General features: G+C 52.3%; 41 protein-coding genes, 1 tRNA gene, 2 rRNA genes and 1 pseudogene (2 of these 45 only partly in view). 6 read left to right on the top strand and 39 right to left on the bottom strand.

Features of this window, described 5'->3' with window-relative positions:
- Both P159_RS0106795 and P159_RS18520 read right to left on the bottom strand, forming a co-directional pair.
- Nucleotides 1-2,240 (bottom strand): 23S ribosomal RNA (locus P159_RS0106795) (it extends 680 nt beyond the left edge of the window).
- A gap of 293 nt (nucleotides 2,241-2,533) precedes the next feature.
- A 16S ribosomal RNA gene (locus tag P159_RS18520) occupies nucleotides 2,534-4,189 on the bottom strand.
- Together the 16S and 23S rRNA genes form the textbook arrangement of a ribosomal RNA operon.
- 461 nt (nucleotides 4,190-4,650) lie before the next feature.
- On the opposite strand from P159_RS18520, the gene P159_RS0106780 reads away from it, so the two are divergent.
- On the top strand, nucleotides 4,651-5,046 hold the full coding sequence (locus tag P159_RS0106780) for an Rrf2 family transcriptional regulator (protein ID WP_029542666.1): 396 nt from the start codon (nucleotides 4,651-4,653) through the stop codon (nucleotides 5,044-5,046).
- Nucleotides 5,047-5,092: 46 nt separating this feature from the next.
- On the opposite strand, the gene sufU is transcribed toward P159_RS0106780, so the two are convergent.
- From sufU to P159_RS0106630, 29 genes are all read right to left on the bottom strand, one after another.
- Nucleotides 5,093-5,524: a Fe-S cluster assembly sulfur transfer protein SufU gene (gene sufU, locus P159_RS0106775; protein WP_029542665.1), complete on the bottom strand. Its 432-nt coding sequence runs from the start codon at nucleotides 5,522-5,524 to the stop codon at nucleotides 5,093-5,095.
- Nucleotides 5,517-6,740 carry a cysteine desulfurase gene (locus tag P159_RS0106770; protein ID WP_029542663.1) on the bottom strand — a complete coding sequence of 408 codons (1,224 nt, stop codon included), beginning with the start codon at nucleotides 6,738-6,740 and terminating at the stop codon, nucleotides 5,517-5,519. The genes sufU and P159_RS0106770 overlap by 8 nt, the downstream gene beginning before the upstream one ends.
- A complete protein-coding gene (locus P159_RS0106765) occupies nucleotides 6,733-7,572 on the bottom strand; it encodes a SufD family Fe-S cluster assembly protein (protein ID WP_029542661.1) in 840 nt (279 codons plus the stop codon). Before P159_RS0106765 ends, P159_RS0106770 begins: the two co-directional genes overlap by 8 nt.
- A 4-nt stretch (nucleotides 7,573-7,576) precedes the next feature.
- A complete protein-coding gene (sufB, locus tag P159_RS0106760) occupies nucleotides 7,577-8,983 on the bottom strand; it encodes a Fe-S cluster assembly protein SufB (protein WP_029542659.1) in 1,407 nt (468 codons plus the stop codon).
- 4 nt (nucleotides 8,984-8,987) lie between these two features.
- Complete coding sequence (gene sufC / locus P159_RS0106755; RefSeq protein ID WP_029542657.1) at nucleotides 8,988-9,740, bottom strand: Fe-S cluster assembly ATPase SufC; 753 nt, start codon at nucleotides 9,738-9,740, stop codon at nucleotides 8,988-8,990.
- Between the two features lie 296 nt (nucleotides 9,741-10,036).
- A complete protein-coding gene (gene cysK / locus P159_RS0106745) occupies nucleotides 10,037-10,969 on the bottom strand; it encodes a cysteine synthase A (RefSeq protein ID WP_029542654.1) in 933 nt (310 codons plus the stop codon).
- A gap of 18 nt (nucleotides 10,970-10,987) precedes the next feature.
- Nucleotides 10,988-12,268 (bottom strand): O-acetylhomoserine aminocarboxypropyltransferase/cysteine synthase family protein, encoded by a 1,281-nt coding sequence (locus P159_RS0106740; protein WP_029542652.1) that lies wholly within the window; start codon nucleotides 12,266-12,268, stop codon nucleotides 10,988-10,990.
- A 183-nt stretch (nucleotides 12,269-12,451) separates the two neighbouring features.
- The gene (locus P159_RS0106735) at nucleotides 12,452-13,486 is read right to left on the bottom strand and encodes a sulfate ABC transporter substrate-binding protein (protein WP_029542650.1); all 1,035 of its coding nucleotides are present in this window, start codon (nucleotides 13,484-13,486) and stop codon (nucleotides 12,452-12,454) included.
- Between the two features lie 161 nt (nucleotides 13,487-13,647).
- Nucleotides 13,648-14,622, bottom strand: coding sequence for a cache domain-containing protein (locus P159_RS0106730; protein ID WP_051650204.1), 975 nt, complete (start codon nucleotides 14,620-14,622; stop codon nucleotides 13,648-13,650).
- A 499-nt stretch (nucleotides 14,623-15,121) separates the two neighbouring features.
- Nucleotides 15,122-15,442: a YezD family protein gene (locus tag P159_RS0106725; RefSeq protein ID WP_029542646.1), complete on the bottom strand. Its 321-nt coding sequence runs from the start codon at nucleotides 15,440-15,442 to the stop codon at nucleotides 15,122-15,124.
- A 24-nt stretch (nucleotides 15,443-15,466) separates the two neighbouring features.
- Entirely contained in the window at nucleotides 15,467-16,087 is a 621-nt protein-coding gene (locus tag P159_RS0106720; RefSeq protein ID WP_029542644.1) for a peptidase C39, read from the bottom strand.
- A gap of 21 nt (nucleotides 16,088-16,108) precedes the next feature.
- Complete coding sequence (locus tag P159_RS0106715) at nucleotides 16,109-17,299, bottom strand: ATP-grasp domain-containing protein (protein ID WP_029542642.1); 1,191 nt, start codon at nucleotides 17,297-17,299, stop codon at nucleotides 16,109-16,111.
- Nucleotides 17,299-18,066, bottom strand: coding sequence for an alpha/beta fold hydrolase (locus P159_RS0106710; protein ID WP_185753662.1), 768 nt, complete (start codon nucleotides 18,064-18,066; stop codon nucleotides 17,299-17,301). The genes P159_RS0106715 and P159_RS0106710 overlap by 1 nt, the downstream gene beginning before the upstream one ends.
- Before the next feature lie 558 nt (nucleotides 18,067-18,624).
- On the bottom strand, nucleotides 18,625-19,653 hold the full coding sequence (locus P159_RS0106705; RefSeq protein WP_029542638.1) for a PDDEXK nuclease domain-containing protein: 1,029 nt from the start codon (nucleotides 19,651-19,653) through the stop codon (nucleotides 18,625-18,627).
- Nucleotides 19,654-19,714: 61 nt separating this feature from the next.
- Nucleotides 19,715-20,650 carry a hypothetical protein gene (locus P159_RS0106700; RefSeq protein ID WP_029542637.1) on the bottom strand — a complete coding sequence of 312 codons (936 nt, stop codon included), beginning with the start codon at nucleotides 20,648-20,650 and terminating at the stop codon, nucleotides 19,715-19,717.
- Between the two features lie 108 nt (nucleotides 20,651-20,758).
- Nucleotides 20,759-24,373 carry a DEAD/DEAH box helicase family protein gene (locus P159_RS0106695; protein ID WP_029542634.1) on the bottom strand — a complete coding sequence of 1,205 codons (3,615 nt, stop codon included), beginning with the start codon at nucleotides 24,371-24,373 and terminating at the stop codon, nucleotides 20,759-20,761.
- A gap of 46 nt (nucleotides 24,374-24,419) precedes the next feature.
- Nucleotides 24,420-25,541: a restriction endonuclease subunit S gene (locus tag P159_RS18515; protein ID WP_051650203.1), complete on the bottom strand. Its 1,122-nt coding sequence runs from the start codon at nucleotides 25,539-25,541 to the stop codon at nucleotides 24,420-24,422.
- A gap of 1 nt (nucleotide 25,542) precedes the next feature.
- Nucleotides 25,543-27,030, bottom strand: coding sequence for a class I SAM-dependent DNA methyltransferase (locus tag P159_RS0106685; RefSeq protein ID WP_029542631.1), 1,488 nt, complete (start codon nucleotides 27,028-27,030; stop codon nucleotides 25,543-25,545).
- A gap of 16 nt (nucleotides 27,031-27,046) precedes the next feature.
- Nucleotides 27,047-28,603 (bottom strand): N-6 DNA methylase, encoded by a 1,557-nt coding sequence (locus tag P159_RS0106680; protein ID WP_185753652.1) that lies wholly within the window; start codon nucleotides 28,601-28,603, stop codon nucleotides 27,047-27,049.
- Between the two features lie 656 nt (nucleotides 28,604-29,259).
- On the bottom strand, nucleotides 29,260-30,513 hold the full coding sequence (locus P159_RS0106675; RefSeq protein WP_029542628.1) for a dicarboxylate/amino acid:cation symporter: 1,254 nt from the start codon (nucleotides 30,511-30,513) through the stop codon (nucleotides 29,260-29,262).
- 253 nt (nucleotides 30,514-30,766) lie between these two features.
- Nucleotides 30,767-32,131 (bottom strand): nitrogenase component 1, encoded by a 1,365-nt coding sequence (locus P159_RS0106670; RefSeq protein ID WP_029542626.1) that lies wholly within the window; start codon nucleotides 32,129-32,131, stop codon nucleotides 30,767-30,769.
- Nucleotides 32,124-33,710 carry a nitrogenase component 1 gene (locus P159_RS0106665; RefSeq protein ID WP_037377002.1) on the bottom strand — a complete coding sequence of 529 codons (1,587 nt, stop codon included), beginning with the start codon at nucleotides 33,708-33,710 and terminating at the stop codon, nucleotides 32,124-32,126. The genes P159_RS0106670 and P159_RS0106665 overlap by 8 nt, the downstream gene beginning before the upstream one ends.
- Before the next feature lie 15 nt (nucleotides 33,711-33,725).
- Nucleotides 33,726-34,580, bottom strand: coding sequence for a nitrogenase iron protein (gene nifH / locus P159_RS0106660; RefSeq protein WP_029542622.1), 855 nt, complete (start codon nucleotides 34,578-34,580; stop codon nucleotides 33,726-33,728).
- A gap of 23 nt (nucleotides 34,581-34,603) precedes the next feature.
- Nucleotides 34,604-35,467 carry a radical SAM protein gene (locus P159_RS0106655; protein ID WP_029542620.1) on the bottom strand — a complete coding sequence of 288 codons (864 nt, stop codon included), beginning with the start codon at nucleotides 35,465-35,467 and terminating at the stop codon, nucleotides 34,604-34,606.
- A 13-nt stretch (nucleotides 35,468-35,480) separates the two neighbouring features.
- Nucleotides 35,481-35,843, bottom strand: a complete 363-nt coding sequence (locus P159_RS0106650; RefSeq protein WP_029542618.1) for a NifB/NifX family molybdenum-iron cluster-binding protein — start codon at nucleotides 35,841-35,843, stop codon at nucleotides 35,481-35,483.
- Nucleotides 35,844-35,847: 4 nt separating this feature from the next.
- Nucleotides 35,848-36,762: a cysteine synthase family protein gene (locus P159_RS0106645; protein WP_029542616.1), complete on the bottom strand. Its 915-nt coding sequence runs from the start codon at nucleotides 36,760-36,762 to the stop codon at nucleotides 35,848-35,850.
- A 233-nt stretch (nucleotides 36,763-36,995) separates the two neighbouring features.
- Nucleotides 36,996-38,153: a PLP-dependent aspartate aminotransferase family protein gene (locus P159_RS0106640; protein ID WP_029542614.1), complete on the bottom strand. Its 1,158-nt coding sequence runs from the start codon at nucleotides 38,151-38,153 to the stop codon at nucleotides 36,996-36,998.
- A gap of 48 nt (nucleotides 38,154-38,201) precedes the next feature.
- Nucleotides 38,202-39,107, bottom strand: a complete 906-nt coding sequence (locus P159_RS0106635; protein ID WP_029542612.1) for a class I SAM-dependent methyltransferase — start codon at nucleotides 39,105-39,107, stop codon at nucleotides 38,202-38,204.
- A gap of 327 nt (nucleotides 39,108-39,434) precedes the next feature.
- Nucleotides 39,435-39,510 (bottom strand) — tRNA-Gln (locus P159_RS0106630).
- 183 nt (nucleotides 39,511-39,693) lie between these two features.
- Here P159_RS0106630 and P159_RS0106625 point away from each other — a divergent pair.
- Nucleotides 39,694-40,056 carry a PTS glucitol/sorbitol transporter subunit IIA gene (locus P159_RS0106625; protein WP_029542610.1) on the top strand — a complete coding sequence of 121 codons (363 nt, stop codon included), beginning with the start codon at nucleotides 39,694-39,696 and terminating at the stop codon, nucleotides 40,054-40,056.
- An 85-nt stretch (nucleotides 40,057-40,141) separates the two neighbouring features.
- Here the strand turns inward: P159_RS0106625 and P159_RS0106620 are convergent, their stop codons facing one another.
- The 4 genes from P159_RS0106620 to P159_RS0106605 all read right to left on the bottom strand — a co-directional run bounded on the left by P159_RS0106620 (nucleotide 40,142) and on the right by P159_RS0106605 (nucleotide 45,317).
- Nucleotides 40,142-41,176: a LacI family DNA-binding transcriptional regulator gene (locus P159_RS0106620; protein WP_029542608.1), complete on the bottom strand. Its 1,035-nt coding sequence runs from the start codon at nucleotides 41,174-41,176 to the stop codon at nucleotides 40,142-40,144.
- A 221-nt stretch (nucleotides 41,177-41,397) separates the two neighbouring features.
- Nucleotides 41,398-42,645, bottom strand: coding sequence for a serine hydroxymethyltransferase (glyA, locus tag P159_RS0106615; protein ID WP_029542607.1), 1,248 nt, complete (start codon nucleotides 42,643-42,645; stop codon nucleotides 41,398-41,400).
- A 182-nt stretch (nucleotides 42,646-42,827) separates the two neighbouring features.
- Nucleotides 42,828-43,271, bottom strand: a complete 444-nt coding sequence (rpiB, locus tag P159_RS0106610; protein WP_029542605.1) for a ribose 5-phosphate isomerase B — start codon at nucleotides 43,269-43,271, stop codon at nucleotides 42,828-42,830.
- A 366-nt stretch (nucleotides 43,272-43,637) separates the two neighbouring features.
- Nucleotides 43,638-45,317 carry a carbon starvation protein A gene (locus tag P159_RS0106605; RefSeq protein ID WP_029542603.1) on the bottom strand — a complete coding sequence of 560 codons (1,680 nt, stop codon included), beginning with the start codon at nucleotides 45,315-45,317 and terminating at the stop codon, nucleotides 43,638-43,640.
- A 238-nt stretch (nucleotides 45,318-45,555) separates the two neighbouring features.
- On the opposite strand from P159_RS0106605, the gene P159_RS0106600 reads away from it, so the two are divergent.
- Together P159_RS0106600 and P159_RS0106595 are read left to right on the top strand one after the other, a co-directional pair.
- A complete protein-coding gene (locus P159_RS0106600; RefSeq protein ID WP_029542601.1) occupies nucleotides 45,556-48,012 on the top strand; it encodes an amino acid permease in 2,457 nt (818 codons plus the stop codon).
- Nucleotides 48,013-48,029: 17 nt separating this feature from the next.
- On the top strand, nucleotides 48,030-50,510 hold the full coding sequence (locus P159_RS0106595; protein WP_029542598.1) for an amino acid permease: 2,481 nt from the start codon (nucleotides 48,030-48,032) through the stop codon (nucleotides 50,508-50,510).
- Nucleotides 50,511-50,561: 51 nt separating this feature from the next.
- On the opposite strand, the gene P159_RS21205 is transcribed toward P159_RS0106595, so the two are convergent.
- Together P159_RS21205 and P159_RS19285 are read right to left on the bottom strand one after the other, a co-directional pair.
- Nucleotides 50,562-50,906 (bottom strand): flagellin, encoded by a 345-nt coding sequence (locus P159_RS21205; RefSeq protein WP_318253533.1) that lies wholly within the window; start codon nucleotides 50,904-50,906, stop codon nucleotides 50,562-50,564.
- A 1,170-nt stretch (nucleotides 50,907-52,076) separates the two neighbouring features.
- Nucleotides 52,077-52,508 (bottom strand): annotated as a pseudogene (locus tag P159_RS19285) (flagellin); the annotation flags it as partial.
- Nucleotides 52,509-52,709: 201 nt separating this feature from the next.
- Between P159_RS19285 and P159_RS0106580 the strand changes: the two are divergent.
- Together P159_RS0106580 and P159_RS0106575 are read left to right on the top strand one after the other, a co-directional pair.
- Nucleotides 52,710-52,982 carry a hypothetical protein gene (locus tag P159_RS0106580; protein ID WP_029542595.1) on the top strand — a complete coding sequence of 91 codons (273 nt, stop codon included), beginning with the start codon at nucleotides 52,710-52,712 and terminating at the stop codon, nucleotides 52,980-52,982.
- Between the two features lie 146 nt (nucleotides 52,983-53,128).
- Complete coding sequence (locus P159_RS0106575) at nucleotides 53,129-53,413, top strand: hypothetical protein (protein ID WP_029542593.1); 285 nt, start codon at nucleotides 53,129-53,131, stop codon at nucleotides 53,411-53,413.
- Nucleotides 53,414-53,517: 104 nt separating this feature from the next.
- Here the strand turns inward: P159_RS0106575 and P159_RS0106570 are convergent, their stop codons facing one another.
- Together P159_RS0106570 and mnmG are read right to left on the bottom strand one after the other, a co-directional pair.
- On the bottom strand, nucleotides 53,518-54,159 hold the full coding sequence (locus P159_RS0106570) for a sigma-70 family RNA polymerase sigma factor (protein WP_029542591.1): 642 nt from the start codon (nucleotides 54,157-54,159) through the stop codon (nucleotides 53,518-53,520).
- 108 nt (nucleotides 54,160-54,267) lie between these two features.
- Nucleotides 54,268-54,486, bottom strand: the 3' portion of a protein-coding gene (mnmG, locus tag P159_RS0106565; RefSeq protein WP_029542589.1) for a tRNA uridine-5-carboxymethylaminomethyl(34) synthesis enzyme MnmG. The gene runs 1,668 nt beyond the window's last position; only the last 219 of its 1,887 coding nucleotides appear in the window; the start codon falls outside the window, past its right edge; its stop codon occupies nucleotides 54,268-54,270.

The raw sequence follows: 54,486 nt of genomic DNA, 5'->3' as shown, positions 1-54,486 counted from the left end.
GGTTTTGTTAATCCCGGAGTTAGATTCCTAACACGCAAAGGCTGGTATCCCAACAATGACTCCGGTAAGTCTGGCGGCCTACCTTCTCCGTCTCCCAGCTATCCTGTACGTTACATGCCAAAAATCAATGTCAGGCTGCAGTAAAGCTCCATGGGGTCTTTCTGTCCAGTCGCGGGTAACCTGCATCTTCACAGGTATTTCAATTTCACCGGGTCCCTCGTTGAGACAGTGCCCAAATCGTTACACCTTTCGTGCGGGTCGGAACTTACCCGACAAGGAATTTCGCTACCTTAGGACCGTTATAGTTACGGCCGCCGTTTACTGGGGCTTCAATTCAGAGCTTCAGCTTGCGCCTGACCCTTCCTCTTAACCTTCCAGCACCGGGCAGGTGTCAGCACCTATACGTCAGATTTCTCTTTAGCAGGCACCTGTGTTTGTGGTAAACAGTCGCTTGGGCTTCTCTTCTGTCGCCGGCTCCAGCTCCACCAGCAAGTGGCTTCACCAGCTCCGGCCATCCTTCTCCCGAAGTTACGGATGCATTTTGCCGAGTTCCTTAACGAGGGTTCTCCCGCGCACCTTAGGATTCTCTCCCCGCCTACCTGTGTCGGTTTTGGTACGGGCGCATTTCACCTCGTTAGAAGCTTTTCTCGGCAGTGTAGTACGCTTGAATTTGTTCATCCCGTAGGAATCCCTATCTATCAGTTCTCGGCCTTGCAGTGAGGGGATTTGCCTCCTCACCAGCCTACCGCCTTCGACCGGCATTTCCAATCGCCGGCTCAAGCTCCTTGCTGCGTCACTCCATCCTCAAACGGTTCCATGCGGTACAGGAATTTTTGCCTGTTGTCCATCGCCTATGCTTGCTGCCTCGGCTTAGGTCCCGACTTACCCTGGGACGACGAGCGTTGCCCAGGATCCCTTAGGCTTTCGGTGGGTCAGATTCTCACTGACCGTTTCGCTACTCATACCAGCATTCTCACTTCCAAGCGCTCCAGCTGTCCTTGCGGTCAACCTTCAACGCCCTTGGAACGCTCCCCTACCCAGACTTGCGTCTGCCGCGACTTCGGTTCTGTACTTGAGCCCCGGATATTTTCGGCGCAGGGCCTCTCGACCAGTGAGCTATTACGCACTCTTTGAATGGTGGCTGCTTCTGAGCCAACATCCTGGTTGTTTATGAAGTCCTACATCCTTTTCCACTTAGTACAGCATTGGGGACCTTAGTCGGCGGTCTGGGCTGTTTCCCTCTTGAGTACGGGTCTTATCACTCGCACTCTGACTCCCAGGTTCTTCTCATACAGCCATTCGCAGTTTGACTGGAGTTGGTATCCATTACAGACCCGCGTCCGATCAGTGCTCTACCGTCTGTATGTGTCGCCTGAGGCTAGCCCTAAAGCTATTTCGGGGAGAACCAGCTATCTCCACGTTCGATTGGCATTTCACCCCTATGCACAGCTCATCCCAAAGTTTTTCAACACTCACGGGTTCGGTCCTCCACTCATTTTTACCTGAGCTTCAACCTGGCCATGCATAGATCACTGTGGTTTCGGGTCTAATCCATGTGACTTGCGCCCTGTTAAGACTCGCTTTCGCTTCGGCTCCGCGTCTTCCGCTTAACCTTGCCACATAGATTAACTCGCCGGTTCATTCTTCAATAGGCACGCCGTCGCACATATAAAGTGCTTCGACTGCTTGTAGACATACGGTTTCAGGTTCTATTTCACTCCCCTCCCGGGGTCCTTTTCACCTTTCCCTCACGGTACTATGCGCTATCGGTCGTTCCGTAGTATTTTGCCTTGGATGGTGGTCCACCCTGCTTCCCACAAGGTTTCACGTGTCTCGTGGTACTCTGGATACCGGCCCGTTGGAATCTCTTTCACTTACGGGGGTTTCACCTTCTGTGCCGCTCCTTCCCAGAAGCTTCAGCTAGAAATTCTTCCCTTGATGCCGGTCCACAACCCCGGGTGACCGAAGTCTCCCGGTTTGGGCTCTTCCCTTTTCGCTCGCCGCTACTGGGGGAATCTCTTTTGATTACTTTTCCTCTGGCTACTTAGATGTTTCAGTTCACCAGGTGTGTCCCCTACGCCTAGCGTAGGTAATACGACATGACTCGTATCGGGTTGCCCCATTCGGAGATCCAGGAGTCAAAGCCTACTTGCGGCTCGTCCTGGCTTATCGCAGCTTATCGCGTCCTTCATCGACTCGGAACGCCTAGGCATCCACCATATGCCCTTGGTAGCTTAACTTAATGTTCACAAGCTTTCGCTTGCGTAAGTGATTCGCACACATTTGCGTGTCGCTTACGCTCCTTCAAATGTGGCTCTCTACTTAAAAAGCAACTAAGTTCATCTGTTTCAGATGTCTATGCTTTTGAATCCTAAAATGTTCGTTCAAACCTTTAACATTTACTGTTTCCGGATTTGAAATTGATACATTTCATTCTTCTGTGTAGTTTTCAAAGATCAATTTGAAGGTGTTGTACCTTCAAAACTAGACAATGCAAAAGCCAAATGCCACGACCTAGGAATGTAATCCTTAGAAAGGAGGTGATCCAGCCGCACCTTCCGATACGGCTACCTTGTTACGACTTCACCCCAGTCATCGCCCCCACCTTAGACGGCTGTTTCCTTGCGGTTAACCCACCGGCTTCGGGTGTGAATGACTTCCGTGGTGTGACGGGCGGTGTGTACAAGGCCCGGGAACGTATTCACCGCTGTATGCTGACCAGCGATTACTAGCGATTCCGACTTCATGCAGGCGGGTTGCAGCCTGCAATCCGAACTGGGAGACGGTTTATGGGGTTCGCTTGCCCTCGCGGGTTCGCTGCTCTCTGTCCGTCCCATTGTAGTACGTGTGTAGCCCAGGACATAAGGGGCATGATGACTTGACGTCATCCCCGCCTTCCTCCGCGTTGTCCGCGGCAGTCTCATTTGAGTTCCCACCATAACGTGCTGGCAACAAATGATAGGGGTTGCGCTCGTTGCGGGACTTAACCCAACATCTCACGACACGAGCTGACGACAGCCATGCACCACCTGTTTTCGTGTCTCCGAAGAGAGGGGACTATCTCTAGCCCTTTCACTCAATGTCAAGCCCTGGTAAGGTTCTTCGCGTTGCGTCGAATTAAACCACATACTCCACCGCTTGTGCGGGCCCCCGTCAATTCCTTTGAGTTTCAGTCTTGCGACCGTACTCCCCAGGCGGAGTGCTTATTGCGTTAACTCCGGCACAGGAGGGGTCGATACCTCCTACACCTAGCACTCATCGTTTACGGCGTGGACTACCAGGGTATCTAATCCTGTTCGCTCCCCACGCTTTCGAGCCTCAGCGTCAGTTACAGTCCAGAAAGCCGCCTTCGCCACTGGTGTTCCTCCTAATATCTACGCATTTCACCGCTACACTAGGAATTCCGCTTTCCTCTCCTGCACTCAAGAAAACCAGTTTCCATCCCATCACGGGGTTGAGCCCCGAACTTTTAAGATGGACTTGATTTCCCGCCTGCGCTCCCTTTACGCCCAATGATTCCGGACAACGCTCGCCACCTACGTATTACCGCGGCTGCTGGCACGTAGTTAGCCGTGGCTTTCTTGAAAGGTACCGTCATTAGGTTCCGTTGTTGATAGAACCCACGTTCGTCCCCTTCGACAGAGCTTTACGATCCGAAGACCTTCTTCACTCACGCGGCGTTGCTCCGTCAGGCTTTCGCCCATTGCGGAAGATTCCCCACTGCTGCCTCCCGTAGGAGTCTGGGCCGTGTCTCAGTCCCAATGTGGCCGTTCATCCTCTCAGACCGGCTACTGATCGTCGCCTTGGTGGGCCGTTACCCCGCCAACTAGCTAATCAGACGCAGGCCCATCTCTAAGTGATAGCTTACAAGTAGAGGCCATCTTTAATGAGTCTCCCATGCGGAAAACTCACAACATTCGGTATTAGCAGTCCTTTCGGACTGTTGTCCCCATCTTAGAGGCAGGTTGCCTACGCGTTACTCACCCGTTTGCCACTAGCTTCCGGCTTCACCGTTCAACCCTAAGTTGTGTTAGCACTTTTATATAGTGTGGTGAATGCTTCGCATTCACGACGCTCGAAGTGCATCTACCTCTTAAAGCTCAACGGTGAATCCGTAAGCCCGTTCGACTTGCATGTGTTAAGCACGCCGCCAGCGTTCGTCCTGAGCCAGGATCAAACTCTCCAATAAAGTATTGAAGAACTTAATCAAGCTCTCATTTGTTAAAGAAATTGCCGATTGCTATGTTGTTCATACCAATCGATGTTTTATTTCAAACCAAAAGGTTTGACTAACATCTGGCTTGAATCATGTTGCATGATTCATTTTGCATTGTTTAGTTTTCAAGGAACAACTTGATTTCTCAAGAGCCGCTCGCTTGAAGCGACTTATTTATTTTATCTTGTCTCTTTCGGAGTGTCAAGCACTTTTTTGAATTTCTTTTTCAATATTTTTGCTGGCCAATCAAGGCTCTCTTTTATATTGTAGGAAACTCTTTCGTGCTTGCCGCTCCCGTTAGCGACTTGTATTATGATACACGTCTCGAAGGTGTTTGTCAACAACTTTTTTAAAAAAGTTACGGGATTATTTTTAAGCATTGCCAGCCTATTCACCCTAAGGTATAATAGGTAAAAACTGAAGGAGCTGATTACATGATTTCCACTCGTGGGCGCTATGCCCTGCGTGTCATGCTTGACCTGGCGGAGAACGACGAAGGAAAGTTCATCCCCTTGAAGGACATCGCCGCCCGGCAGGAGATTTCCAAGAAATACTTGGAAATCATCGTGAAGGATTTGGTGACAGGAGGCTTCCTGGTGGGAGCCAGCGGCAAAGGTGGCGGCTACAAGCTCTGCCGCAAGCCTGAGGAATACTCCGTGGGCGAGATTATCGAACTGATGGAAGGTTCCCTCTCTCCTGTGGCCTGCCTCAGCCGCAAGGACTTCGACTGTGCCCGCCAGGGCGGCTGCAAGACCCTCCCCCTCTGGACAGAGTACAATCAACTGGTGCATGACTTTTTCTATAATAAGAAGCTAACGGACCTGCTGTGAATCAAAAGAAGCTGCTTTCCACTCATCAAGGAAAGCAGCTTCTTTGTCATTTATGCTCCAGTGCTTCTCTCATCGTCCGCCACGCCAGCAGGGCGCACTTCACTCTGGCAGGCATATTGGCGATGTTCTTGAGGGCGATGGCCTCGTCCAAGTCTTCCAGTTCTTCCTCATCGGTGATTTCACGCTTGATCATGCCGATGAATTTCTCTGTCAGTCCCTTGGCCTCCTCCACGCTCTTGCCCCGCATGAGGTCAATCATGATATCTGTGGAGGCCTGGGAGATGGCACAGCCGGCCCCGGTGAAGGCGGCATCTTTTACTTTGCCCTCCTCCACCTGCAGTTCCAGGGTTATCTCGTCGCCGCAGGAAGGGTTGTGTCCCTTCTGGCAGCAGGTAGCACAGGTCAGGGGGTGCTTGTTTTCCTGACAGCGGCTGTGCTCGGTGATGACTTCCGTGTAGATGGCTTCCAAATCATTCAAGGTGCATGACCCTCCTTACTTTGGTCAAGGCTTCCAGCCAGCGGTCAACATCCTCCCGGGTGTTGTAGAGGTAGAAGCTGGCCCGGCAGGTGGCATTCTGGCGCAGATACTTCATGAGGGGCTGGGCGCAGTGATGGCCCGCCCGCACAGCTACTCCCTGGCTGTCCAGGATACTGGCCACATCGTGAGGGTGGACGTCCTTCACGTTGAAGGTGATGATGCCCGTCTTGTTCGCCCGCTTGCTATCGCAGCCGTAAAGCTCGATGAAGGGCATTTCCCTGAGCTTCGGCAGGGCGTAGTCCACCAAATCTTTTTCAATGGCCTCGATGCGGTCAAAGCCAATCTTCTCCAGATAGTCGATGGCGGCAGAAAGGCCTGCGGCACCGCCCACGTTCTGGGTGCCCGCCTCAAACTTGGAGGGCAGTTCGGCATAGGTGGTGCTTTGCTCTTCCACATACTCAATCATATCCCCGCCAAAAAGGAAGGGACTCATCTTATCCAAAATCTCATACTTGCCATAGAGCACGCCAATGCCCATGGGAGAGAGCATCTTGTGGCCGGAGAAGGCGAAGAAATCCGCATCCAGGTCCTGCACATCCACTTTCATGTGGGCCACGCTCTGGGAGCCGTCCACCACTACTGCCGCCCCCGCGCTGTGGGCCTTCTGCACGATGGATTTCACATCATTCTTGAGGCCCAGGACATTGGAAACCTGGGTCACGGCCACTATCTTGGTACGCTCTGTGATCTTGGCAGCAATATCTTCCTGAGAGAGATTGCCGTCCTCCTCCAGGTAGATGTACTTGAGGGTTGCTCCCTTCGCCTTCGCCACATGCTGCCAGGGCACCAGATTGCTGTGATGCTCGGAGATGGTGATGACTATTTCATCTCCCTGTCCCACGTTGGCAAGGCCGTAGGAGTAAGCCACAAGGTTCAAGGCTTCCGTGGCATTCTTGGTGAATATGATTTCCTCCGGGCGTTTGGCATTGATGAACTTCGCCGTCTTGGCCCGGGCATTCTCATAGATATCCGTAGCCTTCACCGACAGGGCATAGGCTCCCCGGTGGGGGTTGGCATTGCAGCCGCCGTAATAGCCGCAGATGGCCTGTATCACGGACTCAGGCTTCTGGGTGGTGGCACCGTTGTCCAGGTAGGCAATGCTGTTTGTCTTGTTGTTCAAAAGGGGAAAATCCCTCAGAAAATCCTGCTCACTCATGGGTAAGCCTCCCTTCCAGTTCCCTCGTCAAATCTTCCCGCAGGTCTGTGGAGAAGCGGTCCAGCACCGGCTGGAGGATAGCGGTGACCATCAGCCGCCTGGCCTCCTGAGGACTGAGGCCCCGGCTCATCAGATAAAAGAGCTTCTCCTCATCCATCTGCCCTACGCTCACAGCATGGTGGCCGTCCACTTCGTCCTCGTGGGAAAGCATGAGAGGCACGCTGCGGTTCCGCACATCGTCGGACAGCAGCAGCACTTCCTCATTCTCCCGTCCCACGGAGCCTTTGGTGCCCTGCAGGAAATCCAGGGTGCCCCGGAAGATTTTCTCCGCCCCCGAAAGCAAAGCTCCCCGCACCTGCATATTGGCCTCGGTGCGGCGGCCCTGCTGGCGAATAATGTAGTTCATGTCCAGCTTGTTGGCTGAATCTCCCAAATAAAGAGCCCAGACATCAGCCTTGGCTTCTTTCCCTGAAAGTTCAACTTCCAATTCCGTTACAGCCTCTTTGCCCCCCAGGAAAGCCCCGGTATAGTTGAACCTTGCACCGTCCTTCACCGTGACCTTCACCTTGGTTGCCGAAGACTTGCCAGCATCCAGGAGCACTGCCTGCTCCAGGGTCAGGTCTGCCCAGGGTTCCAGTATGATATGCAATTCCTTGCTGCCAGCCGTTTCCTTGCGTGAGACTGTCCGCTTCTCCCCCGCCAGCAGCGTGATTTTCTTTATCTTGGTTTCCTTGCTACTGACCCCCGCCGGGACTTTCGCCTCGTTGACCCCCAGCCAGCGCCAGGTGGGCATGGGGATAGCGGAAAAGATTTCTTGTGATATTGCTTCCATTTCGTCACCCCATTGTCCCTTCTAATTCCAGATTAACAAGATTATTCATTTCCACCGCATACTCCAGCGGCAGTTCTTTGGCAATAGGCTCCACGAACCCTCTGACAATCATGGCCCTGGCCTCGTTTTCATCAATGCCCCTGCTCATCAGGTAGAAGATGGCCTCGTCGCTGATGCGGCCAATCTTGGCCTCGTGGCCGATATTGGCTTCCTTGCCCTCAATGTCCATGACAGGCAGGGTATCGCTTCTCGATTCATCGTCCAGCATCAGGGACTCGCAGTTCACTGAGCACTTGGCGTAGGGAGCATTTTTCGTCACCTTCACGGCGCTTCTATAGGTGGCAGCGCCGCCGGCCTTGGAAATGGTGCGGGTGTTGATATTGGCGGAGGTATGGGGTGCGGCGTGTATGACGCTGGCCCCTGTGTCCAGATTCTGGCCTTTGGAAGCAAAGGTCACTCCCGTGAACTCGCAGCGCGCGTTCTCCCCGTGGAGCACGCTGCAGGGATAGAGGCAGGAGATATGGGAGCCGAAGGAACCACTGACCCACTCGATCAGGCCGTCCTTCTCCACCAGGGCCCGCTTGGTGTTCAGGTTCATCATATTGCGGCTCCAGTTCTCAATGGTGGAGTAGCGGAGACGGGCCCCTTCCTTCACAAAGAGCTCCACGCAGCCTGCATGGAGATTGGTCACGTTATGCCTCGGCGCGGAACAGCCCTCGATGAAATGGAGCCCTGCCCCTTTTTCTACAATAATGAGGGTATGCTCGAACTGCCCTGCTCCCGCCGCATTCAGCCGGAAGTAGGACTGCAGGGGAATCTCCACCTGCACCCCCTCGGGCACGTAGACGAAGGAACCGCCGGACCACACCGCCCCGTGGAGGGCAGCGAACTTGTGGTCTTTGGGAGGCACCAGGGTCATGAAGTATTCTTTGACAATATCCTCATGCTCACGCAGGGCCGTCTCCATATCAGTGTAGATGACCCCCTGCTTCACCAGGTCTTCCTGAATGGAGTGGTAAACCACTTCGGAGTCATACTGGGCACCTACACCCCCCAGGGACTTCTGCTCTGCCTCGGGGATGCCCAGGCGGTCAAAGGTGTCCTTGATATCCTCAGGCACCTGCTGCCAATCCCCGGTCATCTTGGCATCCGGCTGGACGTAGGTGACAATCTCATCCATATCCAGCTCGGAAATATCCGGCCCCCAGGCCGGCAGGGAAAGGCTGTTGTAAACTGCCAAAGATTTCAAGCGGAACTGGAGCATCCAATCAGGGTCGTTCTTCCTCTTGGAAATATCCCGGATAATCTCCTCCGTAAGGCCGGACTTGGACTTATAGAGGCTATGGTCAACATCCTTGATATCGTAGAGGGCACGCTCGATGTCCTCCACATAAGTCTTTTTCTTTCCCATCAGCTCACCCCTCCGCATCCAGCAGATGGGTGAAGCCGTGGTCATTCACAGAGGCAATCAGCTCAGGGCCGCCTTCCTCTATGACCTTGCCTTCCATCAGCACATGCACCTTGTCCACCTTCAGCTTCTCCAGAATGCGGGTGTTGTGGGTGATGATCAGCACGGAGCTGTCGGGATTCTCCTGCTGGAAACGCGCCACCCCGGCGGAAACCACCTGCACCGCATCCACATCAAGTCCTGAATCAGTCTCGTCAAGGAGAGCCAGCTTCGGTGAGAGCATCAGGAGCTGCAGTATCTCCGCCCGCTTCTTCTCGCCGCCGGAAAAGCCCACATTGAGATAGCGCTGGGCATACTCGGGGGACATCTGCAATTCTTCCATGGCAGCCTTCAAGGCCTTGCGGAAGGGCAGGAGTTTCACCTTCTCCCCCGTGATGGCCTGCTTCGCCGTGCGGATCATGTTTTCAAGGGTGATGCCCGGTATCTCCTCCGGAGACTGGAAGGACAGGAACAGCCCCGCCCTTGCCCGCTCGTAGGCAGCCTTCTCCAGCAGGTCCTCGCCTTCGAATTCAATCGCGCCCTCAGTCACCTGATACTTGGGATGCCCCAGCAGCACGTTCATCAAAGTGGACTTGCCGGAGCCATTGGGCCCCAACAGCACGTGTACCTCGCCCCTGCCCAGGCTAAGGTCAATGCCCTTCAAGATTTCCTTGTCTTCCACCCCCGCCCGGAGGTTCTTTATCGTCAAAAGCTCTGCCATAATGCTCTCCTTTTTTCTCTGCTTATAAGGCCATTGTTCCAGCTTTGTCGATAGACAAAGCTTCCTCTTGGCCTTTTCCCTCAGGGACTAGCTTCGCGTCGCACGAGGCGGGAGATATTAACTCGCCGCCTGTTAGTAAGTTACCGCCCCCACTTATAGAAGTGGGGGACATCTTGTACTCGTTATAAACCCAATAAACTAGTAGGTAATAGTTGTTTACAATTTTATAGGGTACAGAGGGAAATGTCAAGAAAAAAAGCCTCCCCAAAAGGGAAGGCTCATAGGTAAGGCTGCAATCACTCGCTGAACAGTTCCGTGGACAGATACCTGTCGCCGGTGTCTGGCAGCAGGACTACGATGTTCTTGCCTGCGAACTCCGGACGCTTGGCCAGCTGCACGGCAGCAGCCAGAGCGGCGCCGGAGCTGATGCCTACCAGCACGCCCTCGCTGTGGGCGAACTGGCGGCCGTATCTGAAGGCGTCCTCATTGGCGATGGGCAGCACTTCGTCATAAACTTTCTGGTCCAGGGTCTCCGGCACAAAGCCTGCACCGATACCCTGAATCTTGTGGGGGCCTGCCGTGCCCTTGCTGAGCACAGGAGAGGTCTCCGGCTCCACAGCTGCCACATGGACATCAGCCTTCTGCTTCTTGAGGTAACGGCCTACACCAGTGAGGGTGCCGCCGGTGCCTACACCTGCCACGAAAGCATCAACCTTGCCATCTGCATCCTGCCAGATCTCCGGGCCAGTGGTGGCTTCATGGATGGCAGGGTTGGCCTGATTGGTGAACTGGGAGGGAATAAAGGCATTAGGAGTCTCCTTTGCCAGTTCCTCAGCCTTGGCAATGGCCCCCTTCATGCCCTTGGCGCCGTCGGTCAGGACTATCTGGGCGCCATAGGCTTTCAGAAGGTTCCTGCGCTCTACGCTCATGGTCTCCGGCATGGTGAGGATGGCCTTGTAGCCCCGGGCGGCAGCAAAGCTGGCCAGGCCGATGCCCGTGTTGCCGCTGGTGGGCTCGATGATGACCGTGTCCTTGTTGATCTTGCCCTCTTTCTCTGCCTGCTCTATCATGGCCTTGGCAATGCGGTCTTTCACGCTGCCGGCAGGGTTGAGATACTCAAGTTTCACCAGGATATTGGCCTTGAGGTCATTTGCTTTGATGAAGTTATTGGCTTTCAAAAGCGGGGTGCCGCCAATCAGCTCTGCCACGCTTTCATAGATTTTTGCCATTATATGTACGCCTCCTCTTTAGACGGCTGCAAAGCCGTTCTCCAGGTCTGCGATGATGTCGTCGATATGCTCTGTGCCGATGGACAGGCGGATGGTGCTCTGGCTGATGCCCTGGTCGGCCAGTTCCTCATCGGTGAGCTGGCTGTGGGTGGTGGAAGCCGGATGGATTACCAGGCTCTTGACGTCAGCCACATTGGCCAGCAGGGAGAAGATCTTCAGGTTGTCGATGAACTTCCAGGCTGCTTCTTTGCCTCCCTTGATTTCAAAGGTGAAGATGGAAGCGCCGCCATTGGGGAAGTACTTCTCATAGAGGGCATGGTCCGGATGGTCCGGCAGGGAAGGATGGTTCACCTTGGCTACCTTGGGGTGCCTCTCCAGGAACTCTACCACCTTCTTGGTATTCTCCGCATGGCGCTCCAGGCGCAGGGAGAGAGTTTCTACGCCCTGCAGGAGCAGGAAGGCGTTGAAGGGGGAGATAGCCCCTCCCAGGTCACGCAGCAGGATGGCCCGCACATAAGTCACAAAGGCAGCAGGGCCGGCCACATCGGCGAAGGAAACGCCGTGATAGCTGGGATTCGGCTCGGCAATGCCGGGGTATTTGCCACTCTTCTTCCAGTCGAAGGTGCCGCCGTCCACGATAACACCGCCCAGCGTAGTGCCATGGCCGCCGATGAACTTGGTAGCGGAGTGTACCACGATGTCTGCACCGTGCTCGATGGGACGGATGAGGTACGGGGTACCGAAAGTGTTGTCAATCACCAGGGGCAGGCCGTGCTTGTGAGCGATTTCTGCGATAGCGTCAATGTTGGGAATATCGCTGTTGGGGTTGCCCAAAGTTTCCAGATAGATGGCGCGGGTGTTTTCCTTGATGGCTCCCTCAACCTCAGCCAGGTTATGTGCATCCACGAAAGTGGCTTCTACGCCGAAATCCGTCAGGGTGTGGGCCAGGAGGTTGTAAGTTCCGCCGTAGATGGTCTTCTGGGCTACGATGTGACCGCCCTTGGCAGCCAGAGCCTGAATGGTGTAAGTGATGGCAGCCGCGCCAGAGGCTACGGCCAGAGCTGCGGTGCCCCCCTCCAAAGCTGCAATGCGCTTTTCCAACACATCCTGGGTGCTGTTGGTCAGTCTGCCGTAAATGTTGCCTGCATCTTTCAAGTCAAAGCGGTCAGCGGCGTGCTGGCTATTGCGGAAAACGTAGGAAGTAGTCTGGTAAATAGGAACCGCACGGGCATCAGTTGCCGGATCCGGCTGTTCCTGTCCTACGTGAAGCTGCAAGGTTTCAAATTTGTACTGGCTCATAGTAAAATCCCCTTTCATTCTGCAAAAAGAGACTCCAAAAGCGCTCCCTTCGATAGGGTCTTGCTTCTGGAGCCTCCAATTTTTTTGGTCAGCTCATCTTAAATTGTAAGAAGATGTCAGTTATCTCTGACATGCCCTTATGTTACACTATTACACCCTGTATGTCAATAGGTTTTTATCATTTTATCTGCGATAAATCTGGTCAAAGGTGCCGCCGCTGGCAAAGTGCTTTTCATAAGCCTTATCCCAGCCGCCAAAAGCCTCGTCCACCGTGACGAGATTCAGCTCCGGGAAATTCGACTTGTATTTGGCAAAAACCTGCATATTGCGGGGACGGTAGAAATTCTTCGCAGCAATCTCCTGACCGGGCAGGGAATACAGGTATTGGATATACTCCTCTGCTATCTCCCGGGTGCCCTTCTTGTCAACTACAGCATCCACCACCGCCACGCTGGGCTCTGCCAGGATGGAGACAGAAGGCCTCACGATTTCAAAATCTGGATAGGCGTTCACCGCTGCCAGGGCCTCATTTTCCCAGTCAATGAGCACATCCCCCTTGCCCAGGTCTATGAAAGTCTTGGTGGCGCCGCGGGCGCCGTCATCCAGGGACACCACATTTTTGTAGAGTTCCCGCATAAAATCCTTGATCCTGCCTTCATCGCCTTCACTCTTCCAGCTGGCGTACTCCCAGGCCGCCAGATAACTCCAACGGGCAGCGCCGGAGGTCTTGGGGTTCGGCGTGACGATTTCCACGCCAGGCCAGATCAGATCGTCCCAGTCCCGGATGTTCTGGGGATTCCCCTTCCTCACCAAAAACACGATGGTAGAGGTGTAGGGGGCTGAGTTATCCGGGAACTTCTTGCTCCAGTCCTTGTCAATCAGCCCCGCCCTGGCTATCTCATCTACATCATAAGCCAGAGCCAGAGTCACCACATCAGCTTTCGTGCCGCCAATGACAGAACGGGCCTGCATGCTTGAGCCGGCATTGGAGTGATTGAAATCCACCTCCTGCCCCGTCTGCTGCTTCCATCTCTCACCAAAAACATGATCAAACTCGGCGTACAGCTCGCGGGTAGGGTCGTAAGAAACATTCAGGAACTCCGCCTTCGCCCTTGAACTGCCCTTGTCAGAGGTCTGTTCTCCTATACAGCCAGAGAAAAGCCCCGCCGCTGCAAAGATTCCCAAGGCAACCCCTGCCTTCAGCCACCATTTCACCATCAGCACCCCCAGTAAAGACTTTCTTGTTTACTTCTAGGAAACAGGTCATCTTTCCTGCCGGGACGCGGCACAAGCAAGAGAAAATATGCTCAGCCACCAAATGCCCTACAGTCCCGTAGTCGGAGTACAACACAATCATGTAGCTGCATTTTTCCACAATTTTATTGGGGGCGCAGTATTTGAGCTACTGCTATCTTGATGAGTATGATCATCGCCAGAGAAAGAACGGCTAAAGTGACGGCCACCCTTATGCTCTGCCTTTGCCAGTCAGCATCCAGTTCCTCCACCGGGACAGCCAGATTCAGGCGCAGGCCGTTACTTAGTTCGAACCAGACAGCCTCCTTTTCCACCCCTTCATAGGTGTAATGGACGAACTTGCTATTACTCAGGATGCCGTTGGGCACTGCAGGCTTCTCGTCCAAAGTGGCTATATCCATCTTAGGGTGGTAGACGAGTTTTCCTTCTTCATCATTGATAAAGGCATAGCCTTTGTCGTACAACCTTATGCTGCCGACTATATTCGCCATTTCAGAGTAATCTATCTCTATGCCGATGACCCCTACAAATTGCCCCTGATAATACACAGGCACGTTGTAGGAAATCACTTCCGCCCCCAGATTTTCTGTTATATAAGGCGGCAGCCATACAGCCTTGCCGATATTCTTGGGTACAGTGAACCACACCAATTTAGAAGTATCCCTGGTATCATAGAGGGAAATATCCGTCACCTCGTGCTCCCTTACCCCTTCCGGACCGCGCACATACCAAAAGCCCTTGACCGTACGGGAGACTTCGGGATCTATGCGATAATAATAAGTCAAGATACTGCTGGTCTTGCTGGACATTTTATTGAAAATGTCCCTGACCCGGATGAGATGGGCCTGAAGTTTCGCATCATCCAGACCGTCCAAATCTGATTGCACAAAGGTCGAAACCATGAACACCGACTGCTCCACGCTTTTGAGTTCATTGTCCAGTTTCTCCTGCCCCGTCTTGCACTCCAAGAGCATCAGCTTGTGCGCATCCCTACTGACCGTCTCTCTCAAGGTGATTGCACTCATAGCACCAGCGGCCCCCGCAACCACAAGTAAGGCACACACCAGCAATGCTATCAACTTTGATTTAACAGAAAGCATACCAGCACCTCCCATAATAATTCTGCTGAGCAGTGGATAAAATCAGCTACTCCGTATCTATAACTCGGAAGAAGATGTCCCCCACCTCTATAGATGGGGGTGGCGAATATCATAACAGGCGGTGAGCACATATCTCCCGCCTCGTTGAAAGGCCAAGAGGAAGCTTTGTCTATCGACAAAGCTGGAACAATGGCCTTATAAAAAAATATGAACAGGACAACATTTCAGCCGACAGCCGAAACGTTGTCCTGTTCATAGTAAATAGGCACAGATATTCCGTTTATTGATGATTGACGATTGTCCAGTCTGCATGCAATGATGTGCACGGGGGGGGGGGCAATAAATGCTATGGAGCAAAGCGACTCTATGTATTTATCCATAAATCGTTCCTCCCCATCATATAAGTAATTTTTAAGAATTATATATTTTAGTTCGCCATGAAAAACCAAAAACCTCCCATGCATTAAAAAAATAACGCACGAGAGGTTATCCAATCATGTCAGATCCCGTCTCCGTCCATAAACCGCTGCTTCTCCAGACGGTCAAAATGAGTAATCGTGCCCTGCTTCACCACGATAGCCAGGCGGCCGTAGTAAAGGCTGGCCAGCTCACGCTTGATGGTGGCCCGCAGGTTCTTTTCCGTCTCTGAGGTCCAGGGGTGGGGCTTAGTAAGGCCTGTCCAGGGATGTACCCGCATCTTCTCCGTGCGCTCCACCTGGATGAGGACGCCGTTCTGGGCAATGAGAACCACTTCCCCGAAGTAAAGCTCACGCAGGAGCTCCATAATATAGCTCAAGACTTCTGCAGGTACATCTTTCATATTCTTCTCCCCTAAATCAGAAATTCAAATGAAATACTCAATGGTGCGCTCAGGTGTGCGCTTGGTGCGGGTGTCGAAGATGAGCACCGCCTCCCTTTCCTCCACCGCCCCCAGGGCGTAGGGCAGCTCACCTGCCCGGTTGAAGCAGCTGACGGGCACAATGCGGTTGTACTCCCTGGGATGCTGAAAGTCGCACTCAATGCCCTCCCCGAAGGGCAATTCCTCCATATAGTAGGGGTCAAAAAGGAAAATCCTCTCTCCTTCTTTCCCTGTGAGCAGCACATAGTGCTCGCCATCCATATAGAGGCGCATGACCACCGCACCTCCCCGGCAGAGGGCATCGTCTATGAGGCTTTCGCTGCCCAGATAAACCGACCTGCCGGAGAGATAATGGCACTCGATGGGCAGGAGCCCTGCCTTCCCCACCCCGCAGAGCCAGCGGGAGAGGAACATCATGGCCATGCGGGAGGTGCCGCTCTTGCCCATGACTCCCCCCTTGCCATAGCAGTCCAGGGAGTAAAGCATGATGTTCCTGAGAATTTCCGGCTGCACTTCCTCCCGCTCAAAGAGATATGATATACCATTGAGCAAGGAAGTGGGGCCGCAGTCGTATTCGGAAACCTGGTAACGCAGGGGATTTTTCATAGGCGACTCACCTCAACAATTTCAGACCTGTTCCTGCACGAAGCGGATGAACTCCATGGTGGCCTCGTAATCCGGCACCCTGGCTGTATACATCTGGTTGCCCATCTGGGGCACCATCATCTCCGGCATGCGCTCGCACATGACGATGGCCTCGCCGTAGCGCTCCAGGATTTCCTCATGGCTGTGGGCATAGTTGTGGCAGTCACGGCGGCTGGCGTAGACGCAGTAGCAATGCTCGCCGCTGTCCGGCAGCTTCCTCACGTTATCCGTCACCATATCCGCCCAAATCTGGTACACATCTGTTGAGTGGGCGAAGTCAATCATATCCGGCGTGTAGCCGCCAGCCGGACGCATGTTGACCTCCAGACCCACGAAGTCACCTACCTCACCCAGGCCCTGCTTGGCCTGGGTCAGGCGGAAGAATTCCAGATGCACGAAGCGGCTCCTTACATCAAAGGCCTTCACCGTGGCCCGGCCCACCCCCTTGAGTTCCACTGGTGCATGGGCTGCCGTATAATAGGAAAGATCCAACTGCTTCAGCACGATATCCATAACAGAAGGAGGCCAGACCGTCATGGATTCCAGCAGGGGCTTGGAGTCCGCGTCAATGATGGCGTCATAGGAGCAGATATCCCCGGTGACAAATTCCTCCATCACATAGGGCACCGGCAGGTTCTTGGCAAAGAACTCCTGCAGGTCCTCCTCCTTTTCCAGCTTGAAGGTATCGCAGGCCCCCACCCCCACATCGGGCTTCACGATGACAGGGTAGCCTACCAGCTCGATGAACTGACGGGCCGACTCATAATCCGTAATCTTGTGGAGACGGGCCGTAGGCACACCGGCCCTGGCATAGAACTCCTTCATGGCAGACTTGTTCTTGATATGGCCCACCTCATCATACTGATAGCCGGTGGTCACGTGGAAATCCGTGCGCAAGCGGGCATCCTGCTCCAGCCAGAACTCGTTGTTTGACTCAATCCAGTCAATCTTGCCGTATTTGAAGGCAAAGAAAGCCACCGCCCGGTACATCTGGTCGTAATCCGACAGGTCTGGCACAAAGTAGTATTCCGTCAGGGCCTCCTGAAGCCTTTCGTCCAGCTCATCATAGGGGCAGTCACCAATGCCCAGCACATTCACGCCATTCTTGTGGAGGCGGTCGCAGAAATTCCAATAATGCTTGGGAAAATGGGGAGAAATAAATACAAAATTCATCAGCAGTTAGCCTCCAATTCTTTTTCACCCAGCAGATAGGGCAGGTAGTAGAGAATCTGCTCCTTCCACCAGTACCAGTCATGGTTCACATCATGGCCCCAGAAATCCACCCAGGCCCTGATGCCCTTGGCCTGGAAGATATCCCTCATAATGGCGGTAGTGCGCCGGCCCTCATCTTCCCAGGCCCCCTGGCCCACGCAGAGAATAAGGGGCTTTTCACTGTACTGCTGGATATAGGGATGGTCACTCTGCATATTGGGCAGAAAATCCACCGGGGAGTTTTCATAGAGAGTGCCATCCAGCCAGCCATCAAAGAAGAACTTGGCATCATAGACACCGGACAGGGAGAGAATGCCGGAAAAGAGCTCAGGACGGCGCAGGAAGAGAATGGCTGCATGGAAGCCCCCCAGGCTGCAGCCTGTCACGATGGGCAGGATGCCCGTGCCATTCCGCTCAGCGATAAAGGGCAGCACTTCTTCCACAACATAATTGTAATAAGACTCCTGACGTCCAGCCCGCCAGCCCTTGTCTCCCCAGACGTTGGACCAGGTGGCCGCATCCACGGTATCCACACAGAAAAGCTGTATCTTGCCACTCTCTATATAACCGCTCAGGGTATCGATCATGCCGAAGTTCTCGAAATTATCGCTCATGGCATCCTGGGTAGGGAACACCAGCACCGGCGTCCCCTTCTCCCCATAAATGCGAATGCTCATATGATGCTCCAGGCGTGTGCTGTACCAGCTGATTTCTTCTCTAAACATAATTCTCATCCCCTTATTATCATAATTATCTCTTATTTACCATATAACCTACCGTTTAGGTATGTTTTATATATTACTGTAAAAGTGTAAAGTTGTCAAAGGAAAAACTAATTGAGAATACATCCCTATTACATCCCCTAGAAAGCTGTAAATATTGACGTGCTTCTTCCTATCTCTTACAATATAGATATTGAACAGGTGAGCCGACACCACAAAAATCCCACAGAAAAGCTAGACATACGGGCTAGTAGTCGGGGAGCGACGGTAAAACTCCACATAAATGCTGAACATACGGATCAGCAGTCGGGGGATGACGATAAAATCGGCAAAGAACGGGGCTGTTGCATGAGTGTTCTAACACTTATGCAACAGCCCCGTTGCTTTCAAACCTTGACGGCAGCTCCCCTAAGACATTTTCTACGAGTTATAAGGCCATTGTTCCAGCTTTGTCGATAGACAAAGCTTCCTCTTGGCCTTTCAACGAGGCGGGAGATATGCGCTCCCGCCTGTTATGATATTCGCCACCCCCACCTATAGAGGTGGGGGACATCTTCTTCCGAGTTATAAACTTTGCTGATTTTTTGGCTTCCCAATGCGATTCTTAATATCCTCAATAGATGGCAGCTGCTGGCGGAATTTCTCCGGGATTTCATCTGTTATCCTGTATTCGCTGACACCAATAGGTTTGTTGATGTCCCGCAAGGCATATTCGGCAATCAAGTCATTCTTGCTCTTGCACAGAAGCAAGCCGATAGTGGGAGCGTCCTGCTCTGTCTTCAGGATATTGTCTACCGCTGTCAGATAGAAGTTCAGCTTGCCAGCGTACTCCGGCTTGAAGTCTCCTGTCTTTAGCTCGATGACCACATAGCAACGCAGCTTCAAGTTGTAGAAGAGCAAATCCAGGTAGAAATCTTCGCCACCTACATTCAGGTGGTACTGATTGCCCAGGAATGCAAAACCAGCCCCCAGCTCTAGCAACAGATTAGTCACTTCAGCTACCATGGCATTCTCTATATCTCGTTCCAGCATATCCTCTTTGAAGGGTATAAAGTCAAAGATATAGGGGTCTTTCATCATCTGGGTGGCCAGTTCACTCTGCGGTGCCGGAAGCCTATTTTCAAAATTACTGATTTTACCAGCAGTGGCCTGTCTGGCATACAAATTGCTCTCTATCTGATGAACCAGCACATTGCGTGACCAGCCACTTTCAGCACACTGCTTTAGGTACCATGTGCGTTCTTCTGCCATAACCACCTTATCCAGTATGACCACATTATGGCCCCAGGGAATTTGTGCAACAACCTGTTGCACAAATTCCTTATCCGGATAAGATTCGGCAAATTTGGCCATATATTTGAGATTTCTTACAGAGTAACCCTTGGCATCAGGATATTCCAGTCGAAGGTCAAGGGATAGATTCTCAATGAACTTATTTCCCCAGACTTTATGCTTATTAATGACATGCCCAATGTGATAGTACAGCAATATCAATCCAGTATTGACCTTTAATGTTGCCTGATACTGTGCTTTTTTGATTGTAGCCTTGATTTCATGTATAGTGTCTAAATACTCAGCCTGATTTATTAACATTTCCATACTCCATAACATAATTTAATCTCACTTAACCATAACGCTTTATATCCCATTATCATTATGCATGTTTATGGTGGAGAGGCCTTTTATTGACAACCCTTTTCACTTGAAATTTTCTCTGTTTTTCTATATTGTATTTCCTCACCCAATCCAAATCTGCTTCCCATTTAGAAACAGACATGAACATATTTTTTCTGCTCATCGCATTGTTTATAAAAAAATGCAAGTAATTTATAATTTGCGTCTTATCTAATATGCCTCTATCTATGATGTTCTTTAGTATTAGCCTTCTTTCTGCATTCCCATAGTTTTTGGCTTGTCCAACACTATATCCCATGATATTTAATATAGAATTAGATGAGAGTTCGCCATAAGAACTATTTGTATTTTCTATTACTCCTTCAAAGATGAAATCACCTAATAATGCTCCATGTTTGTCACGATAATAGACATATTCGTCATAATCAATAAAATATATGCTACATGATTTGCAGTAATTAACATTTATATTGATTAATTTCCCAAAGACATTTCTTACTTTTCCTGTGGCAGATATTACATTATGTTTCCTTCTGATACAAATATTGTTTCCTTTGCAGATATACAACGTAGTATCATCAAAATTTACACTTCCATTATACTTTTGGATATGTTTAATCATAAAGTCATCACTTGGAATATTATCATATTCTGCAGTGTCGATTGAAGCGATATCACTGTTAGGATATGCAACATATGTGCTTTCTGGAAAATATTTTAATATAAGCTCCTCTCTTTTTCTAAAAATATATCTTTTTATGCGTCCTGGTATATCAACAGATACATGATAGCCATTTATTACATCTATGTATGTTCCATTTTCTATGGCATAGTCTATAATTTCTGCGAGTTCTTGTGCATCTACTCTTTTGTAATTATATCTACTTGTGGCTTTATCACCTATGGACGATATAGTTAATTCGATTAAGTGCCTTTTCTCAATTTCATTATACATTATTATATTTCACCCAAATCTACTGTATAGTTTAGAGATATTTCTTAGGAGAATGCAATGAATAAGAGAGATTTTTTCATTCACTCTTATTCATTGCCAATTCCATATTCAAGCTATATCAATTGCATTATTAGTAATTTCCCGCACCTTGTCCATTATATCCATTATATCGTCTTCACTGTCTTGGCTACCGCCGAACAAATCAATGACATCACCGAACTTATTGAACGGCTCTCTTCCAAGGCTATCCTGAAGATTATCTATATAGCCATTCTTGACAATATAATCTATGACGGTTCGCAGGAAATCCATCTGCTTGGTGTTCAGGCGATTGGACTGCAAGAACTTGCTGAACAGGCTCTCTACTGTCTGAGTATCAACCCCAACGATTTTCCTGACCATCTTCTGGACGGGCAAATCATGGTAGACCTTGCGGTAATCCTCCTCTGTGCCGAGTTCCTGCCACAAGATACGTTCCAGCTCCTTCAGCTCCACAGTGGTCAGCTTCAGGTTGGTATGCAGCTTATGAACGGCCAGTTGGTCTTTATGTTCCCGCAGGTAGCTTTCTGCCTTCTCCTTGTAGGATTCCGATACCACCACTGGCTCTATATGGGGAGCAGGCTTCCCTGCCAATTCATCATCGGTGAAATTGGTATAGTAAATGGGCTGTTCTTCCACCTCGATATATTTGACAATATCCCGCAGCTTGCGGCGGGCTGCTTCGATACGCCCCAAGGGAATATCTTCCCAGAACGCTTCCGTAGCCACCCTGTCGATGTAGGGCCTAACTGCCCTGACCTCTGGTATATTGTTGTATCTAGGAGATTGGAGCTTTTTCACAGTTTTGATCACCGAGCCCACATGGAAGGCAGAATTCTTTTGTAGCAAGGAATCCAATAACACCGCCAACATAAGATGGTCAAAACGTCGTGTTGCCAATGCGTCGTTATCCGTGTTACCCATCAGCGGAGAAATTTCCTTCCTTACCTCATTGGCCTCATCTTTGGTTAGGCTGGCCAAGACACCAATATCCTGATACTTGCTTACAACCTTTTGCCGCATCTTAACCCGATAGCTTTCGAAGTTCAGACCAGAAATCCCTTTGTACAGGTCGGAAACAAATCGCCTGTAAACATTTTGTTCGTCAGGTTCGGATTCTACTGTATATTCCCCGTTCTTGTCCTCTGCGGCAATCCATTCTTCAAAAGATGTTCCCTCGGTTGTAGAGATGTCCTTTACTTTGCCGGATTCATGCAGAATGCTTACAACGTCAGCCTTCAACGCAAATATCCGGGAACTGATGGATGGGGTAGCCCCCGGCTCGCTCCCACGGTTCTCTGGCATGCTGAAGAAGGCAAAATTCCCGCCCCAGTCAAAGATACGGAACTTTTCCTTGTCCTTCCCTTTGCCAAGCAAATCCTTGCACTTGCGTGTGCCGCGACCAATCATCTGCCAGAACTTGCTGTAGGACTGCACGACCTTAAAGAAAACAAGGTTGACAATAGGCGGAATATCTATACCCGTGTCCAGCTTATCTACCGAAACAGCAATCTGTGGCATCTTCTCTGGAGTACCAAATTCCAGTATCAGGTCATCAGCGTATGGGATGCGATAATCAATAATTTGGATAAAGCTATCGCCATATTCAGGGTATAGCTTATGGAATCTCTCCACTATGGCCTCAGCATGGGTATGATTCTTGGCGAAGATGATGGTCTTTCCCAGCTTGTCCTCGTCCTCCACATATATGCCGTCTGACATTAGCCGCTGCAAAACCTTATCTATAGTGGGAGCATTAAACACGGTCTTGTTGAACAAATCCGGGCGTATGTCTTTTTTATTGGTATTAGTACCGTCATCATCTTCGTCGCCAAAGGTACGTTCGTATTCTTCCTTATCCTCAGGGGACAACTCGTTATACTTCAGCCCCTCCGTCAGCAGCCTGGTACTACAATCCACCGCCTCATAATCCACCAGATAGCCCTGCTCCACAGCGTCCCTGTAGTCATAGTTATCAGTGGGCTCCCCTTGTGGTAAATCAAAAAAGCCATACGTATCATGGTCCATATCTGCCTTAGGCGTAGCCGTAAGCCCCAGAAGCATTGCATCAAAATAAGCAAATATATCCTGATACTTGTTATAGATGCTTCGATGGCTCTCATCCAAGATAATAAGGTCAAAGTAACCCGGTGTGAATAGGCGGCTGCCGTCGTCCTTGCGTCGGCTGTCAATGGAATTCAGCATGGTGGGATAAGTAGAGAAGATAATTCGGCTGTTTTCCGGGTTCTCCGCCATCTCACTTTTCTTGTCCTTATTTGCCAGCACCAGATTGCACAAGGGATAAGTATTGCCGAAAATGTCAGTATAACTGCTCTTTCCCTGCCGTACCAGTGGATTACGGTCAGCCAAGAACAAAATGCGGTACGCCCAATCAGAACGGAGCATAATATCCGAAATACCGGCAGACACACGGGTCTTGCCCGTTCCTGTGGCCTGCACAATTAGGAATTTCCGAATCTTTTTGTCGGCAGCCTCTGCCACCGACTGTATGGCGTGAAGCTGGTATGGCCTACCTGCTATCTCATTTTTCGGATTTACCGACGTAAGGGGCTGACGGTTCCGCTGACGCATACGACGCCGCAGCTCCTCTGGGGTGAAAAATCCCGATACTTTCCGGCGTGGATAGCCGGAAAGGTCATCAAGATAGCGGAACTCGTAGCCATTGGACAGTAAGATAATCGGTCTTCTCCCATACTGCTTTTCCAGACAGTCAGCATATAGTCTGGCCTGTACGCTGCCATCTTCAACGCTCACGCTGGTACGTTTTGCTTCCACCACAGCTAAAGGCACATGGGCATCGTCGTAGAGTACATAATCACAGTAACCATTACCCTTAGGGCTGCGTTCACTGATGGGCATACCCTGCACAGGCACTTCTACTTCCATATTCTTGCCAAAGTGCCAGCCAACCTCTGCCAATGCTTCATCTATCAGGTACTTGCGGGTTTCTGCCTCAGTGGCCTTATCCAGACTATAACGCCGCTGGCTCTTATTCTGGCTCTTTTGCTGAGCCAGTTCCCGGCGAAGGGCCTCTATCTCAGCATCCTTATCTGACAGTTCTTGGCTTTGTTTTTTCAGCTTTGTTTGAATCTTGGCCAGTTCCTTCTCTTGCTGGAGCATATTATCAGCCGTCTTGGCCATTTTACGCTCCAAAGCAGCTAGTTTTTGCTGCTCTGTATGACTCAGCTCTGAAACACTGTCTGGATTCGGCACCAATGATTCATCAAAAGTACGCTGCTCGGCATAGTCATCATCCTCACCATAGAGATAGTCCACCCAGTTGCCGACTTGCAAAAGCTGCTTCAGAGCCAGCATTCCCTCTGCCTTGGTAGCCTCCCCTGTATGCACAGCCTTATTGCCGATTTTGGTAATGGCCCACATCTGCTCATATACATCATGGTCAGTCACTTCGGCCTTAAAATCTCTGTCCTTTAACAAATCAGACAGCTTGGGGTTATATTCCTTGCCATTATCGCCATATATAACAGGCTGACGAATGCCCATAATATTGTAGAGCCATTTTACCGTAACTTCCAGTGCAGCCCGTGCTTGGGTAGCAGCCAGCATAGGTGATATGCTCATAGCTCGCTCGGCCTGAAGCATAAGGGGAGCGAAGGTTTTGAAGTTGTTTTCCTTTTGCAGGAATGAAAAATTTGAACCCATAACCAATCCTCCTCTCCTTATAGTCAATATGTACTATATTCGATTGTCAGCCGAAATACTCCTGCAACAAAGAGTTCCGCAGCTCCTGAAGGTTATCCATTGACTTCTGGATGGTCAATTTCGATTTGTAGGCGAGTTCGACAAACTTCGCAAACTTCTCTTGAAGTTCAAGGGGGGGCACCATTACAGACAAGTTGCTAAGAATTTGCAGGTTGATGTTCTTTTGGGCACTTTGCGGAGCTTGTTCCTCAAGTATTTTCTGGAAGAAGGAAAACCAATAGTGCATATACATCTGATTGGTTCTGCTGCCAGAGATAAAGCCAACAACACTATCAGGGAAACAAGCATCAAATGTAAGTATGCCTGTTTGAGCGATATTAGCAGCAATAGTTATACACAATGTACCTTTAGACCACATACGACTCTGTTTCAAACCTATCTCAGAATAAGTTGACGAGTAATCATTGATGTAGGTGTCGGCGTTAGAAACATCGCCTGTCTGCACTAATGGATATGGGCCACCTAACAATTCGGGGGCATTTCTTGGACGATGTTTTGATACACCACGATTTAGCTCACCAAGATTCTTTAATATATCTGTTTCCCAGTTCATGTCATTAGTCACTGGGTCACCAAACATCTCGATAAACCGTGATTTGACAAGCAAATCAAAATCCGCTAACATTGCGTCACATTCGGCAATAGCTTCATCAACTTTACCTATTTTTTCAGCAATAACCCTTTGTTCTTTTAGGTCATATATGGGAATTGGTAATTTGTCAAACGTGCCCCTGGTCAGGTGCTTCATGGTAGAGCCATGAGCATGCTGCAAGGACTTTTTCAGTACATAGCCTGTAACATACTTAAAGTACTGTTTATCAACCTCCCCCTTATCGAACACAACCTTGAAAATATGCTGATTTAACCACGCATCTTCTTTCTCCCATTCAAATACTCCAATGCTTGCTGACCAAGAAATGAGCACATCACCTTTTTTTACTAAATACTTCTCCTTAACTTCCCCATCATAATAATTATATTCTTTCCCGGTATCAGTCAAATTCTGTATACGGATAATTGGCAACCCCTTCGTACCCCAATCAATCGGCTTGAAAGCATAACCGTTAATATAGGTTGCCATATCGCCCAAACATATTGTCTTTCTCATATTAAAGTTTCTCCTGTATATCCGCAATTATTTCTCCGAGCCTTACATAATGCTCTTGAACACTTGCCATTATTTCTTTAGCTGGTTTATATTCAATCGGCTTGTAATCTATTTCCCTGTACTTATTTACTGTCAAATCATAATTATTTTGACGAATTTCCTCTACAGGTACAAAGAAACTCTTTTCCTTACGTGTCCTGTTTTCCTCCCCATCTAAATTATGCCACCTTGCCAAAATATCAGGAATATCATTTTCTTCCACTTCTGTCCGCCTCACATCAAGAGATAAGCCATCTGCTTCCATGTTGTAAAACCAAACCTTATCTGTACCGCCATGACCAGTTTTGGTAAACAACAATATAGCCGTTGCCACTCCAGAATAAGGCTGAAAGATGCCACTAGGCATAGAAATGACCGCCTCAAGCCTATTGTCATCAATAATAGCCTTGCGTATCTGCAAATAATCCCTGTTAGTGCTAAATGTTACCCCTGCTGGTACAATTACCACAGCCCTGCCTCCAACAGCCAAACTCCGCAGGAACCAAGCCAGGAACAGTAGCTCTGTATGCTTTGATTTGGTAATCTTCAGCAGTTCTGGATTCACCTGAGCGTTATCCAGTGTTCCCTTGAAGGGAGGATTTGCAAGGACAAGCGTATACTTTTCCTTATCCTCATCCACATTTTCCGTGTTATCATCATCTTTGCTCACTCCAAGGCTGTCCTTGTAAGTAATATTAGCACTTTCTAAGCTATGCAGCATCATGTTCATGGCACCAATGCCTAGCATAGTGGTATCATTGTCGAAACCATTGAACATTTCATGGTTATAGTGACGCAGGAATTCTTCATCATAGAATGATTCCTTGAATTTAGCATGCATATACTCCGAGGCAGCAACTAGGAATCCTGCAGTGCCCATAGCCGGGTCTACGATAATATCAGTAGGCTGAGGATTCGCCATAGCCACCATCATCTTGATAATCTGCCTTGGTGTACGGAATTGGCCGTTTATCCCGGAAGACCCCATCTTGGAGAGCATATACTCGTAGAGGTCTCCTTTGCTGTCCTCGTCATTTAGTTCCAGTTCGTTAATGTCCTGCATAATTTTTTCAAAGGCTAGAGCAGTGGGTATCCTGAACTTCGCATCCTTCATATAACGAGCGTAAGCAGATTTTTCGTCATCATTAAGAGTCATAAGCCATGGAAAAACCTTCTCTTGGAATAGTTTAAACCGTTCTTCTGTGTTGCTCATATCCATCAACTTATGCCAACGATAATTCTGTTCTTCTTCTGTAATAAAAATCTTTGGTACATAGGTCTCACCTGTCAGACGAGCCCGTTTCTCTCGCCTAGTTTCCTGTTCATCTAGCTGACGCAGGAAAATTAAATAGTTGAAATTCTCAATGACATCAGTTGTAGTAGCGACACCATTGCTGTGGAAATCAAGCCAAATCTTATCAACCTTACTTCTCTGCTCTGTAGTAATCATTATATTATCTCCTTCCTCAACCATTCATCAATACAGACATCTTGTCCAGGACAGCCTTTTCTTGCTCCCGGAGCTGCTTCAACTCTTTGGACAGTTCCTCATACTGCCTAACCATTTCCATCTGCTTGTCCATAGGTATCACTGGAATCTCAATATCGGCCAAATCCCTACGAGAGAGCATATTGAGTGTCATGCCCTTGGAAAAAGCATCAAGAGCCTGCTTGCCCCGTTCGCTGTTCAGGAACAGCATGGCATAAACAGGATTAACCTTTTGGGGGTCGAACCGCAAATAGTACAGGTTGCCATTAGCCAAAACCTTCGTGCCCGTCTCAGGCATAACAGCTACCTTGAATGGTGCCGTCCGAGAGATTAGCAGATCTCCGGCCTTCAGCAGGAATTTCTGATTCTTCTCGTCTATCTCCTTCAGATACGGCAGATTATCTGCCACCTCATTATTCTCAATATGCTTGAGCATGATGTACTGATACTCTGTGGGCTCGTCGCTGACCCACTCTTCAAGCTGTGATGATTTTATATTACCACCACGGCCAAGCTCAGCCAACTCCCCCAGTTTTCTGGGGTTTTCAAGGGCAGACAATTCATCCCGGGAATATGCAGACGGCATCCACGTATAATCATTTTGCTCCATCTGTCCCAAATCAACAATTCTATTGTGTTCAGAATCAGACTTCTGCTCGTACCATGATACAATCTGGTCAATTTCTTCCCTGCTCAGCTTAGTACGGCCTTTCGTCCTCATGCCCATTTCACTGGCATCTACCATATTGACCTGCTTGTTGTCCTCACTAAACACCAGCAGATTAACCTTGATGTTAGTCCCAGCCAAAATACCAGCCGGAAGCGCTATAACAGCCTCAAGACAGCCTTCATCCGTCAGTTGTTTCCGAAGCGATATATCACGACCTACAGAAAACAGCATACCATCAGGAACTACCACTACAGTCTTGCCACCCTCCCGCTGGCTGCAAAGAGCCGAAAGAGTATATTCCCAATCCAGTCGCTGAGAAGGGCGCCTCCTTCCCAATCTTTCTTTCAAGCGGGGATAAAGCTTTTCGGAAGCTCCAACCTGTCTTAAACCGAAGGGAAAATGAGAAAACACTTTATTTCCCTCAAGCTCATGATAGTCTTCTTCTAATACGTTCCCCTGCTCTACCTTAAAGGAAGTACCAGAAATAAAAGCACGGATATTGGCAACCACTTGATTATCTTTGTTAAGTTCGATACCTATGGCCCTAGCCACACTTCTCTCTGCTGTAGCTACAGACAAAAATCCTCCTATGCCTGCACAAGGCTCAAGCAGCGTATCTTCTGGCTGCAAGTCCAAAATCTTTGTAGCAATCATCGACACATCATACGATGTCCCCATCCCAAAATCATTTCGACTAAACTCCGCAGGGTCAAAATACAATGCTAGAGCTTTTAGTTCCTTCTGACCTGCCGCATTACTGAACTCTTTGAGGATATCCCAATTTCTGCCACAGAAGTCCAGCAATCTAGCCTTAGTCGCATAGTCCTTCACGCTAACATCAACACACTTTTGCAGTTCTTCCACAGAGTCTATATCCTTCTCCCTAGTAATATATGCCATGGCTCCCAATATAATGTAATCAGCGATCTGTCCCAGTTCCTTGCCATGTCGGATAGCAATGTGACGTCCCATAGCTGCCACGTGTACGGTATCCACATCTGCTAAACTGTTAAACTTCTCTACTACCATAATAACTGCACGCTCCTTTTATTTGCTGCATACTACATATGTTTTTACCTGTGTTGCTCGCAACATTTATCCTACGGTTATTATTATACATACAACCTGCTTTCTTGTCAAATGTTATTTGCAACATTTTAATATATTTTTTGTTGTATCCAACATTTATAATAAAATACCTGTTTAATGACCTTGTAACGGCCTATCAAACAGGTACTCACCATCTCATATATAATGTTGGAGAAAACTTACACATACAGCTTTACTCAATACTCAGCCATGTCAGACACAACGTACAAACTACCTTTATACTCCGTCTGACTATCCTCTAGCTGAATGCTACCCGTCAGCTCCTCTATAAACATGCCATTATCACTTCACTAATTGAACTACTTCAATTATACTTCAACACAACTTCAATATAACTTCAACATAAAACATATCAAAAACGGGGGCTGTTGCATGTGCTCTAACACTTGCAACAGCCCCGCTTCTATTATTTAAGCTCTCTGCTCGTCCCCGTACACATCTTCAACCTGTGTATCCGCGTCTTCCTCGTACATGTCTTCCAGCCTGGCCACTGCCAAAGTGGAGACCACGTCGCCGGTTACGTTCAGGGCGGTGTGGATCATGTCGATGGGCCTGAAGATGCCCACAATCATGCCCATGATGGCGGCGGGCAGGCCCATGGTGCCCAGGAGCATCACCGTCAGCACGATGCCGCTGTTGGGGATGCCCGGGGTACCAATGGAAATCAGGGTGGTCATGAAGATGAAGGCCGCCTGCTGATAAAGGGTCAGGTCCACTCCGTAAATCTGGGACACGAACAGCACCGTCACCGCATAGTAGGCGGCAATGCCGTTCATGTTGATGGTTGCCCCCAAAGGCAGGGTGAAGGAGGCCAGCTCATGCTTGACCCGGAATTCCTGCTCCACCACCCGCAGGGTCACCGGCAGGGTGCCGGAGCTGGAGGTGGTGCTGAAGGCCACCCACCAGATTTCCGAAACCTTGCGGAAGAAATCCGCCAGAGGAATCCTGGCAATGCCCTTGATGATGAAGAGATACAGGAAAATGACAATGGAAGCGGCCGCCATGTAATGGGTCAGGATGAATTTCCCCATGATGCCGAAAACAGCCAGGCCGTAAGCCCCGGTGCTGCAGGCAGCCAGGGCGCAGACGCCGTAGGGGGTGGTCTTCATCACCAGGTCGGTGATCTTGAACATGACCTGGGCGCCCTCATCAATGACCTTCTTGATATGGGAGGCCTTGTCCCCCAGGATGGTCAGGGCAACACCCACGAAGACTGCAAAGACAATGGTCTGCATCAGGTCGCCCTTGGCCAGGGCCTCCACGGGATTGGAGGGCACCATGCCCAGGATGGCCGCCCCTACGGAAAGGGGCTCTGCCGCCTTGACGGCTTCCCCGGTTTCCACGATGCTCTCAACGCCGAAGCCACGCCCCGGCTGCATGAGATGGGATACTGCCAGGCCCAGGACAGTGGAAAGGATGGTGGTCACCACATAGAAGCCCAGAACCTTGCCCCCGATGCGCTTGAGCTTCGCCACATCACCGATGCTGGCAATGCCGCTGATAATGGAGAAAAAAATCAATGGCATCACAATCATCTGAATCAGTTTCAGAAAGAGGTCGCCTACAGGCTGCAGGAAGAGAATCCCCTCCTGAAAAATCAGCCCCAGGACAGCGCCGATGCCAAAGCCCAGGAAGACCTTGGCGCTCATGGAAAGTTTTTTCATGCTTATCCCCCTTGCTTTCAATGTCTGGCCGTCTTGCAATCCCACGCCAGCCAGCATGTACTAATGTGTTCTCCTAAACAACACCGCTTAATATTACAACATTACAACTGTCATGTCAACCGAACGTCATGTCATGGAGATAAAGAAAGTTCCCAAGGAGAACAGGCATGAAGCTGCCTGTCCTCCTTGGGGATAGATATATATGTATTTAGGAGAGCCAAAATCAATCAGGGTGTGTATAAAACACACCATATCAAGCCGATTTGCTGATAGCTGTGGTAAAGATTGTTTCTAAAAGCGTCAACGCACCCCTATAGCCTATATATGTCTTGTTCAGCACCACATCGTAAGACACAGGGTAGCTGACCTCCACTATATGGCCCTTGAGTTCTTTGACGATGTCACGCTCCCAGCTGGTGCCGAAGATGACCGGGGGCTTGTGGCCGTAGTCCTGCTCTTTCAGCAGCCTGCCTACGATGTAGCCGTCTTCCACAAATTCCACTTCGGCGGCCACATCTTCGGCCAGGTGCTTGTACTGCTCCCTGATGGCCTCGTAGTATTTCTCCGGGGTGTGGTCGGTGATGATCTGCTTCGCCGGAATCAGGCCCAGCTGGTTCACCAGGAACTTGTTCAGGGCCAGATTGTAGGCCGCATCGCTGACCACCGAATAGGCTGCGGGCAGGCCCCACCAGTATTCGGCGTAGAAATCTGTGAAGTGCTCCAGATAGTAGTAATACTCCTTTTCCTCCTGCTTGATGAAGCTCTCGGTCTGCACCTCGTTTTCCTTGGCGAAGGAAGCGATGGCCCGCAGGAACTCGGCTGCCTGCTTGGCGCCGATGGGCAGCACCGGCAGATGGAGGTAGGGTTGGTCGTACTTCTTTTCTAACAGCTTCGCCGTCTTAAGGCCCAGCCAGGGGCCTACCACCAGATTGAATTCCGCATTGGGAATAGTGAGCCATTCCTTCACTCCTTGGCAGCCGTGACCGAAGAGGATATTCACCTGCCAGCCTGCACCTTCCAGAATGCGCTTCAGTTCCGTCAGGTCCCCACGCCAGAAGGTGTTCTGGAAGGGCAGCTCTGACCAGACATTGATGAGGCCTTTTTTCTTTTCGCCTTTCCTGGCGTACTTGTCCACATACTGCTCTATAATGGCCTCGGTGACTATCTCATGGCCCGTGAAGTTGTTGCCCTTGAAGCCGCCTGTTTCGGCTGACACAATGGGCACGCCCTTTTCCTGATAGCGGGCCACCACAGCGCCAATGTCATCACCCACAATCTCGGGGATACAGCCATTGAGCACTACGAAAAGGTCGGCATCCATAATCTTCAGGGAAGCCTCTATGAGCTGGTCAAGGTGCTTCGCCCCGCCGAAAACCACGTCCTTCTCCTGCAGGTTGGAGCTGGGAGGCACGGCGCCGCCGGAGTAGCCGCCCCCCTGGTAGCCATTGTAGAAAACAAGGCTGGTATACTGCTTGTCCACGCAGCCAGGGCCGCAGTGGGTGATGGGGATAGCCCCCGGAATGGCACTGACCGAATGCAGGGCACCTAAAGCGCAGCCGTAGCGCACCTGGCTGATGGAATTGGTCTGGCCGTTTTCATTTTTCTTGATCTTAGGCATTGGCTGCCTCCTTTCTCTCCTGCTCCGCCCGATACTCTTTCTCGTCAAAGGCCGCCAGTTCCGGATGCTTGGCAAGAATGTAGGCGTCCTTCTGCTCCAGCCACCACTTCTTGTAAGGCAGTTTCACATGCTGCTTGATATCATCATGGAACTTCTTGTGAGCCAGAATCTCAAGGATGGTTTCTCCCAGATTCACAATGCCGTCATAGCCGATGGCAATATGCTCATCCCCCAGCGGCGCAGCGGGAATCCCCAGACGGGAGGCCAGCGGTGCCAGGCCGTTGTGGCGGATCAGCAGGAAGTCTGGCTGATTCTCCTGCAGGAAGGCATAAAGCTGGTATTGCTGGCGGTTGGACACGTGGAAATTCTTCACCTGGCCGTAATGCTCATTGAGGTGGCCCAGAGAATCTTCCCGGGCATCGCCGCTGTCGTAAACCGGGTCATGATGGAAGGTCAGAGAACCCTCCACTTCCACCTCCAGTTCACGCAAAACCTGAATCAGGCCGTGAGCGTAGGCAGAGCCGGTGGCCACAAAGCCCTTGACTCCCTTGAGCTTTTTCTTCAGCTCCTCAATCTTGGGCTTCACCCTGGCGTGCTCCCTGGCAATAAAGTCTTCCACCAAGTGCTCACGATGGGTGACCCTGGCCAGCTCACGGAGCCAGGCATCAGTGCCCGCAAAGCCATAGGGCATGGGGGCCTTCACCTCCGGCACGCCAAAGTGCTGTTCCAGGGCTGCCGCCATATAGGAAGACAGGGTATAGCAGAAGCCCACGGTGGCAGCGGCCTCAGACATCTGGGCCAAATCCTCTACGGAAGCCAGGTCCACCACATAGTTGACCCTGAGGTTCAGATTGGCCAGCAAAGGGGTGAAGACATCGGAACCCCAGAGGTTGATGACATTCACCAAATCCTCCTGCTTCTTCTGGGGATTCCTGCGCACAATCTGTCGCAGGATGCCGTGCTGGGTGGCATCAAAGCCCGTGCTCCAATGCTTGGAGCGGAAGCCCTCGCAGGCCAGGGGAATTACGGGAATGTCCAGCTCCGCCTCCTTCTCGTCCGTAATGCTCTCGATGTCCTCACCGATGATGCCCGTGGCGCAGGAAGAAGCCACGAAGATAGCCTGCGGCTTGTAGCGCTCCCAGGCGTCATCAATGGACTGACGCAGTTTGTCAGCCGCACCGAAGACCATGTCGCTTTCCAACAGGTTGGTATTGATGATGCGGATATTCTCTACCTCAAAGCCCCGCATGGCCAGTCCGTTGCGATAGATGTTGTTGTAGGGCACCTGGCCGCCACCGCAACCGATGGGAGCGTGCTGTATTAGCACCGCGTCCCGCACATTGCCCGCCTGGCATTCAACCATCTGCTCGCTGCACACCGACCCCTGGGTGAAAGGCCCCTGCAGCTCGCACAGGCGGCAGTTCCCCCCGCAGCCCGTGCCCCTGTCCCGCTGGCCCCTCACTTCATAATTTGAAGCCTTATGCAAATCCTCCGTGGTGCCGTCCCAGGCGATAATGGTGCCCAGGCGTTGCTCACGCTGCTCCACGGAGGCAATATCCAGGTTTATTTTTTTGGCCATAAACTCTCCCCTCCGTCATATACGATAGTCGTCTTCCACGTTGTCCATGAGACCGTACTCCAGCAGGATTTCCTCCAGCCTGTCCTGGGTCATGGGCTTGGGAATGACAAACATCTCGTTTTCCTCGATTTTCCTGGCCAGCTGGCGGTATTCATCTGCCTGCTTGGCCTGAGGCTTGTACTGGATGACGGTTTCCTTGTGGATCTCCGCATGCTGCACCACATTGTCACGGGGCACGAAGTGAATGAGCTGGGTGCCCAGTTCCTCTGCAAAGGCCCGCAAAAGCTCAATCTCACGGTCCACATTGCGGCTGTTGCAGATAATGCCCCCCAGGCGCACCCCGCCCTTGGCTGCATAGCGGGCAATGCCCTTGGAAATGTTGTTGGCAGCGTAGAGAGACATCATCTCACCACTGGCCACGATGTAGATTTCCTTGGCCTTGCCCTCGCGGATAGGCATGGCAAAGCCGCCGCAGACCACGTCACCCAGGACGTCATAGAAGACATAATCAAGGTCGTCCGTATAAGCCCCCAGGCGCTCCAAAAGGCCAATGGAAGTGATGATGCCGCGCCCTGCGCAGCCCACCCCCGGCTCCGGTCCGCCGGACTCCACGCAGCGGGTTCCCCCAAAGCCGGTCTTCAAGATGCTGTCCAGCTCCACCTCGTCCCCTTCATCGCGCAGGGTGTCCAGCACCGTCTTCTGGGCCAGGCCCCCCAAGAGCAGGCGGGTGGAATCAGCCTTGGGGTCGCAGCCCACCACCATGACGTTCTTGCCCAGCTCGGTGAGCCCCGCCGTCAAATTCTGAGTAGTGGTGGACTTGCCAATGCCGCCCTTGCCGTATATCGCAATCTGTCGAAGTTCTTTAGCCATCGAAATCTCTCCTTCTATTTCATTTAACCATGTGAAAAAGTATCCTTTACCCGGGGCAGCCCCCCATAAACCTCCTTGCTGAAATTATTCTTCCCTGGCACTCCCACTGCATCAGCCCGACAGTGCTGGCAATGGCGGAACACATCAATGTGCTTCCCCGCCTCTGCCCTGGCCACCGACAGGTCCACGCAGCTGGGCGCCTCGCAGTCTTTCAGGTCATGCTGGGGAATCAGGGGGATGATGTTGTAAATCGTCGCCCCTGCCTCCTTCACAGCCTTGGCAATAGCGCCTATATGGAAACGGTTGATCTCATTGACCAATACCGTGTTGACTTTGACCGTGACCCCGGCGGCAGATACCTTGCGGATGCCTGCCAGCTGGTTTTCGATGATGATGCGGCCGGCCTCCTCGCCTTCATAGCGCTTGCCATGATAGACCAGCCCGTTAATCATCTTCGCTTCTATGGCAGGGTCAACGGCGTTCACCGTCACCGTCAGGGTATCTATGCCCGCATCTATGACCTCCTGGGCACGTTCATTCAGCAGCAGCCCGTTGGTACTCATGCACTTGAGCAGGTCAGGGAACTTCTTTCCCAGCAGCCGGAAGGTTTTCAGGGCATTGTCCGTGGCCAAAGTATCGCCTGGCCCTGCAATGCCGATGACGCTGAGCTCCGGGCAGAAGGTCAGTGCGCGCTCGACGTATGTCACTGCCTCCTCCGGCTGTATCACTCTCGCCGTCACCCCCGGCCTGTTTTCTTCCTCATTTATCTTCCTGTCGCAGAAGCGGCACTCCAGATTGCACCCCGGCGCCACCGGCAGGTGAATCCTGCCCCGGTTCTGCTTCGCTCCAAAGCAGGGGTGCAGCTCCCGCACTCTCTCCTTGTCCATAGGGTTCCCCCTTCTAATGCTTCACACTTGCTCTTTCTTTGTTCACCTGATACTTATGTATCTGTTTCACAGCCTCATTTATGTCAATATCCTGCACTTCCAGAGGCAGGACCCCTTCCCTTTCCAGCGCCTTCTGTGCCCCCGGGCCGATGGCTTCGGCAGCCACATAGAGGCAGTCCCGTAAATTCTTCACAGCTTCCTGCATGACCCCCTCGTCATGGAAACCGTGGCGACAGGGCGGGTGGCCTGCTCTTTTCGCCAGCTCCAGATAGGAGCCGTCCTGCTGCACCTCCACGATAAGGAAGCCCTCGGCCGCGCCGAAGTGGCGGTCGATATGCTCCCCGTCACTGGTGGCAAAAGCTATTCTATATGCCATTGAATCACCCTTCCAATATGTGCTTGCTGAAATACCTCTCCGCCCTGTCAATGATGGGCACCACGATATTTCCCTTGGCCCCCTCCACTGCCAGCTTCAGGGCAGCGGCCAGGGCCGCGCCGCTGGAGGAACCGGCAAAGATTCCCTCTTGAAGAGCCAGACGGCGCACACTCTCGAAAGCCTCCGCATCCGTGATCTTATATACTTTGTCAATGAAGGAAACCTCCATGTTCTTGGCAATGAAGTCATTTCCTATCCCCTCTATCTCATAATCCCCATGTTCCCCGCCGCCGATGATGGAGCCGTAAGGGTCGGCCAGCACTCCCTGAATCCTGGGGTTCTGCTCCTTCAGATAGCGCATGATGCCGCTGAAGGTGCCGCCGCTGCCGGCCCCGGACACCAGATAATCCACCTGACCGTCCAAATCCTCATAGATCTCCGGCCCCGTAGTCTCGTAATGGGCCTGGGGATTGGCGGGATTCTCGAACTGCTTCAGGGTGATGGCCCCGGGAATTTCCTTTCTCAATTCCTCTGCTTTGGCCGCTGCCCCCAGCATGCCCCCGGCCCGGGGCGTATGGACCAGTTCCGCCCCCAGTGCCTTCATCAAAGTCTGCTTCTCAGCAGAGAACTTCTCCGGCACCACGAAAATCACCCGGTAGCCGCGGTTCAGGGCGGCAAAGGCAACGCCCAGGCCCGTATTGCCCGCCGTGGCCTCGATGATGGTGCCCCCCGGTTTCAAGTCACCTGATTTCTCTGCCGCCTGGATCATGGCCCGGCCCACCCGGTCCTTGGCGCTGCCGCCGGGGTTCCACAGTTCCAGTTTGGCAAAGAGCCGGACGCCCTCCGGCAATTTGAAATGTGTCAGCTCAACGAGCGGCGTATGCCCGATGAGCTCCTGCATTGATTTGAAATACTTCATGGTGACTTTCCTCTCCTGATTTCTTATGCACAATTCTTATGTATACTTCCTGCTGCCAAAGTAAGTGAGGTGCGCAGGCATAGCATAAGCGGAACGTTTGGAAATTTACCATAAATCTTAGTGAGCACAAGGGACGCTCTGCGAAGCAGAGCTTCGCGCAGTGGGAGCTTAGATTCTATGGTAAATTTCCAAGTGAAGCGTTGCTATGCCTGTGCGCCGAACGCCTAATAATGCTAAACCCGGCTGGCCTCTATCGCCTGATTGAGGTCCTGCAAGAGGTTCCCCTTGTCCTCGATTCCCACGGACAGGCGAATGAGATTGTCCGTGATGCCTATTTTCTCTCGTGTATCCTTGGGAATAGCCGCATGGGTCATGGTGGCGGGGTGGCACACCAGGCTCTCCACGCCCCCCAGGCTCTCGGCCAGGGCGATGAGGCCCAAAGCCTTGAAGAATCTGCCCACATCATGGCCCTCAGTCAGCTCAAAGGAAATCATGGCACCGCCGTTCTTGGCCTGCAGCTGATGCACCTCGAAACCCTCATGGCTGGTAAGCCCCGGATAATAAACCTTCTTCACCTCGGTGCTGCCCTCCAGCCACTCTGCCAGATATTTGGCATTCTCCACATGGCGGTCCAGCCGCACTCCCAAAGTCTTGGTGCCGCGAATCAGGAGGAAGGCATCCTGGGGACCCAGCACCGCCCCGGTGCTGTTCTGGATAAAGGCCACCTGCTCTGCCTGCTCCTTCGTTTTCGTCACCACCAGTCCTGCCACCAGGTCGCTGTGTCCCCCCAGATACTTGGTGGCGCTGTGCACCACGATATCTGCCCCCAGGGCCAGGGGCTTCTGGAGATACGGGGTCATAAAGGTATTGTCCACAATGACCAGCGCCCCGTGACGGTGGGCGATTTCCGACACCGCCCTGATGTCCGTGATGGAAAGCAGGGGATTGGCAGGGCTCTCGATGATGATGGCCTTGACCTCAGGAGTGAACTTCTCCTCCAGCTCCGCCAGCTTTCCCGTGTCCTCCAGTGAATAGCTCAGTCCGAAGTTGGAGAAAACCTTGTCCAGCACCCGGAAGGTACCTCCGTAGACGTTGCTGGAAAGCAATATCTTGTCCCCGCTCCTGAAGAGGTTCAGCACCGCCGTAATGGCCGCCATGCCGGAAGCAAAGGCAAATCCTGCTTCGCCTCCTTCCAGCTGGGCGATGAGATTCTCAAGGGCAGCTCTGGTGGGGTTGCCCGTGCGGCTGTACTCCCAACCCTCGCGAAGTTCCCCCAGACCGTCCTGTTGGAAGGTGGAGGTCTGGTAGATGGGCACCGTGACGGAGCCGGTGTGCTTGTCACCGTCCGTGCCGCCGTGAATCAAAAGTGTATCAAAAGCTGTATAGCTCATAAAAATCTTCCTTTCATATATCTGTATTAATAGCCCGAACGCCTCGAATCAATGTCCCTGTTTCTCCGCCAGCAGGAAGTGGACATTTTCCACTGCCTGCTGCTTGTCTGTACGGCCTGCGAAGAAATGCCGCTGTATATCATCGGGGGCCTCATGAGTGCGAATCACAAAGCCCTCGGCAGAAAGGATTTCCCTCATTTCGTCCAGAGAATAGCCATGTCCCATGGGTTCCCCCAGCTGCTCGGTCAGTTCCGCCAAACGCCCCATGCGGGAGGAAGCATCCTCAAAGGTACTGTCATCCGGGAAGTCCAGCACAAACTGGCTGCCCGCCGACGAAAGGGTGCTGACGCTGCCCACGAAATCCTTGAAAGCCTCCCGGGTGAGATAATAGGAAACACCCAGCAGAGAGAAGAAGGTGGGCACATTTGGGCTGAAGCCGCTGTGCAGCAGCGTCCTCCCCAAATCCTCCTTTTCAAAATCTATAGCTCCGTAGTGGACATTCTGGGGAATCTTCCAGCGCAGGTCATGTATGCGCCTCAGCTTGTAGGCCTGGGTGTCCGGGTGGTCCAGCTCGAAGACCTGCACCGCCTCGTCAGAATTGCGGAAGGCAAAGGTGTCCATGCCCGCCCCGCAGATCACATACTGGCAGGCGCTCTGCCGCTGGGCAAACCGCTCCAGGGCCCTTTCTGCAAAGGCCACCCGGGAGAGGGCAATGGGCGAAAAGCAGCTGTCCATTTCCTCGAAAACCTGCAGGCTCTCAAAGCCGTACTTTGGAAAGTGCCTGGCGGCTTCCGCCTGCCCCTTGAGCAAGTCCCCGATTTTGTCATATTCGTCCTTGCCGATGATGTCATAGGCCAGGTAGTCATCGAATATCTTGTTCTTCCCCAGCATGGAATGATATGCTCTGGCAAAAGAGCAGAGTTTGGCGGTCATGCTTTCCTGGGCGGCAATCATGAAAAATCCCTCCTAGTGATTAAATCCACATTCGCTTGTACCTCATGATGATCTTCTCGCTGTTACAACAATATTCCATCGGCACCACAACCTTTCTTGAGGAACTGTTCATAAGGCAAAGAAAAAGAGGCCCTGCACGGGAAATAAACATTCCTCGTGCAGAACCTCTGGTTTTTCCAGTCAGCTCTCGCGTTCTTGATGATGGAGTTAATGTTACATCATTACACCTATCATGTCAATAGGTTTATTTATCTTTTTTCAGCAATTCAGTGCAATTTTACCCGGAAACGCAAAAAAGCACCGCCGAAGCGGTGCTATCATTTCAAATGGCAGGGGTAGCTGGACTCGAACCAACGCATGCGGGATTCAGAATCCCGTGCCTTACCAACTTGGCGATACCCCTGTGTTTCCTGCCTTTCGGCTGTCAACGAATAGTATTATAGCCTAAGGACGTGCAGGTGTCAATACTTGTTTTCAAATTTTATTCCATTTTTTTATGGCAATATCATAAAAAGTACGTTATACTAATATTAACTATCTTTTCATCCGTTATGAAGCGTATTATTTAGGAGGAGGAAACGCCATTATGGACATTAAGTACGATGTGGCCATCACTAACATCGGCAAGCTTGCCCGCACTTTCCTGGAAAACAACAACAGCACCATCCTTTTGGATGAGGGCATCCGTCCCAATCTGGCTGACATGGTCATTGAGCACACCCACGGTGATCTCGCTGAGGACATCAAGAAGGGCGACCACCTGCTCATGGGCGGCATCAAGTACACCGTAGAGAAGGTGGGAGATGTAGCCAACCAGAACATCCGGGAAGAAGGCCACTGCACTATAGTGTTCAACGCCGAAGGTTCCATGCCCGGCCAGATCATCGTCAAAGGCCCCTCCCAGCCCACCGTGACCGTAGGCGCACACATCACCTTCACCAAGAAGTAACATCGCTTTTTGTCCCCCTCCTAAAAGGAGGGGGATTTTTTAGCCTTCCCCTAGGGAGAGGGCTTTTCAGTCTGCACTGCTGATACTAGATCATTGCCCGCAAGTCATAGTTTTCTCCATTCGTCCCCTTCTTAAGGTTACGGACACTCTCTCGCTCTACAAACAGCAGGGGCATATCCATATTCTCGTGTTCCTCTTTGCCCGCCAGCTTGTCCAGCAGGAATTTGGCTGCCTTCATGCCCACCAGCTCGTAGTCAAAGAAGATGGTGGTGAGGGCCGGGTACACCACCGCCCCCACATCATAGCCGCCAAAGCCCGTGACGGAAACATCCTGGGGCACCTTGATGCCTCGCTCGTGAAGGTACCTGAGGATGCCCAGGCTGATATTATCCGTGGCCCCCACTATCACCGTGGGACGGCAGGCCAGGATATCCGCAGCCTTGTTGTAAGCAGAGAGGAAGTCAAAGCCTGTCTGCACGAAATCCACCGTGGCATCTGTCTCACCTTTGGTAAAAGCCTCCACAAAGCCCTTGCGACGCTCTATGCCCACAGCAGTATCGGTTTCAGTTACCCCCGCAAAAACAGCCCGTGTATGGCCCTGGCTCCTGAGGTAGGCCCCCATCATATGGCCGGCCCCGAAGTCGTCAATCTTGACGCACTCCAGCCCTGCTTCCTGCTGGCCTGTAATGACCAAAGGCACGCCGGAGGTCTCAGCCAGCTCCCTGTGCCGCGCCGTGATGCCTACGGAGTCCACGATGATGCCGTCTACCCCCTGCTGCTGCAGGCTTTCGATATTCTGCAGCTCCTTCTCCACATCAAGATTGCTGACCAGCAGCAGTCCCTGATAGCCCTGGGGCTCAAAGATGCGGGCAAAGCCGGACAGGAGCTTGCCCACGGACACGGAGTCCATGCGGGGCAGCACGATGCCAATGAGTTTGCTCTCCTTGGTCTTGAGGCGCTTGGCGAAAAAGTTGGACTTGAAACCGGTCTCAGCTATGGCCGCACGAACACGCTCCTGCTTCTCTACGCTGATATAGCCGTTATTCAGATAACGCGACACGGTGCTCTTGGAGACCCCAGCCAACTTCGCCACATCCGTGATTGTTACTTTATCTTCCATGGTTATTTCCTCTTAATTCTCTATAAGTAAATCATTTAAGTCAATTATAACCAAAGAATAGCATTTTGCCAACTGAAAAAGCCTCCACCGTGAAACGGGGGAGGTGGCAGCCGAAGGCTGACGGAAGGGGCGATGAGCAGGGCCCAAAATCCCCCCTTCCACCGTCTTCGACGGTCCCCCTCCCCCGCAAGCGGTGGAGGCTTGTTCTACTAATCAGTTACTCACTCATACAACGGATACTTCTGGCAGAGGGCTGCCACGCGTTTGCGGGCCTGCTCCTTCACGCTCTCATTATCCACATCGCTGAGAACCATGGCGATGATTTCGCCCACTTCCTTCATATCGTCCTCTTTGAAGCCGCGGGTGGTGAGGGCAGGGCTGCCCAGACGCAGGCCGCTGGTGATGAATGGGCTCAGGGGCTCGAAGGGAATGGTGTTGCGGTTGGCGGTGATATTCACCTCATCCAGCACCGTCTGAGCCACCTTGCCAGTGATGCTCTTATTGGTGAGGTCAACCAGCATCAGATGGTTGTCCGTGCCGCCGGAAACAATGCGGAAGCCCTTGTCCTGCAGAGTCTGGGCAAGGACTGCGGCGTTCTTCACCACCTGGGAAGCATATTCCTTGAACTCAGGCTTCAGCGCCTCACCCAGAGCTGCAGCTTTCGCAGCGATGACATGCATCAGGGGGCCACCCTGGATGCCAGGGAAGACAGCCTTGTTGAACTGCTTGCCGAACTCGGCATCACGGCAGAGGATCATGCCGCCACGGGGACCGCGGAGGGTCTTGTGGGTAGTGGTGGTGACCACATCAGCATAAGGCACCGGGCTGGGGTGAAGTCCTGCAGCCACCAGGCCTGCGATATGGGCGATATCCACCATGAGATAAGCGCCGACCTTCCGGGCAATCTCGGAAAGACGGGGGAAATCCAGGGTGCGGGCATAGGCAGAAGCACCGGCCACAATGAGCCTGGGCATCACTTTCTTCGCCTGCTCCTCCAGGGCATCGTAGTCAATGCGCTCCGTTTCCTTATCCACGCCGTAGGCCACGATGTTGAAGTACTTGCCGCTCATGTTCACAGGACTGCCATGAGTGAGGTGGCCGCCGTCCGTGAGGTTCATGCCCATGACGGTATCGCCGGGCTGCAGCAGGGCAAAGAACACAGCCATGTTGGCCTGGGCCCCGGAATGAGGCTGCACATTGGCATACCCTGCCCCAAAGAGCTTCTTGGCACGCTCGATGGCCAGGGTCTCCACCTCGTCCACGAACTCGCAGCCGCCATAGTAGCGCTTGCCAGGATAGCCTTCTGCGTACTTATTGGTGAGCACGCTGCCCTGAGCCTCCATGACAGCAGTGCTAACAATATTCTCAGAGGCAATCAGCTCCAGCTTGTTCCTCTGACGGTTAAGTTCCTTCTCCAGAACCTCCGCCAGCGCAGAATCGGTGTCTTTCAAGTGGGACATCAAACTCATATCTCGGCCTCCTTATATCTAGTATCCAACAGCCCAAAACAACTCAAACTTCAGCCCATGGATGGGCGTCCCGCGGCCGTTGGCTTTCACGGATGAAAGGCAAGGCCGCTGTTTCTTTGGTTCGTTTCTTTGCGTCAAAGAAATGAACAGCCGAAACTTAACAAATAGAGCAAAGAGAAGGCTTACTTCTCTTCCAACGCCATTATCTTGTTCACCCGGCGCTCATGACGACCGCCCTGGAACTCCTCTTTCACCCAGACGCGGACAATCTCCCCGGCAGGGCCAAAACCAGTCACACGCCCGCCCATAGCCAGCACATTGGCATTGTTATGAGCCCGGGACATGCGGGCGGAATACACATCGGTGCACAGAGCGCAGCGAATGCCCTTGATCTTGTTGGCAGCAATGGAAATGCCAATGCCAGTGCCGCAGAGCACGATGCCCCGGTCAGCCTTGCCACTCACAATCTCACCGCAGACCTTCTCGGCGATATCAGGATAATCCACAGACTCAGTGCCAAAAGTGCCCACATCCTTGATCTCGATGTCACCGAATTCCTTCAGCACCATCTTGACCTCTTCCTTCAAAGCCACAGCACCATGGTCACTGCCAATAACGATTTTCATTTAAATTATACCCCTTTCATATATGGTAGAAAATGATATATCAGATGTTACCTCCACCGCGTGCGGGGGAGGGGGACCACCGAAGGTGGTGGAAGGGGGGCTAGGAGTCGTACAAACATCTTAGAAGCAGACTTGTTCGACCCCTCATCCCCCTTCCGTCAGCCCTTCGGGCTGCCACCTCCCCCGCAAGCGGTGGAGGTAAGGCATACTATCTACGTACAATCGCTAAAGAACTTAAACACAACAATTTAATTCTACCATATACAAAATAAAGAGCAATACGCAATAAAACAAATTTCCCGCCGCCCACCACAAGCGACGGGAACTTTCATATATAATATTCTATCTATCTTACAGGAGCCAATCTCAATTCCCGTGGGCCAGCTCCACTTCCTCTTTGCCCATGAGCTCCCTGCCGCAGTGCTTCACCACCAGCAGGGCCAGGGTCATCAGAGCAAGGGCCAGCACCAGCTGCAGGCCGTCCACCATGAGGACAAAATTGCCGGCAGAGAGCTTCGTCACAATGCCCACCACGGAAAGCACCAGCGCACTCATGGTCACCAGGAACATGAACACCATAGGCACGTAGAGCATCCAGCCCTTGCGGCCCGTGACCTTCAGGAACACGGCCAGAGAAATCAGCACCAGAGCGGAGAGCAGCTGGTTGGCTGCACCGAACAGGGGCCAGATGCTCATGTAGCCGGCCTGGCAAAGGGCAAAACCCAGCACCAGAGTAACGACAGTGGAGAAATACTTGTTCTGGCAGAGCTTCTGGAAGGAATTTTCCTCCTCCCCCTGGCCTGCAGCAAAGAGCTCCTGGAAGCTCATGCGGCCAATGCGGGCCACAGAATCAATGGTAGTCATGGCCAGGGCCGACACGCACATGGTAATCACGCAAGCGGAAACGGCAGCGGGCAGGCCGAACATCTGGAAGAAACCGCCGATGGCACCGGCGAAAATCTGGAAAGGCGTGCCCTGAGGCAGATGGCCGTTAGAAGCAGCTGCACAGGCGATGACCAGAGCCACCACACCCAGCAGGGATTCCACCAGCATGGCACCGTAGCCCACAGGCAGCATATCACGCTCATTGGCAATGGCCTTGGAAGAAGTACCGGAGCTTACCAGGCTGTGGAAGCCGGACACGGCACCGCAGGCAATGGTGATGAAAAGAATGGGGAACAGGCTCTGGCCGTTCACCGTGAAGCCCACGAAAGCAGGCATATTGATGACCGGCTGAGCTGCCACCACACCGATGACGCCGCCTGCCACCATCCCCAGCAGCAGGAAAGAGCTCAGATAGTCACGGGGCTCCATCAACAGCCACATGGGCAGGACGGAAGCGATGAAGCAATAGCCGAAAGTGAGATAACGCCAGGTCTGCATATCCAGATACAGCGGGAAAGCCATACCAGCAGCAAACATAGCTGCCACCAAAACGATAGCCACCAGCAGCTTCACTACGCCGCTGGGATTCACCTTCCTGATGAAGAAGCCAAAGCCCATGGCCACCACGATGTAAAGGAGGGATATGGAAGCTGCCTGCGCTCCCGGCACATTCAGGCTTCCATCTTTCAAAGTGCCGGCAAAAGTGCCTGCCAGGATATCTGCAAAAGCTGCCAGCACCAGCAGGGTGAACAGCCAGCAGAACAAGAGGAAAAGCCTCCTGCCCGTACGTCCCACGTACGCTTCAATCATCATCCCCATGGACTGGCCCTTGTTCTTCACCGAAGCATACAAGGCAGTGAAATCCTGTACCGCCCCAAAGAACACGCCACCCACCAGCAGCCATATAAGAGCCGGAGCCCAGCCAAACATGGCTGCGATGATAGGGCCCGTCACAGGACCAGCCCCCGTGATGGAAGAAAACTGATGAGCAAACACCGTAAACCGTGAAGCCGGGGCAAAATCCCCTCCGTCCTCCAGCTCCACCGCAGGAGTCCTGGCCGCAGGGTCAATGCCCCAGGTCTTCACCAGCCAGCGCCCATAAAGCAGATAGGCGGCCACAAAGACCACAAGAGCTCCTCCCACTAACATAAGTCCATTCATAATAAAGCCTTCCTTCTCAAGTTCTCTCTATAAGGACATTTATATGTTTATGTATTATAGACTCATGTATACTGTATGTCAATGTGTAAACTGTAAGAAGTAATGTTGTGAAGATTATGAAGGACAGCTGCAAAAGCAGGATTTTCCACCGCCTAAAGAGAACTAATGAAAAAATATTCGATTTTTCAAGGGGGCATCCTCAAACTGTCCTCATTTAATAGGCAAAGGGGGCTTTGTCATGGAACTTGAAAGAACTCCCGAAGAGGAACAAGAGCATAAGGGCTTTCTCTATCCTTTGAATATCTGGGCGCTGTCTTTTGGCGGCATCATCGGCTGGGGTGCCTTCATCATGCCGGGGACTATGTTCCTGCCCAATGCGGGGCCTATCGGCACCATCACGGCCATGGTGCTGGGGGCGCTCATCATGCTGGTGATTGGCAAGAATTTCTGCGTCATGGCGGAACGGTTCCCGGACAACGGAGGTATCTTTGCCTTCACCCGCAAGGTGCTGGGCAATGACCACGGATTCCTGGCGGCCTGGTCTTTAGGCCTTGCCTACTTGTCCCTGATCTGGGCCAATGCCACGGCCTTTGTGCTAATTGCCCGTTATCTCTTTGGGGATTTGCTCCAGTGGGGCTTTCACTATCAGGTGCTGGGCTTTGATGTGTACTTTGGGGAGATTCTCATTACCTGGGTGATTCTCGTGGCTTACGGCATGCTGGCCTGCTACGGGGGCAAAGTCAAGCGCCACCTGCACACGGCGCTGGGCATCATCCTGCTCTTTTCCGTGGTGGGGCTTTTCCTGGGCATCATGGGCAATTCCCATCACTCTGTCTTTGCCCCGGCCTTCCAGCCGGATTCCTTCCCCCCCATGCAGGTCTTTTCCATGCTGATGCTGGCCCCCTGGATGTTCTTTGGCTTTGAAGCCGTGACCCATGCCAGCGAGGATTTCAATTTCTCTCCCCAAAAGCTCTATCCCATCGTGGTGGGGGCCGTCATCTCCGGCGCCCTGGTCTACTGCCTGCTGACGGCCATCGCCGTGCTGGATATGCCCGGGCAGTACGATGCCTGGACTGAATACATCGACGAGCTGCACACCCATACGGGCCTTGCCTCCCTGCCAGTGTTCCAAAGCGTCCACGGAGTGCTTGGCAGCGGCGGACTGGTGCTTTTGGGTGCCGCTGTCATCGCCGCCCTCTCCACCAGCCTGCTGGGCTTTTACCGGGCCACGGCCTACCTTTTCCATGCCATGGCCCTTGAGAATATGCTGCCGGAGAGATTCACCGAGACAGGCCCGGAAGGGCTGCCCCAGAAGGCCCTGCTTTTGGTCATAGCCCTGTCCCTGCCCGTGCCTTTCCTGGGACGCACGGCTATTGCCTGGCTGACGGACATCACCACCATCAGCGCCTCTCTGGCCTACGGCTATGTTTCCCTCTGCGCCTTTTTCCTGGCCAGAGAGGAGGGCAGCCTGCAGCGGCAGGGGCTTGGTCTCCTGGGGGCGGTAATGAGCCTGTTCTTCTTCATCTGCCCCATCCTGCCCAACCTGCTCCTGGGCAGCAGCCTGGAGCAGGAATCCTACCTGCTGCTGTCGGCCTGGAGTCTTGTTGGCTTCATCTACTACTGGTATGTTTTCAAGCACGATACAGAGCACAGGTTTGGCATTTCCACCTCCATGTGCCTCATCATCCTCTTCCTCAACTTCTTCTCCACCTCCCTGTGGCTCAAGCAGAGGACAGAGGCGGAGCTCATCATGGCCTGGGAAGGCATAGATGTCAGCTACAGCCTCCTCTCCCTCAACGCCCTGGTGCAGCTGGGGCTCATCGTCATCATCCTGGTGCTCATGAGCGATATCTTCACCACCCTGAAATCCCGGGAGCACGCCGCCGATGTGCAGATGCTCCGGGAAAGGTCCATCAGCAAGGCCAAGAACAGCCTGCTGGCCAATATTTCCCATGATGTGCGCATACCCATGCAGTCTTTGGAAAGCTATGTGCAGACGGCCCTGGAGCTGTCCGCCCTCTGCTATGTCTGCGAGCAGCCCTGCGAGCGCAAAGTGCCAAAATCTCTGGGGGATTCGCTGGAAAAAGTGGTAAGCCTCAACCAGTACCTCTCTTTCCTGATAAATGACATGATGCTCATGGAGCGCATGGAAAGAGGCCAGATCAAGATGAAGGAGCACGAGACTGACATCCGCCACACCTTCGAGGTGCTGTCCCATGTTTTCGGCCAGCAGATGCAGGAAAAGCGCCTGTACTTCAGCGTGGATACCAGCAAGGTCACAGACCCTCAGGTGATATGTGACGAGGAAAGGCTCTCCCGGGTGCTGCTGAACCTCATCAGCAATGCTTATGAATACACGGAGCCGGGAGGCGGCGTCATGGTGACCCTCCTCCAAAACGGCCCGGGCTACCATCTGCGCAAGACAGAACAGGGCCGTCTGGCTTTCAAGACCTACGCTGACTACGAAGTCCACATCCACGATACTGGCAAGGGCCTCTCTCCCCAGGAGCTTGAATGGATCAACGCCCCCTTCGAGGGCGAGAAAACCGCCCTGGAGCTTGAGGAGCAGGGCCGCGGCCTCCACATCGCCAAAAACATCATCCATCTCATGGGCGGTCAGCTCAAAGTGACTACAGAACAGGGCAGCGGCACAGAGTTCATCGTCTGCCTGACCCTGCCCCTGGCCCCTAAGTAGGACAAAGGAGTATGGCTATGGTTACATTCAAGAATCCCGGGATGCACGATGCAGTCAAGAACCGGCTGCTCTATCCCCTCAATGTCTGGGCCCTGTCCTTTGGCTGCGCCGTGGGCTGGGGTTCCTTCGTGATGCCGGGCACCCTTTTCCTGCCCAACGCCGGCCCCATAGGCAGTGCCCTGGCCATCTTCATCGGCGGCATTTCCATGGTGATCATCGGCTACAATTTCTGCCAACTGGCGGTGAGGTATCAGGGCAACGGGGGCATCTATGCCTATACCAAGAACGTCCTGGGCCATGACCATGCCTTCCTGGCGGCCTGGACCCTCCTCATCACCTATCTCTCCATCATCTGGGCCAACGCCACCGCCGTGGTGTTGCTCTGTCGCCTGCTTTTCGGCAGTCTCCTGCAGTGGGGCTTCCACTACACAGTGGCGGGCTTTGATGTGTACTTCGGAGAGATAGTCACCACCTGGATTGTCTTCATCACCTTCGGAGCATTCACCTGCTACGGGGGCAAGCTCAAGCGCCACCTTTACACCGCCTTCGCCCTGCTTCTGATTTCTATCATTATCCTTCTTTTCGTATCACTATGTATTGTTAACCACCATGTTGTAATTTTCCCCCCCTTCCAGCCGGACAATAATCCACTGCTGCAGGTCTTTTCCATGCTCATGGTGGCTCCCTGGATGTTCTTCGGCTATGAATGTGTCACCCATGCCATTGATGACTTCCACTTCCCCGTGCAGAAATTGTTCCCGCTGATAGTCATAGCGGTGGTGTGCGGCGTGCTGGCCTACACCCTGCTCATAGGCGTGGCCATCCTCAGCGTCCCCCCGGAGTACACCTCCTGGAAGGACTACATAGACAACGTGGGCCACATGCAGGGCATGAGCTCCCTGCCGGTCTTCCACAGCATCGGCAGCACCTACGGCATGGCTGGCATCTGGGTGCTGGGGGTGGCTGTGCTCTCCGGCATCGCCACCTGCATCCTGGGGCTATACCGCACCTGCGCCTATCTGCTGCAGTTCATGGCCAAAGACGGCCTGCTGCCCCTGCAGTTCACCAAGACCGACCTCAACGGCGTGCCCAGGAATGCCCTGTTCCTGACCATCGCCATGTCCCTGCCCATTCCCCTGCTGGGACGCACCGCCATTGTCTGGCTGGTGGACGTCATCACCATCAGCGGTTCCCTGGCCTACGGCTACGTGTCCCTCTGCAACTATCTGGAAGCCAGGAAGAATGGGGACAAGCGCGGCGTGCAGATGGGCATCGGGGGCATGGTCTTTTCCCTGTTCTTCTTCTTCTGTCCCATCCTGCCCAATCTCTTGCTGGGCAGCAGCCTGAATACGGAGTCCTATCTCCTGCTGGCAGTCTGGAGCACCCTGGGCTTCCTCTACTACTGGTACATCTTCAAGCGGGACACCCTCAACCACTTCGGACGCTCCGCCTCCCTCTCCATTCTCCTGATGTTTCTCAATTTCTTCTCCACGGGGCTCTGGCTCAGACAGTCCACGGGAGACCAGCTGGCACTGGCCGCCGAGGGCAGGCTTGCCGAAGCCCACAGCAAGCTCACCTTTGACCTCATAGTGCAGATGTTGCTCATTATGACCATCCTCTTCCTGCTGTCAAATATCTTCACCCGCATCAGGCAGCGCGAGCGGCTCATGGATATCAAGATGATGCAGGAACGTCAGGTGAGCCTGGTAAAAAGCAACTTCCTGGCCAACGTATCCCACGACATACGCCTGCCCATGAAAGCCCTTTCCGGCTATGTGCGGGCTGCCCGGCAGGCAGGAGCGGATTTCAGGCTCTCCGAAGGGGACTGCGATATGCAGGTCACCAGCCAGCTCTGCGACTGCCTTTCCCGCATCCAGTCCGTCTGCTACTACCTCAAGGCCTTTGTAAATGACCTGCAAAAGGTGGACTACATAGACAAGAACTCCTTTGACCTCAGGCTGAAGCCCACAGACCTGCGCCAGCTGATGCAGCGGATTGTGGATTCCTTCGCCCAGCAGATGAAAGAAAAGGATATCTCCTTCGCCCTGGAAATCAGCCAGGTGGAACACCCCCTGGTGCTCTGCGATGGTGACCGTCTCTCCAGAATCCTGCTGAACCTCCTCAGCAACTCCTACAAATTCACCCCGTCCGGGGGCCGCATCGTAGTCATGCTGATGGAAAAGGAAAGCACCCTTTCTCCCGCCGAGCGTGAAAAGGCCCACATCCCCGAAAATGAGAACGAATATGAGCTGCGGGTGCAGGACACCGGCATCGGCATGTCCGAAAGCTATGCCAAGGAAATGTTCATCGAAAAGGAAAACAGAAGCATCTTCGCCGAAGAAGAAAAGCGCACCCAGGGCATGATGATCACCAAATACCTCATAGACCTCATGGGAGGCACCATCAAAGTCATCACCGCCCCGGAGGAAGGAACGGAGTTCATCATCAACCTGAAGCTGACCACCACCCCGAAAGAAGCAGCCGTGGTGGAGGCATAATCCCAGGCACGAAAAAAGCACCCGGCTGGGTGCTTTTTTCTATGGGATATCTTACTGCAAAAGGGACAGCACACTGCTGCTGGACTGGTTGGCCTGGGCCAGCATGCTTTGAGCAGCCTGCATGAGCACGTTGTTCTTCGTGTACCCCGTCATTTCCTTGGCCATGTCCGCGTCACGGATAGTGGACTCGGAGCTCTGGACGTTCTCGCTGGAGACCGTCAGGTTGTTGATGGTATGCTCCAGGCGCATCTGGATGGAACCGATAGTGGTCTGCATATCGAGGGCCTTGGCCAAAGCATAGTCGAAAGTAGCCAGGGAAGCCACAGCCTTTTCCCGGGTAGCAACGCTGACCCGCTCTTGCTTGGCATTCTCCAGCTTCAGGGACTTGGCCCGCATGTCTGCAAAGCCCACCCGGATAGTCTGGTTGGCCTTGGTACCCACCTGGAAGTTGAAGGCCTTGTCCGTGAGCCTGTAATTGAAGGTATAGGTGTCACCGCCAGAACCAGAAGTGGAACCGCTGCCCATAGTGCTCTGATGAGCCATATAGCGCAGGAGCACAAAGCCCAGAGCATAAGCAGACTCGCCTCCTGCCGTGCCAATAGAAACATTGCCGGCAGTGGAATCCCCTGTCTCAAGGGCACTCCGTATCGCAGCTGCATTGCTGGTATCAGCCATCTGCTTGATACTGGCAGCCCGCTGGTCGTCAATGCCGTGTACCAGTTCTGCAGCACCCTCCTTTATATAGGCGGGCAGATTGCTGAAATTATTGATGTTAGCTCCCATGACAGCATGAGTAAGCTCATGCGCCAATGTGCGATCCAACTCAGTCTGATGAGTAACAGTATCTGAACCACTGTTATCAGTCGATGACAAATTGCTGTAGTAATACATATTGAAAGTCAAATCTAACGAACGAGTGACCCCCCCGACGCTACCATTAGTTACCCACGCCAGAGCATCCTTTTTAGGACCACTGCCATCATTTATGAAATTAAGATTTATTGTCTTTACGGTGGCACCGCTGTCTTCAAAGCTCATATCAAATGAATCCGCAATCAAATTCAAGCAGCTTGTCATCCACTCACTGTTAAGAGCCGAAATAACCTTTTCCTGATCAGCCACTGTAGTGCCTATGGTGCCATATGTGCCAGTAGTAGCCGTCAACGCTTGCAGACTGCTGGTATTCCAGTTGATAGTCAACCCTTTGAAAGTACTGCTGCCGCTGGTAGGCATAGTCCAACTGCTAGCTGGTATAGTCTCCGGTACCACGGATGCTGCCGTCTTAACCGTGTCCCCGCCAGCATCCTTGCCTGTGATGGCGCCTGTGTCTTCATTATCCAGATCAATGCCGCAGTATTCCTTCAGGAAGGCCTTCTGCTGATCAGCGCTGGTACCTGAGTTTGAACTCATGTCGCTAATGTAGCTGTCAATAAGAGCTTGGGCATTGGCAAATACCCCACCGCTGGCAGCAGCTACGGCTTCATCCAGCGCAGCCATGCCACTGCTGCTGGTCATATTCAGAGCTCCCATGAAACCCTTCACCGATTCCAAAGCCGACCCAACCCCGCCTATGGTGGACATGCCATCCAGCATATACTTGCCGTTGTAGGTCACAAGGGCATTGTCGTTGATCTGGTCGATGGACTGCTCCACTTCCTTCTGGATGGTCTGGCGATCCAGATCCGTGTTGGTATCGTTGGCAGCATTGATGGCCTTTTCCTTCAAGGTCTTCAAAATCTCTACCGTAGAGGATACCGCCCCCTCAGCCACCCTCAGCAGGCTGTTGGCATTCTGGGCGTTCTGCACATCCTGCTCAAGGCTCCGCACCTGCACCCTCATGCGCTCTGAGATGGCATACCCGGAGGCGTCGTCTGCCGCCCCGTTGATTTTCATGCCTGAGGATACCTTCGCCAGGCTTTTGGCCAGGGCGTCTGAGTTCTTGTCAAGGACGTTCAGGGTATTCACCGCCGACATATTGTTCTTGACTACCATTGCCATTGTATTCACCGTCCTTAGTGTGTCAAACTATCCTACTCTTTTTATCGAAATAAGCTGTGCTTTCCTTAATACCCGATATAAAAAATACACAGAAAGACACGCTAATATTATGTAAAATTAAATTATTAAACATTTACGCGAAATTATGCTATAATAATGCGTAGTTTTTATATTTTTTGCTTCAAGGGGGATTATTACGACATGAAGGAAAAGAAAGTATATGTTTTTTTCAACTGCGATGAGGAAAAAAGCCAGACCAGCATGAACGTCTTCTACAACAGCACTTTCTACGGCGAGACCAAGAAGGCCCGCAAGGAACTTGCTGCCAAAGTTGAGGAGGAGCTGAAGGAAGGCCGTATCCAGATTGCTGAGGAGAACCTGGCCAAGGTCAACGCCGCCATCATGGAGGGTGACCCCAGCAGCATCAAGGACCTCATCACCTACGGCACCATCGAAGCATTCACGCTGGTGTAAGCAATCATCCATACATAGAGAAGGACGCCCGGCGGCGTCCTTCTTTTTTTCAGCTAACTTTAACGGAAATCTAATCTCCCTCAAAAGACCTTCTAATAAATCGTTGCTATAATAAACCATGTAATCAAGCAAAGGAGATGAAGAAGATGTTCAACGCACAGAAACTCAAGATTACAGCCTGTGCCCTGACTGGTCTGATGACCTTCAGCGTGGCCGGCCTTTCAGCCGGATCTGCCGAGGCAGCATCCCACACCATCAAGGCTCCCCATTACCAGGAACTTTCCCACAAGCATGACAACCACAGACATGACCGGGAGCGCGATGAGCACAAAAACAGGAACACTCACTCCCAGGGTGATGTGAACACTGCCGCCATCGTCGGCGTGGCCGTGGGCGCCATAGCAGGGGCTGTGATTGCGAACAACACCTGATTCAATCCCCTTTATGGATTGCACATAGATTCCCTAAGATCCCTAATTCTCTATTCTCTAATTCTCTCTAAAAGCCGGAGGACTCCCAATCCTCCGGCTTTTCTCTATCTTGCCATGAAGGTCCTCATCTTCTTCAGGGCGCTCTGCTTGATGCGGGAAATACGGCTGGGAGAGAGCTGCAGCTTCCTGGCGGCAGCATAGGCGGGACATTCCCGGAAGTAGATTTCCCGCACCACCTCCCGCTCCCGCTGGTTGAGATTCCGCAGGGCTTCTTCCACTTCCTGCCTCAGCTCTGCCTGCTCGTAGCTGTCTATATGTTCCCCCAGGCCGCTCATCTCCGCACTGCCGGAGGGTGTATTGCCCCGAGAGGCCAGGAAGACCGCGTCCCAGGGAGTGGTTTCAGGAGCCTCCTCACCTTCCTGCTCCCCCATGGAGTCAGGACGGATTTCCCGCTCCCGGCGGCGCTTCTCCGCCTTGAGGAAAGTGTTCAGCCCGCCGTAAACCTTGGCTTTGACGAAAGCGGCAAAGGGCACCCCGCGGGTATCATCAAAGGTATTCACGGCGTCCATGAAGTAAAGCTGGGAGATTTCCTGGGCTTCTTCCCCCAGCTCCCGATAGTGCCAGTCATGGGCAGCAGCCATGAGCAGCGGATGGTACTTGATGAGGAGCTTGCTGAGGGCCAGCTGGTCCTTGGCGGAGGCAGCTCGCCTGATAAGTTCATTTTCTTCCTGCATTTCCTTGTTCATTCTCTGACCTCCTTAGTGCTTCGTAATTTTAGTACATTCGTTCTGTAATTAGTATATCACTTTCAGCGCAGATGTCCATAGAAAAAACCGGGCAAAATGCCCGGTTCATCACTTCTTCAAATATATAGCCAGCACTGAGATATCTGCAGGGCTGACGCCACTGATCCTGGAGGCCTGTCCCAGGGACAGGGGACGTATCTTGGCCAGTTTCTCCCTGGCCTCGGAGCGGAGGCTTTCGAGATTTTCATAGACGATATCTTCGGGTATCAGCTGGTTCTCCAGCTTCTCCATGTGGTCTACCTGCTCCTGCTGCTTCCTGATGTAGCC

This window comes from Selenomonas sp. AB3002 (assembly GCF_000702545.1).
Taxonomy (GTDB): Bacteria; Bacillota; Negativicutes; order Selenomonadales; family Selenomonadaceae; genus Selenomonas_B; species Selenomonas_B ruminantium_A.
Note: the sequence above shows the minus strand (reverse complement) of the source record. Positions and strands in the feature narration are given on the sequence as shown.

Bases quoted from the DNA above. Each gene is read 5' to 3' on its own strand.
- P159_RS0106595 (WP_029542598.1), top strand. From the start codon at position 48,030: ATGGTTACATTCAAGAATCCCGGGATGCACGATGCAGTCAAGAACCGG.
- P159_RS0106580 (WP_029542595.1), top strand. From the start codon at position 52,710: ATGAAGGAAAAGAAAGTATATGTTTTTTTCAACTGCGATGAGGAAAAA.
- P159_RS0106720 (WP_029542644.1), bottom strand. From the start codon at position 16,087: ATGAAAAATCCCCTGCGTTACCAGGTTTCCGAATACGACTGCGGCCCC.
- P159_RS0106575 (WP_029542593.1), top strand. From the start codon at position 53,129: ATGTTCAACGCACAGAAACTCAAGATTACAGCCTGTGCCCTGACTGGT.
- P159_RS18515 (WP_051650203.1), bottom strand. From the start codon at position 25,541: ATGAGAAAGACAATATGTTTGGGCGATATGGCAACCTATATTAACGGT.
- glyA (WP_029542607.1), bottom strand. From the start codon at position 42,645: ATGAGTTTGATGTCCCACTTGAAAGACACCGATTCTGCGCTGGCGGAG.
- sufB (WP_029542659.1), bottom strand. From the start codon at position 8,983: ATGGGAAAGAAAAAGACTTATGTGGAGGACATCGAGCGTGCCCTCTAC.
- P159_RS0106730 (WP_051650204.1), bottom strand. From the start codon at position 14,622: ATGCTTTCTGTTAAATCAAAGTTGATAGCATTGCTGGTGTGTGCCTTA.
- P159_RS0106640 (WP_029542614.1), bottom strand. From the start codon at position 38,153: ATGAGCTATACAGCTTTTGATACACTTTTGATTCACGGCGGCACGGAC.
- P159_RS0106570 (WP_029542591.1), bottom strand. From the start codon at position 54,159: ATGAACAAGGAAATGCAGGAAGAAAATGAACTTATCAGGCGAGCTGCC.
- sufC (WP_029542657.1), bottom strand. From the start codon at position 9,740: ATGGCAGAGCTTTTGACGATAAAGAACCTCCGGGCGGGGGTGGAAGAC.
- P159_RS0106605 (WP_029542603.1), bottom strand. From the start codon at position 45,317: ATGAATGGACTTATGTTAGTGGGAGGAGCTCTTGTGGTCTTTGTGGCC.
- P159_RS0106725 (WP_029542646.1), bottom strand. From the start codon at position 15,442: ATGAAAGATGTACCTGCAGAAGTCTTGAGCTATATTATGGAGCTCCTG.
- cysK (WP_029542654.1), bottom strand. From the start codon at position 10,969: ATGGCAAAAATCTATGAAAGCGTGGCAGAGCTGATTGGCGGCACCCCG.
- P159_RS0106685 (WP_029542631.1), bottom strand. From the start codon at position 27,030: ATGATTACTACAGAGCAGAGAAGTAAGGTTGATAAGATTTGGCTTGAT.
- P159_RS0106645 (WP_029542616.1), bottom strand. From the start codon at position 36,762: ATGAAGTATTTCAAATCAATGCAGGAGCTCATCGGGCATACGCCGCTC.
- P159_RS0106625 (WP_029542610.1), top strand. From the start codon at position 39,694: ATGGACATTAAGTACGATGTGGCCATCACTAACATCGGCAAGCTTGCC.
- rpiB (WP_029542605.1), bottom strand. From the start codon at position 43,271: ATGAAAATCGTTATTGGCAGTGACCATGGTGCTGTGGCTTTGAAGGAA.
- P159_RS21205 (WP_318253533.1), bottom strand. From the start codon at position 50,906: ATGCGGGCCAAGTCCCTGAAGCTGGAGAATGCCAAGCAAGAGCGGGTC.
- P159_RS0106665 (WP_037377002.1), bottom strand. From the start codon at position 33,710: ATGGCCAAAAAAATAAACCTGGATATTGCCTCCGTGGAGCAGCGTGAG.
- P159_RS0106740 (WP_029542652.1), bottom strand. From the start codon at position 12,268: ATGAGCCAGTACAAATTTGAAACCTTGCAGCTTCACGTAGGACAGGAA.
- P159_RS0106650 (WP_029542618.1), bottom strand. From the start codon at position 35,843: ATGGCATATAGAATAGCTTTTGCCACCAGTGACGGGGAGCATATCGAC.
- P159_RS0106765 (WP_029542661.1), bottom strand. From the start codon at position 7,572: ATGGAAGCAATATCACAAGAAATCTTTTCCGCTATCCCCATGCCCACC.
- P159_RS0106675 (WP_029542628.1), bottom strand. From the start codon at position 30,513: ATGAAAAAACTTTCCATGAGCGCCAAGGTCTTCCTGGGCTTTGGCATC.
- P159_RS0106700 (WP_029542637.1), bottom strand. From the start codon at position 20,650: ATGTATAATGAAATTGAGAAAAGGCACTTAATCGAATTAACTATATCG.
- P159_RS0106715 (WP_029542642.1), bottom strand. From the start codon at position 17,299: ATGAATTTTGTATTTATTTCTCCCCATTTTCCCAAGCATTATTGGAAT.
- nifH (WP_029542622.1), bottom strand. From the start codon at position 34,580: ATGGCTAAAGAACTTCGACAGATTGCGATATACGGCAAGGGCGGCATT.
- P159_RS0106695 (WP_029542634.1), bottom strand. From the start codon at position 24,373: ATGGGTTCAAATTTTTCATTCCTGCAAAAGGAAAACAACTTCAAAACC.
- P159_RS0106780 (WP_029542666.1), top strand. From the start codon at position 4,651: ATGATTTCCACTCGTGGGCGCTATGCCCTGCGTGTCATGCTTGACCTG.
- P159_RS0106705 (WP_029542638.1), bottom strand. From the start codon at position 19,653: ATGTTAATAAATCAGGCTGAGTATTTAGACACTATACATGAAATCAAG.
- P159_RS0106635 (WP_029542612.1), bottom strand. From the start codon at position 39,107: ATGATTGCCGCCCAGGAAAGCATGACCGCCAAACTCTGCTCTTTTGCC.
- P159_RS0106600 (WP_029542601.1), top strand. From the start codon at position 45,556: ATGGAACTTGAAAGAACTCCCGAAGAGGAACAAGAGCATAAGGGCTTT.
- P159_RS0106655 (WP_029542620.1), bottom strand. From the start codon at position 35,467: ATGGACAAGGAGAGAGTGCGGGAGCTGCACCCCTGCTTTGGAGCGAAG.
- P159_RS0106770 (WP_029542663.1), bottom strand. From the start codon at position 6,740: ATGAGTGAGCAGGATTTTCTGAGGGATTTTCCCCTTTTGAACAACAAG.
- P159_RS0106620 (WP_029542608.1), bottom strand. From the start codon at position 41,176: ATGGAAGATAAAGTAACAATCACGGATGTGGCGAAGTTGGCTGGGGTC.
- P159_RS0106670 (WP_029542626.1), bottom strand. From the start codon at position 32,131: ATGCCTAAGATCAAGAAAAATGAAAACGGCCAGACCAATTCCATCAGC.
- P159_RS0106735 (WP_029542650.1), bottom strand. From the start codon at position 13,486: ATGGTGAAATGGTGGCTGAAGGCAGGGGTTGCCTTGGGAATCTTTGCA.